Here is a 57,671-nt window from a genome sequence, read left to right as displayed (position 1 = left end):
GTGCCTGATCACTACCAGTTTGTGGGCACAAGCTACCAAAAATGCCGCAGCGATGGCCGACGTTCGCAAGCGGCTGACGCAGATTTACGAAAAAGACCAGAAAGAGCGCGCGGCCTATGACGCCATTGAACGGCAATACGGCTGGGGCGCGAAAGAATCGCAGGATGCCCGGCAGAAAATCAAGGACATGGACAAAGAACACCTGACCGAAGTGGAAAAAATCATCGCGCAGGTGGGCGGCTATCCCGGCAAGAGCGTGGTGGGCCAACCGCTGGATCAGGTCGCGTTTCTAATCATCCAGCACAGCGTTGACCGGGCGGTTCACGAAAAATATTTGCCGATGGTTACGGAGGCTGCGCAGAAGAATGAACTGGACAAAGCCGGGGTGGCTTTTCTGACCGACCAGGTGAAGGTTCAAAAGAAAGAAAAACAAGTGTACGGCACCCAGATTCACATCAACAACCAGGGGCAGAAAGATGTCTATCCCATTGAAGATGAAGCCAATGTCGACCAGCGCCGGAAGCAGATGGAGCTGGAACCGATGGCGGCTTACCTGGCTCGGATGGGCGTAAAAAAGTAATCCTTCCGGGTGTGAAAGCCCGTTGAGAAAGTTCCCTGCGTGAAGGAATCACACTGCCCGAAACCGGGGCCGGTCAATCGGAAAAACCGGTTCTTTCCGGGCGGCTCCAATCTAAAGCGGAACCCCTCGCGTAGGTATCGACAACACCACAATGGTTGTGGAGTTGTCACATCTTATTTCTCAACGCCATGGAAAACGCCCCTTTGCAACGTAAAACGGGATTGACCGGACTGGTTTTCGAGCCGGTCAAGCGACGGTTTTTTCTACGAATGGCCGGTGTTTCGGTCATCACGTCAACAGTTCTGCTTTCTGCCTGTAATAAAGACGATGATATGGCCCCGGTGGCCGATGGTGCGGTTGATCTGGGCAAGGATGATACCGGCATTCTCAACTATGCCTACGCCCTTGAACAACTGGAAGCTGCTTTCTACACCCAGGTCGTCAAAACCCCGTATGCCAGCATTCCGGCGGCTGAACTTCAGTTGCTGACCGATATTCGCGACCACGAAATTGCGCACCGCGAATTTCTGAAAGCCGCTCTGGCGGGTGCCGCTATCCCGGCCCTGGAAGTCGACTTCTCGGCCATCAACTTCACCGACCGTGCCAGTGTGCTGGGGGCTGCCAAAACCTTCGAGGACCTGGGCGTGTCAGCTTACAACGGAGCTGGCAAGTTCATCGTGAACAAGGATTATTTGCTACTAGCCGGTAAAATCGTGTCGGTGGAAGCCCGTCATGCTGCGGCCATCCGCGATTTGCTGAGTCCTAAAACCGCCGATTTTGCACCTGATGCCCTGATCGACAGCAACGGATTGGAAAAAGTCAACGATTTCAACACAGTGTTGACGGCGGCTCAGCCCTACATCAAGACGGTTATTAGTGGAATGAATCTGCCAACCAAATAATCCCCGAGAACGTATGAACCTGTTTGATATTTTTGGAAAACTGGAAAAAGTGGACCCGGAACTGGGCGAACGCGTCAGTTTCAATCGCCGGAAAATGTTCGGCCAACTTACGTCACTGGCGGCTGCAGCCGTTCCGGTGGCTACGGCAACCTTGCTGAAAAAATCCTATGCCGGGCCGAAAGACGCCATCACGGACGTCCTGAACTACGCCCTGACGCTGGAATACCTGGAGAATAAGTTTTATGCAACTGCGTTGGCATCTACCGTCATTCCGGCGGCTGATAAGGCGGTTTTTACGCAAATTGGTAAACACGAGCAGCAGCATGTAGCCTTTTTGAAGGGTGCGCTGGCTGCCAATGCGGCTGCTGAACCGACATTTGATTTTACGGCCAAAGGTACGTTCAAGGACGTTTTCACGAACTACCAAACGTTTCTGGCGCTGTCGCAGGCTTTTGAAGATACCGGCGTGCGGGCCTACAAAGGGCAGGCCGGGGCTTTGATGGGCGACGATGCACTGTTGACGTATGCCTTACAGATCCATGCCGTGGAAGCCCGTCACGCATCGGTAGTGCGTCGGTTACGCGGACAGAAAGGCTGGATCACCAACAACGACGGGGGCGGAACACCGGCCGCTATTTATGCTGGTGAAGATAACGTCTCGCAGGGGGGTGTCGATATTACGACGCTGGAATTGATGGCCGGTACTAAAATCAGCAAAAACGCTGCGACGGAGGCTTTTGACGAACCTTTGTCGATGGAGCAGGTGCTGCCAGTGGCCAAATTGTTTATCGTCTAAGTAGAAAACGAGGTTGTTTTAAGAGGTTGTTTTTTAAAAAGAAGCTGAGCGCATCAGCTTCTTTTTTTTTGTTAGAACTTTCCGTGGTTTTTGGCCATTTCCAGCAGCTCGGTCAGGCCGGAGGTCGTAATTTCGTCGGGTGATTCAAATTTGATGTGCCGCAGCAGTTTCCCGGTTCCTTTCAGCAAACCGTTCGGATCGGGCAGTTGGGTGCCATAATTGAAACCCAGATTAACGCTCGAAGAGAGTGGCGCAATGTAGCAGATTTCGTCCGACATCCGGGGGCCGGTTCCGTAGGTAATCGTTTTGTAGCCGGTATGAACGGACTCGTGTGCTTCGGGCAGCACGCTCCGAACCAGCTCCCGAACTTTCAGCGCAAGGTCGCGAACTTCCGGTTTATAGTCAGCTAAAAAGTCTTCAACTGGTTTTTTCATGGGCGGGTTTAGTTGGCCAAAACTATAGTTTGTCCATGAAAAGTGCAAAAATCGCGCCGATTATAATTATATACTGCCAAAAAACCGCTCTGTTGTCGTTTTAAAGCCGTATTGGCCAGGCATGGATACGGTTAGCAATCTAAAAGTGATTTTGTGGTTTTGCCGAAAAAAACGAGGCAAAATCAATCGGCTGGCGTTAGGTTGAAGCAACGATTTTACAGCGAACCTCGCCGAAATCGACGCGTTTTTCGTCGGCCCAGCCGCGCAGAATAATCGTGTCGCCATCTTGCAGGAATGTCCGGGTGGAGCCATCGGGCAGGGTCAGTGGGCGGGTTCCGTTCCAGCTTAGTTCGAGCAATGAACCGTAACTGCCGGGCGTTGAGCCGGATATGGTTCCGGTCGCCAGCAGATCGCCGACATTCAGGTTACAACCGTTGACGGTGTGGTGGGCAATGAGTTGGGCCACATTCCAGTAAAGATGACGCGCGTTCGTTCGGCTAATGACGACCTCATTCAGGTTGCCGGGCGTTTGTAAAGCCACTTCCAGCGTCATATCGAAGTGCTTTCGTCCGCCCGATTGCAGGTAAGGGAGGGGCGTCGGCTCCTGCTTCGGGCCATCGATGCGAACGGAATCGAGTGCTTCCAGCGGCACAACCCAGGGAGACATCGACGAAGCAAAATTTTTCCCCAGAAACGGCCCCAGCGGCTGGTATTCCCAGCGTTGAATGTCGCGCGCCGACCAGTCGTTGAACAGCACCAAGCCAAACACATGGTCTTCGGCGTCGTTGACCGAAACCGGCTCGCCCAGAACCGACGGTTTTCCGATGACGATTCCCAGTTCCAGTTCAAAATCCAGCGCGTTGGAAGGACCGAAAACCGGCTGCTGATCCGGGCCTAGAAATGGGCCTTTGGGACGCTTGATGGGCGTTCCGGAAACTACAATGGACGATGCCCGCCCGTGATAGGCCACCGGCAAATGTTTCCAGTTCGGCAGCAGGGGCTCTGCCTGTGGCCGAAACATCCGGCCCACATTGCTGGCGTGTTCTTCGCTGGCGTAAAAATCCGTGTAATCACCAATGCGAATCGGCAGGTGGAGCGTTGCGGCTTCGGCATCGATCAGCACGAAGTCGGCAAAGGCTTCGAGCGGTTTTTCCGGATCGGTCAGCAAGTCGATCAGACGCTGGCGAATGGTCCGACAAACGGGTTTTCCCAACGCCATGAAATCATTCAGAACTGATTTTTTGAATACCGCCAGATCGAACGAAAGGTCATCGAAAAAACCGAGCCGACCGACCATTTCCAGATCAAGAATCTGGTTGTCAAGCCGGACGCCCAAGCGGGGGCTGGAACCGTCGGTGCTGAATAGGCCGTAAGGGAGGGTCATTCACTGATGTTGTTGTAAATCGAATCCATGATGCGGACGAAATGCTGGTAATCTTCTTCGCTCAGGTCGCCCCAGCCTTTCCGGCGAATATCGACCACCGTGGGCAACACTTCGTCGTATTTGGTCTGGCCTTCGGGGGTCAGAAAAATCAGAAATTTCCGGCGGTCTTCTTCGGCCATGCGTCGTTCGGTCAGTCCTTTTTTGCAGAGCAGATCAATCATCCGGGTCACGGTTGGCGCGTCCTTCGTTGTCAGGTCGGCCAGTACATTCTGGCTGATACCGGGGTTGCGGTAGAGGTGATCGATGAGCACCCATTGATCGACGGTCAAGTCAAAACCGGTTTCGTTGAACTGCTTCTGGAGCGCATTCCGAATTTTCTTGATGGTCGTGTCAATCTTAAAAAAATAAGCCCGGTGATCGGAGGGATGCGTCATTCGTCTGATAGCGGTTTTCACTGGTTCATTCGCCGGAGCGACAGGCTGTATCATGCCGCGAAAAAGCATGACAAAACCCAACCACAAAAGTAGTCCAAACTAAGTGACTAACAATTCTTCCAGTTTCTCTTCAATTTCCGGAATGGATTGATACAGTTGCTCGTACGATTCAATGACAAAATACCGGTCCTGAAACCGGTCGATGACGTAGGGCGTTTGCAGCAGTTTTCCGACCTGATACGGAATGCGGCTCGGTCGTGGATCGGATAAGCTGTAGGTGGTTTCGCCCGTCGAGGACAGAATGCCCCCGCCGTAGATACGCAATTCCGATTCCTGAATCAAGCCAAACTCAACCGTATACCAGTAGAGCCGCGAAATCATCTCAATGGCTTCGGGATGATCGACGTGGGCGAGTGCAATCCGGCTCAGAGCCGCCAGAAAATCGCAGAATGCCTGATTCGACAGCATCGGAACATGCCCGAACGTATCGTGAAACAGGTCCGGTTCCTGCAAATAATCCAGTTGTTCGCGCCGACGTAACCAGGTGGTGGCCGGGAAGTTGCGGGCCGCCATCAGTTCGAAAAACGCGCGGTTGGAAATCAAACCCGGCACCGCCGAAACCCGCCAGTTGGTGAGCTTTAGCAAGCGGGGATTCAGCTCGCGTTCAAAATCCGGAATGTGATCGGCCACAAAACCGACCTGATCGATGCCGTCCAGATAAGCCTGACTGGCCTTTCCCGGCAAAAGTGTCATCTGCCGTTCGAAGAGCAACCGCCAGACGACCTGGTCGTCAGCGGTGTAAGTGTCGTATGCCTGGTTCATGGTTTTGTAGTTTACGGTTTTCAGTTTACGGTTTTCGGTGGCTGACGCATTTGCATCGTGCGTCAGCCACCGAAAACCGTAAACTGAAAACCGATTCACAGGGTGCCCCGCAATTCCTGCTCGTGTTCGATGGCTTCGAAGAGGGCTTTGAAGTTGCCCTTTCCAAATGATTTGGCGCCTTTCCGCTGGATAATTTCGAAAAACAGGGTCGGGCGCGGACCCACCGGTTTGGTGAAAATCTGGAGTAGATAGCCTTCGTCGTCGCGGTCGACCAGGATGCCGAGCGACCGTAACGCGTTGATTTCTTCGTCAATATGGCCCACCCGGTCGAGCAGATCGTCGTAATAGGCATCCGGCACTTTCAGAAACGCCACGCTGCGATTCCGTAATTCCGTTACGGTTTTTACAATGTCGTCCGTGGCCACGGCAATGTGTTGAATACCGGGGCCGCCGTAGAAATCCAGGTATTCTTCCACCTGCGACTTTTTCTTGCCTTCGGCGGGTTCGTTGATCGGGAATTTGATGCGCCCGTTGCCATTGCTCATTACCTTGCTCATCAGGGCCGTGTAATCGGTCGAGATGTCCTTGTCGTCGAAGGATACCAACTGGTTGAATCCCATTACGTTGGCGTAGAAATTGACCCAGGTGTTCATCTCGTTCCAACCCACATTGCCGACCATGTGATCCACGTAGTTCAGACCCACGTCGTCGGGATGGTGTTCCGGCTCCCAGGTTTTGTAACCGGGCAGAAAAATACCGCCAAACTGACTCCGTTCGACAAAAACATGGACCGTGTCGCCGTAGGTGTGAATGCCCGACCGAACTACAAAACCGTCTGCATCGACTTCACGCGTGGGGGCCATGAATGGAATCGCGCCCCGCTGCGTGGTTTCTTCGTAGGCTTTTGTCGCGTCATCGACCCACAAGGCCACCACCCGAACGCCATCGCCGTGTTTATCAATGTGTTGACCGATGTCCGTACCGCCGTGCAGGGGCGAGGTCAGCACCAGCCGGATTTTACCCTGAACGACAACGTACGATTCACGGTCGCGCCAGCCGGTTTCCAGCCCGGCATGGGCCAGCGGCTGAAAGCCAAACGCCGTCTGGAAATAGTGCGCCGACTGGAGGGCGTTGGCGACGTATAATTCAATATAATCGGTACCATTGAGGGGCAGAAAATCTTTTGCCTCATCGGAGGCCGGTTTTGTTTGTGTCAATTCTGCGGTTTCCATTGGTTGTTGATGATTTAGTCAATCCAGGATTGGTAATACTTCCCATCGTCCAGTTGCAGGGCCGCGTCCGTCAGCATGAGCGGCCGGAACGTATCGACCATCACGGCGTATTCGTGCGTCTCTTTCTTGCCAATGCTCCGTTCCATTGCGCCGGGATGCGGGCCGTGCGGAATACCGCCCGGATGCAGCGTGATGTGGCCCGGTGCGATGTCGTTGCGACTCATGAAATCGCCGTCGACGTAATAAATCACCTCGTCGGAGTCGATGTTGGAGTGGTTATACGGGGCCGGAATTGCTTTCGGATGATAGTCGTAGAGCCTCGGGCAGAACGAGCAAACCACAAAGGCGTCGGTCTGAAACGTCTGGTGAACCGGCGGGGGCTGGTGAACGCGCCCGGTAATCGGTTCGAAATTGAAAATCGAAAAACCGTACGGATAATTGTAGCCATCCCACCCCACGACGTCGAACGGGTGCGAGCTATAGATGAGTGAGTGCAGCGCGCCTTGTTTCTTGATTTTGATCAGAAAGTCGCCGGTTTCGTCGTGGGTTTCGAGGTTTTGTGGGCGCTTGATGTCGCGTTCACAAAACGGCGAATGTTCGAGCAACTGACCGAACTGGTTGCGATACCGCTTGGGCGTGTAAATCGGTGAATGCGATTCCAGGTAAAGCAATCGCGGTTGCGTGTCCGGGTCGAACTCGATCTGGTAAATCATGCCGCGCGGAATGATCAGGTAATCCCCGTATTCGAACGGGATGGTGCCCAGCAAGGTGCGGAGCCGTCCGGAACCCCGGTGGACAAAGATCAACTCATCCGCATCGGCATTCTTATAAAAGGAATCCGTCATCGAACGGGTTGGAGCTGCCAGCCCCACGATCACCTCTTTATTGACCAACAAAGGAATACGGCTTTCCACCAAATCCGCGTTGGTGGGTTCCAGATTGAAACCGAGCAGCTTGCGCGAAAGAATGTTCTTCTCAACCGCCACCACCGGTGTTTTTTCCACACTTTCCAGCACCGCTTTAACCATCGTGGGCCGGTGTACATGATAAAGCAGCGACGACATGCCCTCGAAACCGATGGTGCCGAATAACTGCTCGTAATAAAGCCCGGCAACCCCGTCGCGGCCCGGCGGTTTTTCGAACTGGGTGTGCCGCTTGGGCGGAATCTGACCCAATGTGTGATAGAATGGCATGGGCGTTGATGAAATCTGCGAAGTAATACTTGTTTTACTAACTATTGTTTTGCTTACAATTATAACGTTATTCTTGAAATATATTGAACAATTTCAGGAAATAATTTTCTTATAAATTGATTTTATGGATTTGCAGGCCATAAAGTGCATTTAATACGAACCCGTGTAGGGAGCAATCAGCATTTCCTTATTTTTGCCCGCGATTACCCCCAACCCCCTGAAGGGGACTATTTAAATCCGGGTTATATAGCCCCCTTCAGGGGGTTGGGGGCTTAACTTTCAACTCCATAAACCTGATGCAACCCACGCTCCTGATTTTGGCCGCCGGTATTGGCAGCCGCTACGGTGGAATCAAACAACTGGATCAATTTGGTCCGAACGGTGAGACGATCATTGATTATTCCTTATATGATGCCATTCGGGCCGGTTTCGGCAAAGTCGTATTCATCATTCGCGAAGAATTGCGGAAAGATTTTGAAGAGATCTTTCTGCCGAAGCTCGCCGGTAAAATCGACGTGGATTTTGCGATCCAGGCCTTAGACTCCTACGTACCGGAAGAACTGGGCGCCATTCAGCGGACCAAACCCTGGGGGACGGGCCACGCCATGCTCTGTGCCTGGGAGCAAACCGACACGCCGTTTGCGGTCATCAACGCTGATGATTTCTATGGGCAGGAAGCGTTTCGGATTCTGGCCGACTTTCTGGTGAATAACACCGATGATGCGATGCACGCCCTGGTGGGCTACGAAGTTCAGAATACGCTGTCGGATTATGGATCGGTTTCGCGGGGTGTTTGCGACCTCAATGCCGATGAAACCCTGTCGTCGGTGATCGAACGGACCAAAATCTACCGCCAAAGTGCCGGCGACGACGTGGGTCAAATAGTGTTTGAAGAAGCGGACGGGCTAACGGTGCTGGCACCCGACACCCCGGTTTCGATGAATTTCTGGGGTTTCAAACCGGCGGTTTTTCCCCTCGTCGAGGAGCAGTTTGCCGATTATGCCCGTGCGAATTATAACGCACCCAAAGCCGAGTTTTACATCCCAACCATCATGACCAATCTCATCCAGCGGAACCAGGGTCAGTGCCAGGTATTTCGCAGCCAGTCGGAATGGTTTGGTGTTACGTACCCGGATGACAAACCGCTGGTACAGGCGTCGTTCAAACGGCTGCACGAAGAAGGAAAGTACCCTGAAAGATTATGGTAGTTTTTGAAGAAAAGGTACTTGGTGAATGTTTCTAACTTTATTTTACCACTGATATTGGGGAAATTGGCTTTGTTTATGATAAAATAAGACAATTTTCGGCCCAAATCTGAAAAAGTAAAAAAAGCTCCGGACACCGTGTTTGGGGCTTTTTTCATTACCGCAGGAATGAATTGTACTATTTTATAAAAGCTGGTATTAATCCTGGAAAATGGACATTTCACTATTTAAAGTATTAGTAGTAAACAACCGTAAAGTATTGAATTTTTCTAAGTTTAACCTTTAAATTATAAACAACTTTTCAATTATTAACAATTCGGTAATTGACTTGTATTCAATGTTGTATAAATTTGTATCAACAAAGGAGTTGACAAGGGTTCAGTAGGGTAAGCAATTAGTTTATTGTACTATATCAAGTCTGAATACAACCTAGTTCGAACACAACCTGTAGAAAATTATGAAAACGAATTTTGTTAATAATAATGTAGCGTTGGGCTTAGCGATGCTGGCCGCAACGACTCTGGTAGCCATTGCTCCTTCATCGGCTGTTGCCCGTGTATTAGATGGCCCGAAAGCAGAAACGAAAGCCGCTCCGGTTTCGATCCGGGAAGTTGGTAACCTGAAATTCAAAGTGTCGGTCAATCAGCCGGTTGATTCTAAAATTGTTGTTTCAATTGCTGACGATTCCAACAACAAGCTGTACAGCGGCACGCTGACCAAAAAAGAACAACTGGGCCGGGTATATGATTTCTCACAATTGGCGGACGGTAAATATGTGATCGAAGTAGCCTATGGCAAAGAGAAAGTTTCTCAGTCATTCGCCATTCAAACCCAAGTGAGCCGTGTGGTTCTGGCGCGGAACTAAGCCCTCGGGCCTTTCCGCTTCCACTCCCTAATTCTCGTCCACCTTTGTCAGTTCAAAAAAGGGACCCGTCAGGTTTTGAAAACCTGACGGGTCCCTTTTTTGACGATTGACCGCTGACATCGCGACAACTGGTCGATGGTCAATCGTCGATCGTCAGTGGTCAATCGTCAAAAGCCCCTTAACACTCCCAGATCACCGTTTCCTCCCGTTCAAACCAGGGTTGGAGGTGGGATTCGTACCGGGATTCGATCATTTTTCGCTTTATTTTCAGGGAGGGCGTCATCAGGTCGTTGTCGACCGTCCACGGCTCTTTCACGATCACGGCTTTTTTAACGCGCTGATACGTGTGCAGATTGGGATTCAAGGCGTTGAGCGTCTCCTCCAGACTTTGAGAAACCTGCGTCTTATCCGCCTTGAGTCCCGTTTCCGACAACACAATCAGCGCGATCGGTTGCGGCAATTGCTGAACGGCGACGCAGATTTGATCGACAAAATTGTTCTCAGCAAAACCGGTTTCAATCTGCGCCGGAGCCACGTATTCGCCCTTGGTGGTTTTGTAAATCTCCTTCACCCGGCCCGTAATGGCTAAAAAACCGTCGTCGTCCAGCACGCCAACGTCGCCGGTATGGAGCCAGCCGTCGGCATCCAGGGCCGCTGCGGTCATCTCCGGCTCCCGGAAATAGCCGCGCATCGTCCAGTCGGAGCGGGTCATGAGCTCGCCCGTGATCGGGTCGAACTTGACCTGAATACCGCTGTAGAGCATTCCAACGGTGCCGTCTTTGATCGTAGAAGGAGGCATCACCGACACCACGCCCAGGTTCTCCGTCATGCCGTAGGCTTCCTGGATGGTGATGCCCAATTCCCGAAACCACCGGATGATGGCAACGGGCGTGGGGGCCGCACCGGTCAGAATCAGCCGGACGTCGTTGAGGCCGAGGGCCACGCGGAGTTTTCGTTTGATCAACCCGGAAATCACCGGAATTTTGAGCAACCGATCGAGTTTTTGCTGCGATAGACTGGCAAGAATGTTCTGCTGAAATTTCAACCAGATGCGGGGAACACCCAGGAAATGCGTCGGACGCGCGGCCGCCAGATTGTTGGCAAACGTCGCCATCGATTCTACAAAATAAACCGTACCGCCCGTAATGAGGCTGAGGGCTTCGACGAGGTTCCGCTCGGCCACATGGCAAAGGGGCAAATACGAAAAAAAACGCGAATCCGGCACGTCGACGCACATCAGCGGTTTGGTCGCGTCGATGGCGCTGATCATCGCCTGGTAGGGCATCATAACGCCTTTGGGGCTGCCCGTTGTCCCGGACGTGTAAATGATCGTGAATAAATCCTCGGAATGTGGTTGCGGATTGTCCGTCATCGGCTCATAACGACTCAGAATCGTATCCCACTGCGCGTGATCCGGATCGGCCGTGTAGCCCGGGAAATCGATGCAGTGTAGGGTTTCGGGGACACCCGGTTTCATTTCAGGCCATTTATCCAGTTTTCCGACAAACAGTACCGGGCAGCCGCTGTGTTCCAGTACCTGATGTAACTGGCTGGCTGTCAGGGTTGGGTAGAAAGGAACGGACACGTGGCCACTGAGCAGAATCGCCAGATCGGCAATAATCCAATGCGCACAATTTTTAGATACGAGACCAATATTGCTCTTCGGGGGTAAGCCCAGCGAATTCAGGTACGTCGCCAGCGTCCGTGCCTGTTTCCCGACATCGCGCCAGGTATAGTCGCGGTATCGGTCGCCTTCGGGTTGCCGCAGGTAGACTTTTTTGGGTTGTTGTTTCTCCCAATAATAAAAATAGTCAAGCAGCGTCTGCCCTTTCTGAAAATCAGAGCGTAACGTGTTCATATCAGTAAAGATTGGCTGAATAGTAAAGGTGTAAAATAGTATTTGTTTTTGAAATAATTGTAGTTAATGTGGAAATTCTTAGCGAAAAAGAAGCAGAATTTCCCGGAATGGGTTTTGAACGATCAGAAAAGCGGGTTAAAGGCTCGAATGAAGACGCCAATGCAGAACAAGTAAAAATTCCCGGTGGAATTTGTTACTAAACTTCGTCCTAATCGTCTCAATAAAAGGCACATCCGGAGCCAGACATTTCTTCGGTGTTCGCCGAAATCCCGACTTTTATGACGACAATCTTACTGACCCTAAATCGCCTTTGTGTTATCCTCCTTTTTTCGCTCTCCTTCCTGAGCGGGAACGCCCAATCGCCGACGAACCTGACGACCAACATCGCATTAACCGCACCGACCGAAACGGATTTTGCCCCTTCTGCTTTTTTTTCGAGCACGGCCCAGCTTGTTGCGGCTTTCAATACGGCGCGACGCGCTGAAGAAACCCAGTTGGGATTGCCCGCCAATAGCTTGGGTACCTTAACCTTACCGGCTAATTATGCCACCTTTTCGCCCAATGACCGGGCGTTGTATCTCATTAATCAGGAACGGATCGCCCGGGCTGGCGTTACGTATCCCGGAACAACGGCCGTTCTGGGCTTGCCGATGGAAGCAACCGAAAGCGCGCTGATCAATACCGCTCAGACTCACGCTGCGTTTATGGTGGCTAACAACGTGTTCTCCCATACTGGCGCTGGCGGGTCAGATCCTTTCGATCGCGTGGAGGCCACGTATCCGGCAAGCTGCCTATCGGGAATGGGCTATTCCGAAAATATTTATGTCGCCTGTACCAGTAGTGCATCTACACCCACTTTTTTGGTAGAACAAGCCATTTTCAACTGGCTCTATCGCGACACGGCCGCCGGGTGGGGACACCGCAAAGCCGTTTTGATTCAAAACACGGATATGTACACCTCAGCACCCCTTCAGGGGTATGTCAACGACCACGGAAGTGCTTCCAGTGAAGGCTTTCTGGGTATTGGAATTGCCTCTACCGCCGTTGGAGCTTATTCGGCATCTTGCTCGGGTAGCTTCGCCGGGCACGTCGTGGTGATGAACATTGCCGACCCGACGGCCGATGCTAGCTGTCCATTCAATACGACGGATGCCCTTCCCGTCCATCTGCTGTATTTTTCAGGCGTTTCCCGCCAGGGGAAAGCCGTGCTGGGCTGGTCAACCGCCTGGGAGCAGGGCAGTCTGGGGTTCGATGTCCTGAAAAGCCGGGATGCCCAATCGTTTGAGAAAATTGGGTTTGTCCGTGGAAACGGAACGAGTTCGGAAACCAATACGTACGGTTGGACGGATGAGGAAGTGATACCGGGCCAGACGTATTATTACCGGTTGCGGCAAATCGACGCCAATGGCCGCACGGAACTCTCGAAACTAGTGGCCATCAACCTGGAATCGCTAGATCGGAATCATTACCTCTTTCCCAATCCCAGTGCCGACGGACGGTTTACGCTGGTACCTTCGGGGGCGGATGAATTCAGCCTGCAACTGATCAATACGGCAGGGATTGAACTACCGGTTCGAACGGTGGCTACATCCTCTTCCACAACCGTCATCCCGTGTCAGGTGCTGGCGCCCGGTCTGTATTGGGTGAAGGTACGGGATGCCAAGGGCCGGGTACAGAATGTATTGCGGCTGCTGGTGGGCCACTAAAAACCGGGTCTTCCGAAATCACAACGGTAAACGGTTGGGTTGTTTGCGTTCGTTCCGTATTTTTCGCAACGGTGCAGGTGACCCGGTTTGGCAACTAACGCCCTTTTGATGCGACAACTTACCAGTGCCCTTCTGTTGATTTCCGGTTTAGCGTTCGGTCAGGCACCAAAAAACCTGAAAGCGGATGTGAAATTACCGAAAGAGCCGACGTACACCAGTGCGCCCAACGGTTTCCCGGTTTTTGACACACCGGCTCAGGTTATGAATGCGTTCAATTACGCCCGTCGGCAGGAGGAAAAGCAGATGAGATTGCCTGCCAACAGCCTGGGAACCCTGTCTTTACCGGAAAATTACACCAAACTAGCCCCCGCAGAACGGGCGTTGCTGCTGACGAATTGGGAACGAAAAGCGCGGGCGGAGGTGAATTACGGGGACGAAAAAGCACTCGGTCTGCCGCTCGAAGCCCTGGAAACCCACCTGAACGCCGTTGCCCAGGCCCACGCTGCGGACATGACCACGCACAACTTTTTTGGACACACCAGCCGGGATGGCCGAACGGCCCTGCAACGCATCAATGCCCAGACGGTGTTTAGCGGAAAATGCTACGAGTTCATGTCACGAGCCGAAAATATCTACATGTTTTGCTACTATTCCAGTGACAAACCGGTTCTGGAGCTACCAGTTTTCATCGTGGAACAAGCCATTTTTTCCTGGCTCTACCAGGATGCCGCCGTGGCGTGGGGACATCGGGAAACGATGCTGATCCAGGACAAAGATGCGTCCGGTGGAAAAGGGTTTCAGAACAACCGGGGGGGCGTCGGCAGCGAAGGTTTTCTGGGCGTCGGGCTGTCGACGCGGGCCGACTATGGCCCTTGCTCCAAAATGCCGGGTTATCAGCGGGTTGGCCACGTTGTGGTCATGAATCTGGTTGACCCGGCCCCCGATTGCCCGTATTCTCTTCCGTAAATTTTCTTCCGGAACGGCCTGTTCACCGGTTTATTGATTTTACGTTTCCGGGAAATGTACTTAAGTATATTTTCCGGAAACCGCTTTGCCGTGCGGTTTTAAGCCACTAATCAGGCGGGGTACTCTAAAATCAGGGTTGTAAAAAAGTCTTGTCGTCAAATTTCAAAGTACGGCAAGTAGAACGTTTGGATGGGCTTCTTTTATGGCATAGTAAACTTTATCTACAAAAAATACTAAATGAAACACTTCTCCGCCTATACTGCCGAGGAGTTAGCCGCTGACGAATTATTCATTCGGTGGGTTCAACATCCTGATGACGCTGAGGTTTCGGCGTATTGGGAGGGTTGGCTGGCTCACCATCCTTACAAAACGGAAGTTGTCGATTTCGCCCGCGAACTGGTTCGCATGGCATCAAGCCCGGCGTCGCGGCCGATGGAAGGAGAGGAGGTGATGTCGTTGTGGGGGCGAATCCGGTCATCGATTCAGGAAATGCCGGAGTTGCAACCCCTGCAGCCCGAAATCCAAAGTTGGGTAACAAACTGGTATATTTTCCGCTGGATAAGTGCCGCGGCCGGTATCATTCTGTTTATCGGCTGGGTTCTGTGGACGCAGTGGTCACATGCGATGGAGACCGTCCGGACACCGGTTGGCGTGGCTAAAACGGTGAAGTTGCCCGATGGAACGCTGGTAAAACTGATTGGCAACAGCCAGATTCGCTATGCCCGCGTCTGGTCGGAAGAGGTGCCCCGGGCGGTTTGGCTCGAAGGTGAAGCATTTTTTACTGTTGCCCAACGCTACGGTTCCGGTGAAGACAGCAAGTTTAGGGTTCATACGACCACCCTGACCGTGGAAGCACAGGGAACCCGGTTCAATGTCTCTCAACGAAAGAAAGGAACCCGGGTTGAGCTTTCGGCCGGTAAAATAAAGCTGATGCGCAACGACGATCCGCAGATTATCGAAATGAAACCGGGTGAATCCGTCGAAATCCCGACGCCAACACCCGTTACGGTTCAGCATAAAACATCATTTATCCCGAACGATTCGGATCTGCAACCGTCGTCGGTCATCTATTTGATCTAATACATTCTCTATTGTTTCTATACGTTTAACCAACCAATCTCTATTATGAAATACATAATTACCTCATTTCTCTCTGCTAAAGCAGGGCGGTTTGCCGCTGCAACGCGCCTGGGAGCTTGCGGGCTGGCAGGTCTGCTGGCCGGTAGCCTGCCTGTCGAGGCCGCCTTCGGCCCACATCGGCACCCGGCAGATGTACACGCTGCGAACCTGAAGGGCCTGACGCTGGCCGGTCTGAAGCCTGGTGAAATCATCGATCCTGCTCTTCAGGAACGCACGGTTTCGGGCCGGATTCTGACGGCGGAAGACAACACTCCCCTGCCGGGCGTTAACGTGGCCGTGAAAGGATCGACGCGCGGAACCACCACGGACGCCGAAGGCAATTATAAGCTGGCTATTCCGGACAACAATGCCGTGCTGGTTTTTTCATCGGTTGGGTTTCTTTCACAGGAAGTTACGGTGGGTGCGCAATCGAGCATCAACGTCAAACTGGCCGTTGATCAGCGCACACTCAACGAAGTGGTGGTGGTGGGCTATGGTACGCAGAAAAAGAGCCAGTTAACCGGAGCGATCTCCTCGGTTGGCGCAAAAGAAATTGCTGAATTGCCCATCACTAACGCTCGTCAGGCACTCCAGGGCCGGGCTGCCGGGGTCGATGTGGTGCAAAATAGCAGCAAACCGGGCGCTGGCCCGGTCGTCCGGATTCGCGGTCGCCGGTCCATCAACGCGTCGAATGACCCGCTGTATGTCGTTGACGGAATTCCGTTGGCGGGCGGGATCGACGACATCAATCCATACGACATTGCTTCGATGGAAGTGTTGAAAGATGCCTCGGCAACGGCCATCTACGGATCGCGGGGTTCCAATGGGGTTGTGTTGATCACCACGAAGCGGGGTAAGCCGGGCAAAACCGTTGTCAGTTATGATGGGTATTACGGTTTTTCGGACCGCCTTGGCAACATTGACGTTTTCAACGGAGCCGAATTTGCCGAATACAAGCGGGAATCCCGTCGGGCGGTCAACGCCTACACAACCGATGATAAACTCTTTGAACCGATTGAACTGGACGGGATCAAAAACAACCGCAGCACGGATTACCAATCCTACCTGATGCAACAAGGCAACATTCAGAGCCATCAGGTTGGGGTGCAGGGTGGAAATGAGAAAACCCAGTTTTCGATTTCCGGTAACTACTTCAAGGACGTGGGTGTCGTGAAGAACCAGGATTTTGCCCGCTATACGTTCCGGATTAACCTGGATCACCAGATTAGTAAGAACGTTAAAGTGGGTATTTCGACCCTGGGCGTTTACAGCACCCGGAACGGTGAAAACTTCAATCCGCTGGGTGGAGCCTATGCCGAAAACCCCTTGGGAAAACCGTATGACGACAACGGCAACCTGATTTTCCTGCCCACCTCCGACGGTTTACGGACGAACCCCATCGCCGAGGTAATTCCGGGCGCGCAGATCGACCTCACCAAACGCATGCGGATTTTTAACAGCATCTACGGCGAATGGAACATCATCGACGGCTTGAAATACCGCGTCAATTTCGGCCCCGACCTCACCAACCGTCGCGTGGGCCGGTTTGTCGGTAGCCAGACGAATTCGCGTCGCGGTGCCGATCCGACCGCTTTCTCGTTCAATGAGTATCAGTTCAACTGGACGCTGGAGAACATCCTGACGTACAACAAGAAATTCAACGATATTCACAACCTGAATGTTACGGCGCTTCATTCGGTTCAGAAAGACGATTACGAAACCAATCAGATTTCGGTGACGGGCGTACCGGCTGAAACGCAGCAGTTCTACAACTTAGGGCAGGCTTCCCTGATCAATTCCGTGGGTTCCAACGTGCGTCGCTGGGTGCTGAACTCCTACATGGCCCGCGTGAATTATGACTACAAGGAAAAATACCTGCTGACGCTGACGGCCCGCTACGACGGTTCATCGCGGTTTGGTGAAAACACGAAATACGGTTTTTTCCCCTCAGCGGCAGTCGGCTGGAATTTGAGCAACGAAGGGTTTCTGAAGTCCGTTCGCTGGATCGATAACCTGAAACTTCGGGCCAGCTATGGTTCAATCGGTAGCACCGCCATCGACCCCTACCAAACCCAGGCTCAGTTAGCCCGTTCGTCGTATGCCTTCGGTTCAACGGGTGCATTTGGCTATTGGCCTTTCACCATTGGCAATCCGGATTTGAAGTGGGAATCGACCACCAACAGCAACGTCGGGCTGGATTTCAGTCTGTTCAGCGGACGGGTTTCCGGCTCGCTCGAATACTACCGGGCTGATACGCGCGACCTGCTGCTGTTCGACCAGTTGCCATTGACGAGCGGTTTCGACCGTGTGCTTCGCAACGTGGGAAAAACCCGGAACCAGGGGATTGAACTGACCCTGTCGACGGTCAACGTGGATGCGCCCGGCGGATTCCGGTGGACGACCGACTTCCAGTTTACCCGCAACCGGGAATCGATCCTGGAACTGTTCAATGGCAAAGTCGACGATGTGGGCAACTCCCGGTTCATCGGGCAGCCGCTGACCGCCTATTTTGACTACAAGAAAATTGGCATCTGGCAGACCAACGAAGCCGAAGAAGCGAAGAAATACCAGAGCGCGGTGGGTCAAATCAAGATTCAGGATTTGAATAACGACGGAAAAATCGATCCGGCCGACCGCACGATTCTCGGTTCGCAGGTACCTAAATTCAGCCTGGGTCTGACCAACCGCTTCGAATACAAAGGCTTTGACCTGTCGTTTTTCGTATTTGCCCGGGTGGGATACATGTTCCGCAGCATTTTCCACCAGGACTTCCTGACGCTGGCTGGCCGGTATAACAGCCTTGATGTTGATTATTGGACGCCCAACAATCCGACCAACGAATTTCCGCGCCCGAACCAGAACCAGGAATTTCCTCCCTACCGCTCAACCCTGTTGTATTTTGACGGTACGTTCGTAAAAATCCGGAACATCAACTTCGGGTACAACGTCCCGGCGAGTCTGACGGAAAAACTGGGCATCGGTTCCCTGCGGTTTTTTGCCAGTATTCAGCAACCCTTCATTTTCTCGGAATACCGGACCAAATACAAAGGGATCGACAGCGAAACCGATGGCGATGTCAACGCGGATCAATCACCCGCCGTACGGCAAACCACGTTTGGTTTAAACCTGAAATTTTAACCCGGATTAATCGGATCATAAACGATTTTCAAGATGAAAACCTATAAAATATTCATTCGCTCATTCACACATTCGGTATTGATCGTGAGTGCGCTATTGCTCAGTACAACGGGCTGTAAAGATTTGCTGCAAGAGGACCCGATTTCGCAGGTTGGCAGCCAGTATGCCACTACACCGAACGGTTTTGAAGCGGTGGTGAAAGCGGCCTATTCATCCCTGCGCGAATATTATGGGCGGGAAGATGCGATGACGCTGACGGTTTTTGGAACAGACACCTATACCATGGGATCGGATGGCAGCTTTAAATTCGTTAACCAGTATACGTCCCAGATCGACGGCCGGCTGGGCGTTACCAATAATATCTGGAACGCGTTTTACAAAGCCATCAATACCATCAATGTGGCGCTGGAAGCTGCTCCGACCATTACGGGACTGGACGAAACCATTAAGAAACGCCGGATTTCGGAACTGAAATTCCTGCGGGCGCATCATTATTTTATTCTGGTGCAGATGTTTGGCCCCGTCACGTTACTGACCAAAGGAAACCTGGTTCCGACCAAAGAGTTTACCCGCTCTCCAGTGAAAGAGGTATACGCGCAGATTGTGACGGATCTGGAAAGTTCGCTAACCGATCTCACTCCGCCGACTACGGATTATGGCCGGGTAACCAAGGGAGCCGCCGAACATTTGCTGGCAAAAGTGTACCTGACGAAAGCCACTGATAAAGATGCGATGGCGGCTGATGATTTTGCCAAAGCCGCTACCTACGCTCAGAATGTAATTAAAAATTACAGCTACAGCCTGCTGCCCGACTTTGCCAGTGTATTTGTGCAGGGTGGAGGTGAAGTGAATAACGAAGTGATTTTCGCTACGCAGTATACTTCCGAGCCCATCACGAACATCGGTTCGGGCTTCAACAGTACCACGACCAGCACCGTCACCATCAACGGGAATCAGACGCACCTGTACTTCGTGATGGAATACGATAATCAGGCGGGTATGCAGCGTGATATCGTGAACGGGCGTCCTTTCCGGCGGTTTATGCCTACCCCTTATTTGTTGAACGTAGTGTTTGCCGAAAAGGACCGGGTAATCGATTCGCGCTACAAGAAGACTTTCAAGGACACTTGGTACTCCAACAATCCGAGTAAGACGACGCCGATTTTTGATAATTCGAAAACTGCGCTGAAGTTTGTTGCTGGTGATACGGCCATCTTCATTCCGGGTTACGAAATGCCGTTGGCAGAACGGGCGAAACGACGGTATCAGGTGTTGGTGCCGAGTTTATACAAGCCCAATTTGTTCCCCAATTTGCAGAAATTCATGGATGCGCTGCGTCCTGACCGGACCTACGAAGCCGGAAGTCGCGATTTTATCATGTTCCGCCTGGCCGAGACCTACCTCATCGCGGCAGAAGCCCTGATCAAACAGGGAAAAGCGGCCGATGCGGTGCCCTTCATCAATGCTGTTCGTCGTCGGGCAGCCTGGGCGGGTAAAGAGAAAGACATGGAAATTACGGCGGCTCAGGCCACAATGGACTTTATCATGGAAGAACGGGAGCGTGAACTGGCCGGTGAAATGCACCGTTGGTTTGACCTGAAGCGTTGGGGGAACCTGGTTGAACGCGTGAAAGCGTACAATGCCGACGGAGCTCCGAACGTCAAGGATTTCCACGTACTTCGTCCAATTCCACAGGATCAGATTGACCGTACGGCGGGTGGAGCGGCCAAATACCCGCAAAATCCCGGCTATTAATCCGAATTGCTGAAGAAAGACCAACAGGCCCTGAACCGGAATTCCGGTTCAGGGCCTGTTGTTTGCGGCCGTGCTGAGTAGATTTCAGGGTGAAATTCCTTCCTTCCTTTAGAATTCTTTCAACAAAAAAGCAACCGAATTCGAGAGTTGCCGACTATACTACCCTACTATGCAGGCTATTGTAAACAGACGCCAGTTTCTTACCACCGCCGGTTTATCGGCTCTCGTTCTGGCAGCCAGAACCAATCTGCTGGCCGATACCGCTAAAAAATCGGGACTGAAGATCGGGTATTCCGGAATTACCTGGGGTGGCAAAGACGAACAGGCCATCAAAGACCTTTCTTCCCTGGGCTATAAGGGAATTCAACTCCGGGCCAACACCTTTGCACCCTACAAGACCAAACCGTCGGAACTGAAGGCCCTGCTTGACCAGCACCAGTTAAAGCTGGCGATGTTTTCGAGCGGCAATGTGGAGGTCGACCCGGCGAAATTTGACAGCACCGTGGATATGCACGTGGCCCACGCCAGCTTTGTGAAAGCCCTGGGTGGTTCGGCATTCCAGATGACCAACAGCCTTCGGAAAAACGGACAGGCTCCGACTACCGAAGAACTCAAGAAACTCGCCAGGGTGATGAACGAAATTGGCAAACAAACCGCCGACCTGGGCGTTCAGGCCACGTATCACAACCACATGAAACAGTGGGGCGAAACACCCGAAGAAGTGGATGTTCTGGTGCAGGAAATGAACCCGAAGTATGTCAGGCTGCTGCTCGATATTGCCCACTACAAGCAGGGCGGGGGCGACCCGGCCAAAGCCGTTGTGCAATACAAGGACGTTCTGCACACGCTGCACCTGAAAGATACCAAAAGCCCGCTGCCCGATAAACCGGATGATCCGAAAGCGTATAAATTTGTCGAGTTAGGACAGGGCAATGTCGACGTTCCGGCGGTTTTTGCGGCCCTGGAGAAAATCAAGTTCAAAGGCTGGGGCGTGGTCGAACTGGACGGCGTTCCAGACCCGAACAAAACCCCCTTGCAGTGCGCCCAAATCAACAAAGATTACATTACCAAAACGTTAAACTTCCCACTTTAACCCTCTGCGTAACTCTGTTTTTCTCTGCTTAACTCTGCGAAATAACTTTTAAACTGTTTCGCGGAGATAAGCAGAGAAAAACAGAGTTACGCGGAGAAGAAACTTATGAAAGCATTACTGATAACGGCGGTTTTATGGGTAGGACTAATAGCTGCTGAAAAACCGCAGGCCCCCAACACGCTGACGGCCAAAGAGAAAAAAGAAGGCTGGCAACTGCTTTTCGACGGCAAAACCACCAAAGGCTGGCGGGGTGCATACAAGGACCAATTTCCGGAAAAAGGCTGGCTCGTTCAGGACGGTTTGCTGACGATCTCGAAAACCGACGGATCGGAATCGACGCACTACGGGGACATTGTGACAGAGGGTGAATACGGCGACTTCGACCTGATGTTCGAGTTCAAACTGACGGAAGGAGCCAACAGCGGCCTGAAGTATTTTGTGGTGGAAGAATCCCCCAAGCCGAAAGGATCAGCCTACGGACTGGAATTTCAGGTGCTGGATGATGACAAACACCCGGATGCCAAAATGGGTCGCGACGGCAACCGAACTGTCGGCTCGCTCTACGACCTGATTCCGGCCAAAGGCAAGAAAGCCAATCCGATTGGCGAATGGAACCAGGGGCGGGTGGTGTCGAAAGGCAGTCACGTTGAACACTGGTTGAATGGCAAGAAAGTTGTCGAATACGAACGGGGGAGTGAGGAATTTCGGAAGCTGGTTGCGCAGAGCAAATACAAAGCCCCTTCTTATAACGCCCACGGACGGTTTGGCGAAGCCCCTAAAGGCCACCTTCTGCTCCAGGATCACGGCGACCGTGTTTCGTTCCGGAATATGAAGATTAAAGCGCTGTAAATGCCCTTTCTTTCGTCATTCATCCTTCGATTTTTAATCGAAGTCAAGAATGTAAAATCGAACACTGAATAGCGAACATCGAATAGCGAAGAGAATCAACCAAAATTAGTAGACTTTCGACAAATAAGTCTTTCACTAATAGTCTTTTGTCAGTAACCAGACGTATTCTATTTATCATTTAAACGACCAGCCGCATGGAAAATCGTCGCGACTTTATAAAGAAATCTGCACTGGCAGGGCTCGGAATGAGCTTCTCTGCCGCCAGCTATGCCCGAATCCTGGGTTCCGCCGACCGCGTTCGGGTTGGCATTGTCGGGTTCTCAGACCGGTTCCGGGGTGCTTTGGCCCCCAGTTTTGCCAGCCATGCCAAAGAACTCAACTTCGAGTTTGTGGCGGTTTCTGACCTCTGGAGCCGTCGGCGTGACGAAGCGGAGGCTTATCTGAAGGGAAAAGGATTCATTGGCAATGACAATTTTGCCAAATGCCGTAACAACGACGAACTCTACGATCGGAAAGATGTGGATGCGGTCATCATCAGTACCGCTGACTTTCAACACGCTCTGCACTGTGCGGAGGCCGTAGATGCCGGACGCGATGTGTACGTCGAAAAACCGTTTGCCGAATCGCTGGAAGATGCCCGCAAGGCATTGAAAGCGGTGGAAAGAAGCAAGAAAATTGTACAGGTAGGCTCGCAACGCCGGAGTACGCCAAACTACTGGGCGGCCAATGAGTACATTAAATCCGGCAAATTCGGGGACATCACGATGGTCGAAATGACCTGGAATGTCAACCAGCCGGGACGGTGGCGCCGGGCAAAACTCGTTTCCGAAATCAAGAAAGAAGAAACTGACTGGAAGCGGTTTTTGATGAACCGCCCGATGGTGGAATGGGATCCGCGCAAGTATCTGGAATTCCGACTGTTCTATCCGTATTCTTCGGGTATCCCGGGTCAGTGGATGTCGCACCAAATCGATACCGTTCACTGGTTCAGTGGCTATGATCACCCGCGCAGCGTGGTTGCCAACGGGGGAATTTATGTCTGGAAAGACGGGCGTGTGAACCCCGATACATTCACGGCGGTTTTCGATTACGGCCCGGATAACGACAAAAGCAAAGGTTTTCAGGTGCTGTATAGCTCACGAATGAACAACGAAGCGGGCGGAACGAAAGAATTATACTACTCGAACGGCGGTATGATCAACCTGGACACGAACAAAATTAGCTCAGAAGGTGGTCTGGAAGCCAAGGCTGCGGCTGAAATGGGCATGAAACCCAATTTGCTGGCTGCACAGTCACTGGCCACAACCGGTGAAAAACAGGTGACTTCGGCCAACACCGGCGCTGACCCGATGACTTCGGCGCACATGCGGAACTGGATGGAGTGCGTTCGCAGCCGGAAAGAACCGAATGCACCGGCCAAAGTCGGCTATAATCACTCCGTGGCCAGCATCATGTCGACCATCGCCTACCAAACCGGCGAGCGGGTTACTTTCGATAACGCCAAGCAGGAAATCATGGCAAGTGGGAAAACCGTAAAAGTTTAATTGACTAGACCGGAATGCGGCCGGGTCGCCGATGTGATTAGACGGATTGAACAGATTAAAACTGTTCAATCCGTCTAATCACATCGACGACCCGGCCACGTTCCTATAAATAGCCACCTGAAAATGAAAAAACTAACCTTTGCTTTCTGCTTGTTGGCGCTCGGCGCAATGGCCCAGAAGCAAGCCGTTCAACTGACGAACAACGAAGCGCAGAAACGCGTGGATGTTACTATTGATGGTAAACCGTTTACCTCTTACATTTACCCGGGTCCGGACGTCTTGAAAAAACCGGTGTTGTATCCGATCCGGACGGCAGGCGGCAATTTCATCACGCGCGGCTGGCCGATGGATCCCCGGCCAGGTGAGCGCGTTGACCACCCGCACCACGTGGGCATGTGGCTCAATTACGGCGATGTAAATGGTCACGATTTCTGGAACAATTCCAACGATGTCAAAGGGCATGGTGGCCCGTTTGGTACCATTGTTCACACCGGTATTAAATCGCTGAAGAGTGGAAAAGACGTGGGCGAATTGGTCGTAACCGCCGACTGGCTCGATAAAGATGGTAAACCGATGTTGCAGGAAACGACAACGTTTGTTTTTCGCGGTACGCCAAAAGAACGCATCATCGACCGGACAACGACGCTGAAAGCCCTGGGCAAGGACGTGACGTTTAAAGACAACAAAGAAGGCATGGTGGCGATTCGGCTGGCCCGGCAACTGGAACACCCGTCGAACAAGCCGGAAGTGTTCACGGATGCGAGTGGTGTGGCGACGAAAGTATCGCAGATGGACAACACGGGGGTCACCGGAAAATACAAAAGCAGCGAAGGAGTAGAAGGCGAAAAAGTCTGGGGAACGCGCGCCAAGTGGATGAATCTGACGGGTGTGATCAACGGTGAAAACGTTTCTGTCGCCTTGCTGGATAACCCGAAAAACATCGGCTATCCGACCTACTGGCACTCCCGTGGGTACGGTTTATATGCGGCTAATCCATTGGCTCCCAGTGTGATGAGTGAAGGCAAAGACAAGCCGATGAACTATGTACTACCTGCGGGCAAGTCGGTAACCTTCCGGTATCAGGTATTAATCACAAGCGGCTCGGTTTCCGACGATGCACTGAGTCAGAAAGTAAATCAATTTGCGAATTAGTTAAATTTTTTAGTAATAAGGCATAGTAATTGCCAGCAGACTTTTGTTGTCACCAATGCGGGGTTTGTGCGATACTGCAAATCTGTCTATTTCGATGATCGGTTACTTTTAACCATCAAGTAAGTGCTAAAAGTCAATTCATGCCATCTGATCATTCAGATGGCTTTTTTTTTGATTCAGTGTCTGGTATTAACCCAAATCACATTAAAGACACTGATCATGGAACCATTGCAACAGCTCATTGACTCTTACATGAATACGTACCGGGCCATTATGTGGCGGATGAAAGACCGGTCTGTCGACAGCCGGGGACTGAGCGAAACCGTTCGGCTGACTGAAAATACCATCCGCTTACGGCGTCAAAAACCGGGTCTCTGGCGGGTCAGCGAAGTTCGGTTGCTGGCTGAGTACTTTGGTTTGCCCGATAACGCTTGTGTGCGCCTGGAGCAGGAATTAGCGCCCTTCATGAATCAGGCATTGCAGATGCCGCCCTCCAAACGCCGGCTTCTGGAGCAGGCTACGCAGTTGCATCTCCGGCGGATGTCGGCCAATAAACGGCTGGACTGGCCCGTCGAAGACATCGAAAAGCTGCGGAAAGGTCTGCAGCAGTTTGATGCCAACGGATGTGTTGGCTGGAAGGTGATAAGCTGAAATGGGCGACCGGTGTCTAATTCAGATAAACACCGGTCGGTGCCTTGTACGAAAACCGGTTTAATTTTGCCCCCATCCACGACCGAAAAACCGGGCTGTTGAAGCCCATTTTGCTCAGTTCATCGTCAATCTGCCGCAACAAAAAATTCAGTTGATGAACCATCAGCCACTGTCGTTTGATTTGCTGTTTGAGAGAAGCAGGAGAGCGGGTGGCTGATGTCTCCTCCATTAACCGCCGGACCGTGGCGCGTAAATGGTATTGAATGACGACTAACCGGCCTGCCAGAACGTGGTCGGCGGGGTGTTTTTCCAGAAAGGTAATACCGTCGGAGATGAGCTGGTTTCGGCGTTGAAGGTGTTGCGTTACAGTGATCCAGGCCTGATCTGCTTTGATCGACTCGTAGGATGCGGTTTTCATGATAATAGGTTTTTTACAAGTTTTCAGTACGGTTAGGTCAAAAATAGCAAAATAATCCAAATAATATAGTGGTCATGGAGAAGAAGTAAAGAATTTTAGTTGGCGGTAGTTTTGTGAAATACCGGGTCTTTCTTTTCGGCGATTTTGCGGATATTTGTGACCCAATCTACTTTCCGAAACCTTCTATGAATCCTTCCATCCGGGCACTCATCGTTTGCACTAACCACACGGATTACAAAACCAAGCCGGAGAAAACGGGCCTTTGGTTGAGTGAACTGACCCACTTTTATGATGAATTATCAGACAAAGAGATTCCATACGATATCGTGAGTCCGAAGGGGGGAAGAGTGCCAATTGATGCGCGGAGTTTGAAGCGGAAAGACAACACGAACGACAAATGGTATCCCAATCCGGTACTGAAAGCGAAGCTGGAGAATTCACTGAAACCGGAAGAAGTGAATGCCGGTCATTACCAGCTGATTTACTTTACCGGGGGGCACGGAACGCTCTGGGACTTTCCGGAGAACGAACCCCTTCAGCAGATCACCCGGCAGATCTACGAAGGTGGTGGAATGGTCGCGGCTGTGTGCCACGGTGTGAGCGGGCTGTTGAATGTGCGCCTGTCGGATGGTAGCCTGTTGATTCAGGGCCGGCAGATCACGGGTTTTGCCAACGTGGAAGAGCGGCTTCTGGGACTGACCCAGGAAGTACCCTTTTTGCTGGAAGACGAACTTCGGAAACGGAATGCGCTTTACCGGAAAAGTTTAATTCCCTTCTTGCCCTACATTGAAGTAGACGACCGGTTGGTAACGGGTCAAAATCCGATCTCGGCCCGAAAAGTCGGCAAGAAAGTGATGGAAGAAATGGTCGAAAAATAAGAAACCCGGCAGGAATGGTTCGATTTCTTTCCCGTTAAATCAGGGTGTTGTTCAACAAACCGCTCTCCAAAACCTTCTGGTAGTAAGGAAGTTTGCGGGCCTGTTTGATGGCGGGTAGCTGGGTTTCGTGGTAAATATCCGTTCCGACGAAGGACACGAGCCGTTGGTCAATCATCCATTCTGCCAGATTTCGGGCTTCCCGCGAGGGCTGACCCGAGAGGGAAAGCAGGTTCAATTGGAACTTAACGCCTTGATAATGAAGGTCCCGCATCGTTTCGGGATTTTTTTGCAGGTAAATGTATTGTTCTGGATGAGCCATAACCGGCACCAGGTTCCGGTGTTGAAGAGCCGTAATGACCTTGTCCAGTTCGTAGGGCCGTTTAACCAGGCTGGTATCGAAAAGCAGGTAGCGCTCGGTTGTGCTCTGGCCAAAGGTCAACAGCTCGGCTTTGGAATACAGAACGCGTAGCAGATTGATGTCGACAAAATACTCGGCAGCTACCTCCACCTCAATGTTAATCTTTAATTTTTGCAATTCGTACTTCAGAATCGACGCAGCCGCAAAAATGCTGTCGGTGGTATTTTGGTAGAAACCATCCATGATGTGGAGGGTTGCAACGACCTTCCGAAATCCCAGAGCGGAGAGTTCACGAAGCAGACTGATGCTGTGTTCGACCGAATCGGTTCCGTCCTGACTGCCCGGCAGCAGTTGGGCGTGGACATCGACACGAAGCTCGGAAGCCGAAGCCGACGCGTCGGGCTTAGCGGTTTTTGTACGGGCACGAGTCAGAAAACCGAATGGCATTGGGGTATGTAACTAGAAAGTTAGGAGATTCGGGTGTCGAATAAAAGTTTGGCACGGCATCCTTAATCTGCTTCATTAATGGACATGAATCGTGCCAAAACTAACAATATGGGTAGTGCTCGTTTATTAAACGGATACAAAAAAACCGCTCACCTGAGCGGTTTGGTTCGGATCGGTATGCGTCGGAAAATTAAGACACCGTTTGCGGAAATAATTCACGGAAACGCGCTAATTGCTGGTCTTTATCAGACACGTTCGGGTTTTCGATGCCCCAGTCGATGTTCAGATCAGGATCGTTCCAGATGATTCCCGACTCGCAGGATTTGTTATAGACGTTGGTGCATTTGTAACTAAAAATGCTGTCTTCCAGGGCTACAAAACCGTGGGCAAACCCCTCCGGAATGTAGGCCATATTGCTGGTTTCCGAATCCAGGATAAACGCTTCGTATTTTCCGAAGGTTGGCGAGCCTTCGCGCAGGTCTACGGCAATGTCCATTACTTTGCCGGTAATGACCCGGACCAGTTTGCCCTGCGCAAACGGGGCGTTCTGAAAATGCAACCCCCGCAAGACCCCTTTGGTTGAAAAGGATTGATTGTCCTGCACAAAATGAGCAGTAATCCCTAATTCGTGGAAAACCGGTTGGTTGTATGTCTCCAGAAAACTGCCACGGGAGTCTTTAAATGTCTTCGGGCGTAATTCGACCAACCCTTCAATCGACGTTTTGATGACCTGCATGAAATACTAATTGAGCATAAAGAACCGGTTTGTCCGGCATCAGCGGACAAATTTAGGAAACTCTATCTACTTCCAGTAATTTTGAGCCTCACCTTTTTTGCGAGTGCCCAACTAATTTAACTTTAGCAGACGATCAACCTATGACGGCTAATGAGTTGTATACGACTATTTTAACTAAAAAATCCTATTTGTGCGTGGGTTTGGACACCGACATTCGCCGGATACCGACGCATCTTCAACGCGAACCGGATCCGGTAGCAGCCTTTAACCGACAAATCATTGAAGCCACGGCGGAGTATGCCGTTGCCTACAAACCCAATATTGCTTTTTACGAAGCCCAGGGACCCCGCGGCTGGGAAAGCCTCCAGCGAACCCTCGAATACATTCCCAAAGACTGTTTTACCATTGCCGATGCCAAACGCGGGGACATTGGCAACACCTCCGGTTTATACGCCCGTACGTTTTTCGACCCGGCTTCGTCGGGGCTGGATTTTGATGCCGTTACGGTGGCCCCTTACATGGGCCGGGATTCCGTCGAACCGTTCCTTGAATTTGAAAATAAATGGGTAATTCTGCTGGCCCTGACGTCCAATGCCGGGAGTTCGGATTTCCAGCAATGGCCCGTTGGGGGCGAAAAGCTCTACGAAAACGTGATCCGGACGTCGCAAACCTGGGCCGGAGCCGACCGGATGATGTACGTGGTTGGGGCCACCCGTGCCGACGAACTGGCGCACATCCGGACGCTCATCCCCGATCATTTCCTGCTCGTTCCGGGCGTAGGTGCGCAGGGCGGTAGCCTGGCTGAGGTGTCGCGCTATGGCATGAACCAGCAGTGCGGTCTGTTGGTCAATGCCTCCCGCAGCATTCTGTACGCGTCCGGCGGCACCGATTTCGCGCAAAAAGCAGCTGATGAAGCCCGGGCGTTGCAGCAGGAAATGGCGGGGTACCTTTGAGTTAAGAGTGATGAGTTAAGAGTTAAGAGTGATGAGTTAAGAGTGAGGAATCAAGAGTGCTAAGTGGGTAATTCGGAAAGAATGTTGGTGATAAGTGTGACTTTTTGCCCTTTTCGACTTCCAATGCTAAACAGTCTTGCAATCCTGTACCTGTTTTTAACCGCTCGGGCGACCCCGTCTTAACTCTTAACTCATAATTCTTAACTCTTTATGTCCGAAGAGTTTATTTATTTTCTCTGGCAATTTCACTATTTCCGCACTACCGATCTGCGAACGGAGGAAGGGGAGAGCCTGCGGGTGATTCATCCGGGATACCGCAATCCGGATGCCGGGCCGGATTTTACGCACGCCCGCCTTTTTGTGGGGGAGGTCGAGTGGGTTGGAACGGTGGAAGCGCACGTTCGGGCCGCCGACTGGCTGCTCCATCGCCACCAGCACGACCGGGCCTACGACAACGTAATTCTGCACATCGTCTGGGAAAAAGAGTCTCTTGAATTGAAACGATCGGACGGTTCGGTTATTCCGACCTTGTGCCTGAGCGACTGGGCGGATCTGGCTTTGCTGCAACGGTATCAGACCCTGCTGGCTGAATCGGGACCCATACCGTGTGCTGCTCAGATAGCCCGCGTAGAACCTCTGCGCCGGACGGCCATGCTGGATAAAGCCTTGCTGCAACGTCTGGAACGAAAAGCCGCCGGGGTGATGGCCCTCTTTCAAAGCACCGATCTGGATTGGGAGGAGACGACGTACCAGCTCCTGGCCACAGCCTTTGGTTTTCAGGTAAATACCGTGCCCTTTGGGCAGTTGAGCCGTCAGGTGCCGCTGAAGACCTTGCAAAAACACCGCAATACACTTCTGCAACTGGAAGCGATGTTGTTTGGAACGGCCGGTTTGCTGAACAGCGAAAAACCGGATGCCTATGAAGCGGAATTGCAGAGGGAATACCGTTTTCTGGCAGCCAAATACCAGCTTACCGCCAAAAAACTACCGGCCTATGCCTGGAAATGGGCTAAACTTCGTCCGGCCAACTTTCCGACGCTCCGGCTGGCCCAGTTTGCCCAACTTCTGACCTTCCGGAATAGCCTGTTTTCAGTCTTTATCGAAACGGACGACAGCCGGATTTTGCTGCGGCATTTGCAGGTTACGCCATCCACGTATTGGCAGACTCATTACCGGTTTGGAAAAACATCTGATCTTGTACTGGCTGCAATGGGACAAAAAGCGGCTGAAAATCTGATCATTAATGCCATTGTTCCGTTGCTGATTGCCTATTCCCATCACAAGGATCAGCCGGAATACCGGGAGCGGGCCATCCGCTTGCTGGAACAACTCCCGGCGGAAGACAACCGCGTGACCCGGGTTTGGCAGGATTTAAACCTTACGGTTCGCACCGCATTCGATTCACAGGCCTCCATTGAGCTATACAAGAATTTTTGTCAGCTTAAAAAGTGCCTGTCGTGCCAGATTGGGGTGAGTTTGTTGCGGGGAAAGTAAGACCTGAAAAATTAACCGCAAACTGTAAAAGATTGAACGCCCACTGTAAAAGTGGTTTAAGAGCGCTTAGCCTCTTCACTTTTACAGTGGGCGTTCAATCTTTTACAGTTTGCGGTTACAAAACCTTAAAAACCGCTCGGGCCGCCGGTCAACGGATCGGTATCGCGCCGGTAGTTCGTGTTGCCTGAATTGGATCGGGTGTCATCATCTGATTTCCAGGTGCGGTTTTCCTGATCCCGCTGCCAGGTTGCCGCATCCGCATTCTCTTCGGTGCCGCTGCCGGTCACGCCGGAATAGCTGCTGCCACCTGCATACGTGCCGGTAGTCTGGCCGTAGTCGCCATCGCGAACCGTGTCCCGCATCCGGTCGCGAATGCCATCCCGGTCGGTGTCGTCGTCGTTGTCGGACTCCATTTTGGCGCGTTCATTGATGAACGATTCCGCAATTTCAGTCAGTTTCCGGTCTGTATTTTTTTCCTCCTCCAGACTTTCACCCAGGAGTTGAGCGGCATCGTGATACCCCAGCAACCGGGCCAGCGAATGAAGTGAGCCGTAAGCGGCAATTTCGTGGTGTTCAACTTTTTGACCGGCAATGATCAAACCGGCATCGCGGGTCAATGAACCGGAATCCGTGTCGGAAATAACCACGTCGCCGTCGTCGATCAGGCCGTCGATGGCATTGCAACTTTTCTCGTCGGCATCAACCCCCAGTTGCTGGAAGATTTGCTCGATCCGGCGGATTTGATTCTCTGTTTCAGCCAGGTGCTGGTGAAAACCGTCGCGTACTACATCGGTGGTAGCCGCTTCGGCCATGTTTGGCAGCGCATCAGCAATTTGTTTTTCGGCATAATAGATGCCTTTCAACTCGCTGATGAATAATTCACGCAGTGATGTGTCCGTGTCCCTCGTGCCAAAAAAATTCGCTAACTGTTCCGTGAAAGAAGCCATACAGGTAATTGATTAACAGGTTTAACATTGAGTTTCCATCCTATGCTCAAATGCTATACCAGTAATTAATCGCCTGAAAAATAGAAAGTTAATAGGTGAGTGCTGTGGATGAATTACCCCGTTTCGCGGATGGGGTTCCTCGTAGAACCGGAACAGCGGATCAATCAACTGCTACGAATTATTGATGAGACTAACGCCCGAACCCAAGAACACCAGACCGACAATGAAAGGCGCCAGGGATTCCCATTTCGTGATGCTCATGCCCAACACCGGTTTGGCATCCGACAGGAAAGCTACACAGGCAAACAAGACGACGATGATGCCCAGAATGGTCAGTGTGGCGCCGAAAAAGCGCCGGAAGTTGTTCTTATCCATAGTAGTTTGTGTGTTTGTGGTGGTTTCGTGTCGAATCTATTGCGGGCTTTCTGGTGAAGTGGAATCAGCGGTTGTGGAATGGTCTGCCCGCATTGATAACTCTTTGACGGGTTCCAGACCCATTTTCCGGCCCTCTTCGATCATAAAAGGAATCGCGGCTTCCAGCGTGTTGACGACGGTTCCCTCCAGAATAGCTTCCCGAATGGCCACTTTGATCAGTCCGACTTCTTTCGACGGTTTCAGACCAAAGGCTTCCATGATGAGTTCTCCCGTAATAACCGGCTGAAAATTACGCAGTTTATCCCGTTCGTCCAGCTCGCGGAGTTTGCGCTCCACCTTATCGAAATTAGCAAGGTGTTTCTTGACGCGGTCGTAGTTTTTCGACGTAATATCGGCCCGGCAGAGGTTCATCAGCGCTTCCAGGTCGTCGCCCGCTTCGATCAGCAGCCGCCGGAGTGCCGAGTCGGTAATCTGTTCTTTCACCAGGGCAATGGGCCGCAGGTGCAACCGAACGAGTTTTTTAACAAACCGCATTTTTTCGTTCAGCGGCAATTTCATCTGGCGAAAAATGCCCGGAACCTGTTTGGCTCCCAGATCCTCGTGGCCGTGGAACGTCCAGCCCACTTTCGGATCGAAGCGTTTGGTAGCCGGTTTGGCAATGTCGTGGAGCAAAGCCGCCCACCGCAGCCAGAGGTCGTCGGAGCGTTCGGCTACGTTGTCCAGCACTTGCAGCGTGTGGTAAAAATTGTCCTTGTGGCCCTTTCCTTCAATGGTTTCAACGCCTTTCAACGCCAGTAGTTCCGGAAAAATAAGATCCAGCAAACCGGCGTGATACAGCAGTTTAAAACCGTATGACGGCTTGGACGACAGAATAATCTTGTTCAGTTCGTCCGTAATCCGTTCCCGCGAAACAATCGCCAGCCGGTCTTTCATTTCAATAATCGCATCGAACGTGTCCGGCTCGATGTCGAAACCCAGTTGCGACGCAAACCGGATGGCCCGCATCATGCGCAGCGGGTCGTCGGAAAACGTAATTTTTGGTTCGAGCGGGGTGCGAATGGTTTTCCGGCGCAAATCGTCCAGACCGCCAAACGGGTCGAGCAACTGGCCGAAATCGCTCCCGTTCAGGCTAATGCCCATCGCGTTGATGGTAAAATCCCGGCGGTTCTGGTCGTCTTCGAGGGTGCCGTTTTCAACCAGCGGTTTTCGCGAATCGGAGCGGTAGGATTCTTTGCGGGCGCCCACAAACTCCACTTCCCAGCCCAGCGAACGACTGCCTGGAACGGTTTCGGTTGCCTCGGTATACGTAGTTTGATCGGGATGAGCCGGTAACATGGCCGTTCCGAAATTCTTAAACACAATCACGGGCACTTTCAACTCCCGGCCCACGGCTTCGGCCAGGTCGATGCCACTGCCAATGCACACAATGTCGATGTCTTTCGACGGACGTTTCAGAATCAGATCCCGTACAAAACCGCCGATGACATACGCACGAACGTCCAGCGCAGCCGCCTGACGGGCGATGACTTCAAAAATGGGATTGCTATGTAGGGTCTCCGTAAAGTTCATAGAACACAGGAATAACGAATCGTTCCGATCCTGGTCGGCAGTGGCGGTACGGCTCATTATTTTCGTAAAAAGGCTACTTCCCCTTTTGGACCTAACTCCATAATACGCGGCAATTGAATTTTGGCGGGCAGTTCGCCCCAGGAAACGGGCGGTTTTGCCAGACCGACCGGCCATTCGGCGTCTTCAAACGGCAGGGTCAACAGCCCCCGGCCAAACGCGCCGATGAGTTGTCGCACCGATTCGCTAAGGGTTTTCCGCAGCGGCACCTGCAACCGGAAGGCGTCGGGCAGGTTGATGCCGTTGTACATTAAAACCGTCAGGGGCATTTCGGCGAACTCGATCAGATCCCAGGCCACATCCGGCACAGGCCGGACATAGAGGTTGAGCTGACCACTGTCGGAAATGAGAATGGTGGGGAGGGGGGCCGGAACCAGGTCTTTCCGGACATCCAGCAGATGTTCGACGGCTTCCGCATGGCCGGGATCGCAGGCCAGTGAAACGCCGGTTTCGTCGGCCAGCCGGATGAGTCGTCCCTGCCGGAGTTCGGCAACAATATCGCGTGGCGTTGGTGTCATAGTTGTAACAAGCCGCAAAAGTACGGCAAGTTTTTGGAAAGGTGTTTGAATTATAAGCAAACCGTCTTAGATTTCATTCAAATGTCGGTTTTTACAGCCCCTTATTCCTGACCCATGAATTTAGCAGTCGTTTCGCTTACTGCCCCTAAATCCCCTGAAGGGGACTTTGACGCGAATTCCTTCGGATGCAAAAAGTCCCCTTCAGGGGGTTCAGGGGTTATCATACAAAGAATGAATCGTTCAAACTTTTCCGGTATCTGGACAAAACGAGCGATCGTTTTGGGGATAGTCTATTTGTTCCTGTCCGCTCTGGGCTACGCTCAGAAACCCGCTGCGGCCTCAAAGGAAACCGTTGCCTTGTCCAAACTCTACATCATTCCCGACAAACGGTACATCATGCGGGGGGATGGGAAACCGTTTTTCTGGCTGGGTGACACGGCCTGGGAATTGTTCCACCGGCTGACGAAGGAAGAAGCCGATCTGTATTTGAAAAACCGGGCGGCCAAAGGGTTTACCGTGATTCAGGCGGTGGTGCTGGCCGAACTCGACGGGCTGACGCAACCCAATCAGTACGGTCAATTGCCACTGGTGGGCAACGACCCCACCAAACCGAATGAAGCGTATTTCCAGCATGTCGACTGGGTGGTCAACCGGGCCACGGAGCTGGGGCTGGTCGTTGGGCTGCTGCCGACCTGGGGAGATAAATTCAATAAGAAGTGGGGAAAAGGCCCCGAAATTTTCAATACTGCCAATGCCCGGACGTATGGTGAGTTTATTGGCAAACGCTACCGGGGCAAACCGGTTATCTGGATTTTGGGCGGTGACCGCAATCCGGAGGGCGAGCAACGGCTGGCCATTGTCCGGGCGATGGCGGAAGGCATCAAGAAAGGCGACGGCGGCACCAAGCTCATGACCTATCACCCGCAGGGCGACAGCAACTCGTCAGGATTTTTTCATAGCGATAAATGGCTGAACATTAATCTGTTTCAGTCGGGACACAGTGCCAGGAACAAGAAGAATTACGTGATGCAACGGCAGAACTACGCGATGTTTCCACCCAAGCCGACGCTCGATGGTGAACCACGTTACGAAGACCATCCAATTGCGCACAAACCGGAGCAGGGCTATTTTGACGATTTCGACGTGCGGCAGGCGGCCTGGTGGGCGGTTTTGTCGGGCGGTTGCGGACATACCTACGGCAACCACAACATCTGGCAGTTTTTCGACAACGATCGAAATCCGCCGGTTTCGGCCGCCCGTACGCACTGGAAACGGGCGCTCGACCATGCCGGGGCGTTTCAGATGGGAATTTTACGCCGGTTGTACGAGTCGCATCCGTGGACGCGGCTGATGCCCGACGAGCGGCTGATTCAGAACACCAATCCCGACGATGGCAATCACCAGGTGGCGGCCATTTCGGAAGACGACAATTTCTTGTTTGCCTACACGCCCAACGGCAGTCCGCTGAAAATTGACCTCGCCCGGCTGACCGCTTCGCCGAATGTGCTGGCCTACTGGTATAATCCCCGCGATGGAAAGAGCCAGAAAATCGGGGTGTTTCCGAATACCGGCCCGCAGGAGTTCAAGGCCCCGATTGTCGGCCCAACCACGGACTGGGTGCTTGTGCTGGACGATGCGAAAGCGCCGTTTGCGGGTTTTGGCCTGAAGAAATAGCTAAACCGTATGGCCAAAAACCGCCATTTTTTCTGCGCCGATGTCCTGTCCCAACGCCCGGATGATGTGGGAGATCAGCCGGTTTTGACCGCAACACTCGCCGGTAAAATCCGTACGGTATTTTTTAGCGATGTAGCGGTCGTGCGGGCAGCCGCCGTTGCAGATTCCGTAGTGTTGACAGGCCGATAGTCGCTGGAGGTTGTCCCGTTCCTGTCGGCGCAACGCCCGCATTTGGGGCGATTTAAACAGCGAATCGAAATCCGATTCCAGAATGTTGCCGAGGTTATACATCGGATCACCGACGTATTTGTCGCAGTGGTAAACGTCGCCTTCGGGCTCGATGTGGTAATAACCGCCGAGGCAATTCCCGGCCAGCGTGCAGACCTGTGGATTGCCCCGCATCACCGAACGCACAATGCCGTCGATCTCGCGCACCCGAATGTCGGGGTTGTCGAGGGCATACCAATGGTCGAAAATCCGGATCATAAACTCTTCGTAGTCTTCGAGCGACAGGTAATCAGTCGTCGCGCGTTCGCCGGAGTTCTGGCCGATGAGGTTGTCGGGAACGGCGGGCAGGAACGAGAAGTTGTCGACTTTCAGATCCCGGGTGATGAAATCAAAAATTTCGGGAGCCGGTAAACGCTTGGTGTTTTCGTTCAAAACCAGCAGAACGCCGTGGCCGATCCCGTATTCTTTGAGCAGGTCGATGCTTTTGATCACCTGCTGAAAACTCCCTTTTCCCGATGCAAAAGACCGGTTTCGGTTGTGGATTTCTTCGGGGCCATCCACGCTGACGCCCACCTGAAAGTGGTTTTTCCTGAAAAAGTCACACCATTCCTCCGTGAGCAGCGTACCGTTGATCTGGACGCTGTTGAGGACGTATTGCCCTTCCTGAATAAAAGCCTGCTGCAGGCTGAGCGCCCGGCGAAAGAAATCGATCCCCAGCAGGAGCGGTTCGCCCCCGTGCCAGATAAAATTAATGACCTTGTAGCGTTGGGCACGAAACGCTTTCGCGACGATGTTGGCCAGAATTTCGAAGGAAATAACCGTTCCGCGCGACCGCCAGTCGTGGCAGTAAGAGCAGCGCAGGTTGCACTTCCGGGTCGATTTGATGATCAGGCTGAGGGAATTGTCCATGATAGAGGTTGTTGTAGGACGGTTCGGAAAGGGAGTGAAAAACCGAAGAACCCCTTTTGGTCGGGATTCTTCGGCGGGGGATGGCAAGCGGTTTCAGGACATGCCTTTGAGCCGGTCTACGAGTTTGATCTCTTCGTCCGAAAAGCCGATGGAATCAGCAAAATCCTTGAACGAATTCAGCGGACTGGTTTCAAACCGGGGAATGTCGACGATGATCCGGAACCAGAAACGAACCCAGATCCGGAACCAGATGCGGAGGTTGAGGTTCTGCACCAGCGCATCCTGGAGGGCCAAACCGGTTTCATCGGTTTTGATCTGGTTCCGTAATTCGAGGGGAACCATCTCGCCTTTCCGAATCGGAATCTCGGCGTCGGGGGTCGATATTTCGAGCCCTTTCCGTTCTTCATACATCGCCTTCGCTACTTCCTGAATCAGCCTTTTCCCGATTTCCTGCTGACTTTTCGGGTCTTTGGCCAGTTTTTCCAACGCGTCGATCTGTTCTTTCAGCGGTCTCTTTTCCATGGTGTTTAGCTTTAGTTTTACATCGATATAAATACCTGACCAATAGTGTTTTATTGGCCGATGTAAAGTTTGTTAATCCCGAAGAATTTCGCTTTTACGGATGTTCCTAACCTTTCAACGCATGTTCCAAAAACTTGAACGGATGTTCCGAAAGCGGTTTGAGTTCATGGGTCTCCTGGTACCGCCGGGGGCAAACGCCGAATACCTCCGTAAACCGTTTGGTGAAGTAGCTCAGGCTGTTGAAGCCAACCGAGAAGGCAATCTCGGAAATGGTCAGATCCGTTTGATCGAGGAGCAGATCGCGCGCTTTCGTCAGCCGGACGTACCGGATAAAGGCCGTGGCCGACATCCCGGTTTTGGCAGTGAGCCGACGGTAGAGGTTGGTGCGGCTCATCGCAGCCGATTCAAGGAGGTCCGTCACGCTTAAATCGGGATTGTCGATGTTTTGCTCGATCTGACCCCACAACTTCAACACGGTATGGTCTCGGACAGCAACGGATTGAAACGGATTCATGGCTTTCTGGATGAACGGTGTGAATGTAGATACATCGGGCGATGGCCAACCCGGTCTATCCTTGATGTTCTAGCCAGTCTACTTTGGGAAGTGCAATTGTTGGAGCAAATAAATACAATAATTTCCTGGAAAGAGATCGGGTTTTAGTATCCGGTTTGGCGAAAACCGCTAAACTTGCCGGTTTTCGAAACCATTGGCATTCCTTATTTTGAGTTACCGGTAATCTATTCCAAAGTCTGGTAATTGAGCGTCCAGAGTATGCCGGACGAGTGAAAAAAAGTTTAGCGAGGGAGGAAATTGTCTTTCTGAGGAACGTAGTCTATACTTGCAGGAAACGATTCATTCACGGGTTAGCGACCGTATGTACTGGTATGAACGCAGGAATTGGCAAGTATCTGATCGGAATTGGGGTTGTGGTGGTCCTGATCGGGCTGATCGTTTATTTTTTTGGCGATAAACTGGGCTGGCTCGGTCGGTTGCCGGGCGACATTCGCATCGAAGGTAAAAACGGCGGTTTTTATTTCCCGATTGTCACCTGCATCGTCGTCAGCGTTCTGCTGAACCTCATTTTTGTTTTGATCCGGAAGTTTTTCGGGTAGCGTTGGTATCGTCCGGGCTGGCCGAGCGGCTCGACGGGCGGGTGTCCGGATCGTCGGGAATGCGGGTTACTTTATTGATATAGAACACTTCACGCGGAGGAGCCAGGGAGCGTTCAGTCGAAATTTTCTGAAATCCACAGGCCAGAAAATGGCCGTCATACCAGGCTTCCAGTTGTTCGTTTTCGGAATAGACCACTTTCTCGTTTTCCCGTAATTTTTTCAGCGAATACTTCTCCTGCTCCCGCACCACCTTGCCGCCCTGAATCACCTCGGCGTGGATTTCGCCGTCGTGTGGATAGGCCAGAATGGTCGTGTTGCCCTGTCGGGAAACCTGCACCATCTGATTCAAATCATAGCTGCTCAGATCGGGAATGGGCAGGGAGTTGTCCCACAGCAGCTTGCCTTTTTTGTCGAAACCGCACAGAAACGCGTGTGTATACCGATAGCCCTCCTGGTAGCGATCAAAGGAACGCCCGGCGCCCAGATACGGATAGGAACTGCCCCGGTATTGGGGGTAATACACTTCCGCAATCAGCATCAGACCTTCGTCGGTCGGCACCAGATCGTGGACCAGCAGCCGATACCGGAACTTGGTGTCTTTGCCTTGGTCTTTCCGACGCGCCAGCCGCTCGATCATCTTCTGCTGGCGTTTGGGTTTCATGTAGTTGAAGAAATTCTGAAGCTCCGAAAAGTCGATATACCGCGTGTCTTCGGTCGGGGTAATCACCGTGCTTTCACCCAAAGGCGACGCGGCATTGCGGATTCGGGTGATGTAAACCCCCTGCGAATAGGGCGTGCAGTCGTTGGAATAGTTGCCGACGAGCAGCGATTCCTCGTCGTTGAGGGGAAGCAGTTTGCCCGAAATCAGACTGTGTTTGTTGCCGTCCAGGTTCACCGTCCGGATCAGTTTGCCTTCATACGAATACGTCCGAACCGTAAACTCGCAGTTCCGCTGGTGCGTGGCATCGGTCATGACGTGCACCAGCCGCCGTTGCTCATCGACTTCGATGTTGTTGAGCTGAATGTGGTTGGAATACAAACCGGGTAACACTTTGGAAGTCAGATCGAAAAACGAGAACGACACCACCACCGGCCGGGAGCGGTAATAGCCGCCGAGGTAGGCGATGTTGTCCAGGACCTTGAAATGAAAAATATCCATGGGTGTCACCAGATCACCCCGGTAGGTTTCCATCGCTCCGTCGGTGAGGTTGATCCGCAGGATGGCAATTTTCTCGTTGGCGGTTTCTTTCAGCAGCCAGTAGAGGTAATGTTCCGTGCGGGCCGACCGAACCGGTTCGTAGAACGCATCAATTTTATACTCCGTTGACCAGAGCAGTTTGAGGTCGGTATCGTAGCGTTTGAAGGAAAACTTGGTGGGGGCCGATGAATAGTAATCGCCATGCCGGACGTTCACCAGAACGCCCTGATCCCCGAGCGTCGTCACGTCGAAAAACTCTTCCGAATTCTGACTAACGGGCAATTCCAGGCGGATGGAAGGCTCAAATTGGGCCATCGCGGGAATACATGCCACCAGCATCCAGCACCAAAGCCCTCTCGTGAGACGATTGATCATCAGCATTTTGATTAAGTACTGATTAAAGGTACGTATTCCGCCCCTTTTGTCAAATCAAACAGCGGGTTTTTGCGTGAATGGAAATTCTCAATTCTGTACTATTAAATAGGCAGAAAGTGACTTACGGCACACCCGTCCGTCAAATCTGGGACACTTCTCTTCAACTCCTCAGTTATGGTTTCGGCGAAAAAAAAGCTGTTCGATCAACTCCTGGCCATCCGGCGGTTGTTTCCGGAAGCCTTGCATGAATTGGAAGTACGGCTTGTTTTCCAGCGCTTGCCGGAAGGTACGAATGGAATGGTTTTAAGACTAACACCTATGAAATTAGTAGCGTATTTAGGTTTTAGCCTCTTTATGGTCGCTGGAGCTACAGCGCAAACCAACGTTTATCTGAAGCCAACTGTTGGTTTGCAAACGCTATTTTCAGATTTCACTCAACGTCCAAGTTATGGGCACCTTCGGAAATCTTTTGGGAATTACGATTTTTGGAGTTTGTTAGTCCAATGTGATATTAACTCTAAGTTGAGAATTTCAACCGGAGTTAGTGAGAGTGATATTGGTTGGGGGTATAAAGTTAAAGCCCCCACAACACGAGCAGCACAGAGAACAGCAGCTCCAATCATTCAATTTCCACTAAAAGCCGATTTTTTGTTAAAAGAAAATGTCAGATTAGGACGACTTGATAAGGCTAATTATCGGTATGCCATGATTTTCGATTTGTATGCGACCACTAGTTTAACCTATGACTGGTTTCGTTTTAATAATTATGGGGCGGGTATTCTTTCAATAAAAGTTTTAGACCCCAAATTAGATCCAATCGAAATCGACGAAAAACTCCCCAACGTCCTCCACCGGCACGGGGCATCGATTCAGGCCGGGATCGGTTTTCAGTTCAAAAGCCACGACAAAGACCGGCTCGATATTCAGTTCGTTTATTCGCAGGGCCTGAGAAAATTGGTAACCGCCGACGTGGATTATACCATCAACCAAACCGCGTATTTCCTGCGAATGGCAGCTAGAGGCTCCGCGTTTCGGATCACGGCTTCCTATCCAATCCGGCTCAGCAAACGGAAGAACCGGGACGTATGAGCGGTTTTTAATGCAGTTCCTTTCCCTCAACACGGATGGAAACTAATTTTTGGCGTAGTTTTGTGCTTTGAATCTTACCTGGTCGAATGGACATTCAAGCACAACTCAAACTAGCCATTGCCGAAGCGATCAATTCGCTGTTCAATGTGCCCGTTGAAACCGTTATTCTGCAACCTACCAAAAAAGAATTTGAAGGGCTCTATACCTTCGTGACCTTCCCGTTGACCAAAACAACCCGAAAACCGCCGGTGGAAATCGGGCAGGCCATCGGAACGTACCTGAAAGAAAACACGACGATCATCAGCCAATTCAATGTTGTTCAGGGCTTTCTGAACCTCACCATTGCCGATTCGGTCTGGGTCGAAGAGTTGAGCGCGATGCTGGCGAATCCGACTTGGGGGCAGTTGCCGTCGCGAAACGAGTCGGTGATGGTGGAGTTTTCGTCGCCCAACACCAACAAACCGCTGCACCTCGGCCACCTGCGCAACAACTTTCTGGGCGATTCGGTCAGCCGGATTCTGAAAGCCAACGGCTACGAAGTCGTGAAAGCCTGTCTGGTCAACGACCGGGGCATTCACATCTGCAAGTCGATGCTGGCCTATCAGGAGTTTGGCAATGGCGAGACACCCGAATCGACAGGCATGAAGGGCGATCACCTGATCGGGAAATACTACGTCTGGTTCGACAAAGCCCACAAACAGCAAATCGAAGAGCTGATTGAGGAGGGAATGCCGCGGGAAGAAGCCGAGAAAAAGACGCCCCTGCTGCTGAAAGTGCAGGAAATGCTGCGGAAGTGGGAGCAGGGTGACCCCGAAACCGTCGCGCTCTGGAAGCAGATGAATGCCTGGGTCTACGCCGGTTTTGCCGAAACTTACCACGAAATTGGCGTCAGTTTCGATAAAACCTACTACGAATCGGAGACCTATCTGCTGGGTAAAGACGTCATCGAAGACGGTTTGCGCCAACATGTTTTCTACCGTAAACCGGATGGCTCGGTCTGGATCGACCTCGCCGACGAAGGGCTCGACCAGAAGCTGGTGCTGCGGTCGGATGGCACCTCGGTCTACATCACGCAGGATTTAGGAACCACCGATCTGAAATTTCAGGATTATCCGGTTCAGCGCGGCATCTGGGTAGTGGGTAATGAGCAGGACTACCACTTTGCGGTATTATTTGCGATTCTGCGCCGGCTGGGCCGCCCGTATGCCGACGGCCTGTTCCACCTTTCCTACGGCATGGTCGACTTGCCGAGTGGCAAGATGAAATCGCGGGAAGGCACCGTGGTCGATGCCGATGACCTGATCGAAGAGATGGTCGAAACCGCCAGGAACCGCACCCGGGAATTGGGTAAAATTGACGATTTTGAAAGCGAGGAAGCTACGAACCTCTATCACATGCTGGCGATGGGGGCGTTGAAATATTATTTATTGAAGGTGGATCCGAAAAAAAGGATGACGTTTAACCCGGAAGAGTCGATTGATTTCCAGGGACATACCGGACCTTTTATTCAATATACCCACGCCCGGATTTGCTCGGTTTTACGGAAAGCGGCCCAGTTGGGAATCGACCCTGCGGGTTCCTTGAAAACAGTAGAACTGGCTGATAGTGAGCAACAACTGGTTTATTTGTTGACGCAGTTTTACCAGCGGATTACCGAAGCCGGAACCGACTACGCTCCCTCGTACCTGGGGCAGTATGCCTTCGAGTTAGCCAAGGCCTACAACCAGTTTTACGGGGAGTTATCGATCCTGTCGGAACCGGATGCCGACAAACTCAAATTTCGGGTGGCCTTATCGAAAGCCGTTGTCGAAACTATCTGTAAAACAATGGAGTTATTAGGAATTGAAGTGCCTACAAAAATGTAAACCTTTCCCAACTCAAATGAAAAAGCTACTTCTTCTTGTATCTGTTGGTGTCCTGGCTGTAACCTTATCCAGCTTTATGTCTGTAAAAACTGTTTTAAATTTCCTGCTGAGCGACAAGAGTGAAGTCGCTGTTCGTCCGGCCAACGCGGTTGCTCCAACCAAATCATTGTACGATTTTACCGTCAATTCCATCGAAGGCAAAACCGTCCCCCTGAAACAATACCGGGGCAAAAAGGTGGTGATCCTGAACACGGCTTCCAAGTGCGGTTTTACGCCACAGTTTGAAAAATGGGAAGCGTTCTACAAAGAACACGGCGACAAAGTGGTCGTTTTAGGGTTCCCATCCAACAACTTCAAGAGCCAGGATCCCGGTACCAACTCCGAAATTGCCGAATTCTGCAAAAAGAACTATGGTGTATCGTTCCCCATGTTCGAGAAAACTGAAGTGCTGGGCGAAAACCAGGCTCCGCTCTACAAGTGGCTGTCGGACAAGTCGTTGAATGGCTGGAATGACAAGGTGCCAACCTGGAACTTCTGCAAATACGTCATCAACGAAAAAGGCGAACTGACGCACTTCTTCGCATCCAAAGTATTACCAACCGATCCGGAATTCAAGTCGGCTGTTGGTATTTGAGTTAAAAATTAAGAGTGATGAGTTAAGAGTTAAGAGTTTGTATGCGTCAGCCAACTCTTCATTCTTAACTCTTAACTCTTAACTTATCACTATGAAAAGTTGGCTTGCGGCTGCCCGGCCGCGTACATTACCGCTGGCACTAGCCAGCATCATTCTGGGAAGTTTTCTGGCGGCCTCGGCTGGCCGGTTTAGCTGGACCATCTGCGTTCTGGCGTCGCTCACCACGATTTTCCTGCAAATCCTCTCCAATTTTGCCAACGATTACGGCGATGCGGTTTCGGGCAAGGATACCGCCGAGCGCGTAGGACCCCGCCGGGCGGTGGCAACCGGCCTGATTACCAAAGAATCCATGCTGCGCGCGATGATCGTCACGTCCATCCTGGCACTGGTTTCTGGTATCTGGCTGCTGGTCGAGTCGCTGAAGAACGCGCCGACGGAAGTTTTCTGGATTTTCGTGGGATTGGGTTTGCTCTGCATCGGAGCCGCCATTGCCTACACCAACGGCAAACGTCCTTACGGCTACAGCGGTTTTGGCGACATTGCTGTCCTGCTTTTCTTCGGCTGGGTAGGCGTTCTGGGAACCTACTTTCTGCACACCTTGTCCTTCGAACCCATTCTGCTGTTACCCGCCACCAGTGTTGGTTTACTGGCCACCGGCGTTCTGAATATCAACAACATCCGCGATATTGAAACCGACGCCAAAACCGGCAAATACTCCATTCCGGTGCGGCTGGGGCGGCAACGGGCCGTTCGCTACCATTGGCTGCTGCTGCTGGGTGGTATGCTTTGTGCCGTAATCTACACGTTGCTCATTGGCCACAATGTATTTAGCTGGCTGTATTTGCTGGCCTTTCCGCTGTTTGTGCTGAATGGTCGGGCGGTTGCTAATCACCAGAAACCGGGCGAGTTGAACCCGCGTCTGGGGCAACTGGCCTTGTCGACCTTGCTGTTTGTCGTGTTGTGGGGCGTAGCGTTGGTAGGGTAATCACCGTAACCGATTTTGAAAAATGAAAACCATCGGAATCATCGGCGGCATGTCGTGGGAAAGCTCGGCGGTTTACTATCGCCTGATCAATCAGGAGATTGGGAAACGATTGGGCGGTCATTATTCGGCGAAACTCGTGCTGTCGAGTGCCAATTTTGAAGAATTCAGCCAGTGGCAAAAAGCCGACGACTGGAAGGCGATTGAAACCGCTGTTGACGACATGGCGCAGGGACTGGTTCGGGCCGGAGCCGACTTTGTGGTCATTGCCTGCAACACCCAGCACGAAGTAGCTGACGGCGTAACCGAACGCTTGCTGGTTCCGCTGTTGCACATTACCGATGTGACCGCCGAAGCCATTCAGAAAGCCGGTTTTCGGACAGTCGGGTTGTTGGGAACCCGGTTTACGATGGAACGTCCGTTTTTTCGCGGGCGATTGAAAGAGCGTTTTGGCATCGACGTCATTTTGCCCGACGAAGAGGATCAGAAATACGTTCACGACAAGATTTACCACGAATTCAGCAAAGGCATCTTCAGCGACAGTACCCGCATCCGCTTTGTAGAGATCATCGAAAAACTCGCCGGGCAGGGTGCGGAAGGGGTGATTTTAGGCTGTACTGAAATTCCCATCCTGGTTCAGGCGGAGCATACAGACGTGCCGCTGTTCGATACCACGACGCTTCACGCGATGGCAGCAGTCGAATTTAGTCTTATTTAAAACAATACGATTTCTTTGATGTTTCTACACATAGATGGTGGATCATGTGTAGAGAGGAATGTGCCGGAGGATTCACCATCTTTTTTATAAAAAATACCCACGAACCTGAATCCGTGGATATCCTACGTTACGCAACGGCCACTTTAACGCGCAGCAGAAACTCATCCATTTCAATCTCCGTCGCATTGCCGTTCAGGTCGTTGACTAACTTCAGCGACAGCGCCTGTACTTCCTGACAGATGTAGTCTTTGTGGGTTTCGATGGCACTGGTCAGTCCCTCGGTCGGGCTGTTCTCCAGTTCGATCCGAATTTTATCCGTCACATCAAAATTCTGGTCTTTCCGCAGGTTCTGGATGCGGTTGATAAAGTCGCGGGCGATGCCTTCCTGACGCAATTCGGGCGTAACCGTAACGTCCAGCGCAACTGTCAAACCGCTTTGTGTCGCCACGATCCAGCCCGGAACATCCTCCGTCCGGATTTCAACATCCGCCATCGTAATCTCGCCAATGGCCAGTTGCATGCTTCCGGCGGCTTCCAGTTTGCGGATGTCGTCTTCGGTCATGCTATTGATCGTCGTCGCCACATCCTTCATCATCGGACCGAATTTCGGCCCCAGTGTTTTGAAGTTGGGCTTGATTTTTTTCTTCAGAATACCGGAGGCATCATCGATGAATTCGACAGCTTTCACGTTCACTTCCGACTGAATGATCGGCGAAACGTGCTCGATCTGCCGCCGGGTCGTTTCGTTCAAAACCGGAATCAGCACCTTCGTCAGCGGCTGGCGCACCTTGATCTTATGCCCTTTCCGCAGGGAGTGAACCAGCGAGCAGATATCCTGCCCGAGTTGCATGGACGTTTCCAGGTCGCCGTCGATCAACGCCTGTTCCGCTTTCGGGAAATTGGTCAGGTGAACCGACAAATCCGTTTCTTTGGTCAGGTTGCGGTAGAGCCAGTCGGCGAAGAACGGCGCAATCGGCGACATCAGTTTGGAAACCGTTGTCAGACATTCGTGCAGCGTTTCGTAAGCCGCGCGGGTATCCAGGCTCAGTTCCCCATTCGATGTCTTGGGCGCATTCCAGAAACGCCGACGCGAAAGCCGCACGTACCAATTGGAAAGCTGGTCGTTGACAAAGTCCTGTACCGCCCGACCCGCTTTGGTCGGGTTGTAATTCTCGAATTGCTGCTCTACTTCCAGCACCAGCGATTGCAGTTTCGACAAGATCCAGCGGTCCAGTTCCGGGCGTTGGTCAACGGGAATCGTCCGCGTGCCATCGAAATCAAACTGGTCGAGGTTGGCGTATAGCGCGAAGAACGAATACGTATTATAGAGTGTCCCGAAAAACCGGCGCTGCACTTCGGCAATGCCGTCGATGTTGAATTTCAGGTTATCCCAGGGTTCGGCGTTGGTGATCATGTACCAGCGGGTGGCATCGGCCCCGTAGGTCGCCAGCGTCGTGAACGGATCGACGGCGTTGCCCAGCCGCTTCGACATTTTGTTGCCGTTTTTGTCCAGCACCAAACCGGTCGACACCACGTTTTTAAACGCTACCGACGAATCAGCTTTTTCATCCAGCGTGCCAAGCATGCCGGAAATAGCGTGGAGCGTGAAGAACCAGCCGCGCGTTTGATCGACCCCCTCGGAGATGAAGTCGGCGGGATACGCCTTATCGAAAATATCTTTGTTCTCGAACGGATAATGCCACTGGGCGTAGGGCATCGCGCCCGAATCGAACCAGACGTCGATCAGATCCGACTCGCGTTGCAGTACTTTACCGGACTCGGAAACCAGGTACAATTCATCGACAAAAGGCCGGTGAAGGTCGTAATCGCCGGATTCGATTTTTTGCAAATAGGCTTCGTTTTTGCTCTTTTGATCGTCCGACAACAGGCCCGACGCAACGGCTTTTTCCACCCCGGTTTTCAGTTCAGCGACCGAACCGATGCAGATTTCGTCGCCGGTTTCATTGCGCCAGATCGGCAGCGGTGTCCCCCAAAACCGGCTGCGGCTGAGGTTCCAGTCCACCAGGTTTTCGAGCCAGTTGCCAAACCGCCCGGTTCCCGTGCTTTCGGGATTCCAGTTGATGGTTTTGTTCAGCGCCACCAGCTTGTCTTTTACCGCCGTCGTTTTGATAAACCAGCTATCGAGCGGGTAATACAGAATGGGTTTGTCGGTCCGCCAGCAGTGCGGGTACGGGTGTTCGTATTTTTCGACGTGAAATGCCTTTCCTTCGGTCTTTAACTTGATGGCAATCAGCACGTCCGTCGGTTTGAATTCCGGGGCTTCCTGCTCTTCGTCGGAGTAATATTGCTCCTTCACATACCGCCCGGCAAACTCCCCAATTTCCTGCACAAACTGCCCGTGCTTATCAACAATCGGTACTTCCTTGCCGTTTTCATCCTTCACCATGATGGACGGAATGCCGTTTTGCTGGGCAACCCGAAAGTCATCGGCCCCAAACGTCGGTGAGGTATGAACCACGCCCGTACCATCTTCGGTCGTCACAAAATCACCCAGGATGACGCGGAATGCGGGCTTCTCGGGCTGAACATAAGGCATGAGTTGTTCGTATTCGATCCCGGCCAGTTCCGAGCCTTTGAATTCGGTCACAATGGTCCACGGAACCAGTTTTTTGTCCGAAACCGCAAAGCCGTCGAAATCGCCGTCGTGTCCTTTCTCGTTGAACCAGCGACCAACCAGCGCTTTGGCCAGCACCACGTTGACCGGTTCGTAGGTGTATGGGTTGAACGTTTTGATCAAAACGTAATCGATGTCTTTTCCGACGGTCAGCGCGGAGTTGCCCGGCAGCGTCCAGGGCGTGGTCGTCCAGGCCAGGATGTAAGGTTGCGAACCTTGCAGGTCTCCAAAGACCCGTACGGTTTGATCCGACGGTTTGGTCTTGAACATCGCCACAATCGTCGTGTCTTTCACGTCTTTGTACGTACCCGGCATGTTTAGTTCGTGCGACGACAGACCCGTTCCAGCCTTCGGCGAATACGGCTGAATGGTATAGCCTTTATACAGTAATCCTTTGTCGTACAGTCGCTTCAGTAACTGCCAGACGGATTCAATGTATTCACTTTGGTAGGTAACATAGGGATTTTCGAGATCGACCCAGTAGCCCATTTTTTCGGTCAGGTCGTTCCACAAGTCCGTGAATTTCATCACGGCTTCCCGGCATTTCTGGTTGTAGTCCTCGATGCTGATACCGCCTTCGGATTCGGGCTTGCCGATGTGGTCTTTCGTAATGCCCAGCTCTTTTTCGACCTGCAGTTCAATGGGTAACCCGTGGGTATCCCAACCCCCTTTGCGTTTGACCTGAAAGCCCTGCAAGGTTTTATACCGGCAAAAAATATCTTTAATCGCCCGGGCCATCACGTGGTGAATCCCCGGTTTTCCGTTCGCCGAGGGCGGCCCTTCGTAAAACGTGAACGTAGGCTGGCCTTCGCGTGTGTCGACGGATTGTTCAAAGACGCGATTGGCTTTCCAGAATGCTAATATGTCATCGCCAACCTGCGCATAATTCAGGTTCTTATATTCTTTGTAACTCACGATCGTACTGGGATTTGGAATTGACCGCAAAGATACGGAAAATTGGGCGGAACGCATGGCCGTGCGGGGAAGAGGAACGGGGCCAAACGGTTTTTCGGTTGCAGAGAAAGAAAATGATTCCTTTATTTTTGAAAGAAGGGTATGTATTACCTATGTCTGATCATTCTTTTACACTTATAAATCGCCCCTAAATCTCCTAAAGGGGACTTGGACACAGCATAATCCGGATGCTAAAAGTCCCCTTTAGGGGAACGGGGCAAAAAGCGAAGGTTTCAGTATAAATAGGTATGTATTTTTCTACATTTTCACCTTAAATTTGGCATTAACTTTGTGCGAATTGGGCTGGAAACGAGATACAAAGACTACATTGCATCAGAAGCTGGTTAACGACAACCGTGTCTAACCCGATCTGGAGATCATTCGAATTTGTTTCACTAATGGGGTATGGCATGAATGAACTGGAACGATCAGCAGAAAATGGTGCCTTTCGGCATCGTCGCCGGCCGGTTGATCAACGAGCGCTCTACGATCGGTTTGGCGCACTGGCCTATGGGATTATCTTGCAGATTCTTCCGCAATCGGCCTTAGCCCAGAAGGCGCTGATGGAGGTTTTTTCCGCCGAACACTTACCCGCTTTCGCCAATTCACCGGTTAATCCGGCGATTGCGGTCATCCGAATCGCACGCGCCAAAGCGCTTGAGTTGAAGGATAAGGCGAAAGAACGGGAGACTGACCGCACGGAACCATTTTCGGTAAACAACAGTTATTCACCGGAGTATATTTTTGACCTATCCTTTCGTCAGGGCTACTCCTTTGAAACGATTTCCGAGCAGTCTGGCCTTTCCAGACCGGAATTAGTAAAAGCCATTCGGGATTTTATTCACGTGTTTCGTCGATCGTAATTACGCAGGAAATTGGAAATTCGTCAATACATAGATAGTGGAGTTTTAGAGGCCTATCTGTTGGGATTAGCGTCCGAAGAGGAGCAACACGAAGTCCAGCAGATGAAGGTTCTTTATCCGGAAGTGTCTTCGGCTTTGAACGAGCTTGAGGTGGTGATTGAAACGTATTGTGTCGAAAATTCGGTTCCCCCGCCCCCCGGCACCTGGGAACTCATCCAGGCGCGCATTCCCGGTCAGGAAATCAAAAAACGGGAGCCCGAAACGGACAATAAAAAAGACGCGGAACCCCGGACCGCTAAATCCGATTACGTGGAAGTGGAGGTAAGCGACTCGTTTATCCGCGTCCACAAATACTGGCGACTGGCTTTCGTGATTGTTTTTGTGTTATCCAAGATCTTTCTGATCGCCGGGCTGTATTATTACTTCAAAGCCGACAGCCAGCAACAGGAAATCGAGCGCCTTAAAAGCACCATTCAGCAACAACAGGTCACGCGCTGATCCTGGTTTATAACAACCTTTCGGAGCCAATCCCTACGGTTTTGGCCATTGCCCTTCTTTGATATCGGTCAGCGTCAGTTTGGCCGGGTCCAGCACCACGTAGCGTATCTTCTTGCGATGGTGCGTGTAGGTGATGTGAACAAGACCATCGCGGGATTGAATCACGGCTGGATAGGAGAACTCGCCACCGGGCTCGTTTTCGAGCACGGCCGCAGCCTGCCAGCGTTTGCCATCGGGCGACAAGGCCACATTGAGCGGTGAGCGGCCTTTGGGCGTGTGGTTATACACCAGCAGTTGGCGGCCGTCCTGGAGCGTTACCGCATCCGTCCCGGAATTCGGGTTGGGCAATTCGGTGGTTTTCAACTCCGTCCATTTCGTACCGCCATCTTCCGACCAGGCTTCCAGCACCCGGCCGTTTTTACTGCGGCACAGCAACTGCAATTTTCCGTTGGGGTGGAACAGAATGCTGGGCTGAATGGCACTGAATTGCTTGCCATCGTTGAGCGCCGGGGTTTTCTGCCAGGTTTTTCCGCCATCGGTGCTGCTTTCCATGTGCAGTCGCCAGCCGTTGTCTTCGCTGCTCGACGGACTCAGCAATTTGCCGGAGGCCAGCAAAACCGGTTTGTTCTTGATCGGTCCAACGATTCCGTCGGGGAGCCGTGTGGGTTTCGACCAGGTTTTGCCACCGTCGGCCGAACTCATCTGCATGCCCCACCAGGTCGACGGGCTGGGGCCGACTTTGTAAAACAGCAGCAACGGTCCATTCGGCATTTGGAACAGAACGGGATTCCAGGTGGGTTGCCGTTTCCCCTGAGCCTGAATACCATTCGCCAGTTCGACGGGGGCCGTCCAGCCCGCACCGGTTTTCCGGCTGAACCAGATGCCGACGTCCGGGTCCCGTTCATCGGTTCCACCAAACCAGGCGGCTACGATGCCATCCGGGGTTTCGGCCAGCGTGGACGCGTGGCAGGAGGGGAAAGGGGCGGTTTCGTAAATGAACTCGGATTTGACGATGCCGGTGGTTTGGGCCGCTAAAAAACCGGGTAGAAGACTGAGGAAAAGAAGGGTCAATCGGGTTTTCATGAAAGAATACAACTAAATTTTAAGGATAGGAATTTCATCCAAAGGTATTGGTTTCGATTGGAAATTAATTGCAAATTTTAGCGGGATTTGGACCAGCCCACGGTTTCAACCGTGGGGTAACAGCGATTCAATTCCGGCTGGAAAACCGTTTTAACGGTTTAGAATCTACCACAACCGTTAAAACGGTTGCAATGAATTTGATCGGTTTTTTGAAATCCCACAGTTAAAACCGGGGGCTGGTATTTTTTGCCGCAGACAGCCTATTTTACGACTTATTGTACCATAAACAAACCGCCGGGCCGTAAAGGAATCTCTCCCTTACAGCCCGGCGGTTTTTAATCAGCAACTCTCAAATACCCTTGTTCAGCAACCGCACTTTGACGTGCGACGGATTCTTGTTCGAGAAGTAAACCCGTTGGGTGGTTTTTTGGAAATCCGCTTCCGTGGCGTCGTAGATGTTCATGAATTTGCCCGGATTGCGGTCCACCAGTGGAAACCAGGAGCTTTGCACCTGCACCATCATTTTGTGGCCTTTCTTGAAGGTGTGAGCCGCATCCTGCATGTCAAACTTCACTTCAGCCACTTCGCCCGGTTTCAGCGGTTCCGGTTTGGAGAAGCTGTTGCGGAATTTGGCCCGCATCACTTCGCCCCGAACCATCAATTGAAAACCCGCCATTTTGGTCGTTGGAATCGGGCTGGTGGCCGTCGTCGTGTCGGGATAGACATCGATCAGTTTCACCACAAAATCCGCATCCGTTCCCGTTGAAGTCACGAACAGATTCGCCATCACATTCCCGGTAATCGTCAGGTCTTCCGTCAGCGGTTCGGATTCATACACCATCACGTCGGGGCGGGCAGCCGCAAACCGCTGGTCTTCGTACATGAAATCGGCCCCCCGGATAATCTGGATGTTGTTCGTATACGGAACCGGCTTCTTGGGATCGTTTACGTATTCGTCAAAAACCGCTTCGGTTTCCTTCGGTGGTTCGAACGACAGTTTGCCACCGGTGTGCAGGTAAATATTGCGTTCCTGCGACTCTTTGGGGGGCCACTGGCTGTACTGTTTCCACTCATTGGAACCCGTCAGGAAGATGGACGCGTCCGGCAGTTGCGGGTCAGGGCCATCTTTCAGGTAATGATTGAAAAACGGCAGCTCAATTTTTTCCCGGTAATACAGCGATGTTTTGGCCCCAAAACGAATATTTCCCAGCGATTCGCCGGTGCTGCGCGCCCAGCCGCCGTGAATCCACGGCCCCATCACCAACTTGTTAGTCGTCTTCGGATTCTTGCTTTCGATGCCCGCGTAGGTCTTGAGCGGCCCATACAAATCTTCCTGGTCGAACCACCCGCCCACGGTCATGATGGCCGGTTTGATGTTTTTCAGGTGCGGAACCACCGCCCGGCTTTGCCAGTATTCGTCATAGGCATCGTGTACCATCATCTCCTGCCAGAGCGCATTTTCGCCTTTGAAATACTTCTCGTTGACCTTCGACAGCGGCCCGACGTTCATGTAAAATTTATACGAATCCGGGGTGTAATACCCGTTGAAACGCGGCCCCCCTTTCGTGGTCGGAACCGGGCGGGGCTGGCCATAGGACGACAAAAAGGCGAAGGTACCCATCAGAAAAAACGCGCCGTTGTGGTGCCGGTCGTCGCCCATGTACCAGTCCGTTACCGGAGCCTGGGGCGAAACCGCTTTCAGCGCCGGGTGGGCGTCGATGGCGGTCATGGTGGTGTAAAAACCGGGTGCCGAAATGCCCCAGGTGCCCACCTTCCCGTTGTTGTTCGGAATGTTTTTGATCAGCCAGTCGATGGCATCGTAGGTGTCCGAGCTTTCGTCCACATCGGTTTTCTTCTTTTTGTCGGGAATGTGCGGCCGAACCGCTACAAAGTTGCCTTCCGACATCCAGCGACCTCGAACGTCCTGATAAACAAAGATATAACCGTCTTTGGCGAACGCCATCGAAGGCCCCAGCGACGTTTTATACGCGTCTGCTCCGTAGGGCGCCACGCTGTAGGGCGTGCGATCGAACATGATCGGGTATTTCTGCGAGGTGTTTTTCGGCGTATAAATCGATGTGAACAGTTTCACCCCGTCGCGCATCGGCACCATCACTTCCGTCTTGACGTAGTTTTCCCGGATGTACAACGAATCCGCCTTGTTGACCCCCGGCACTTGCGCCAGCAGTGGATTACTCAGAGCAACGACCACCACCAGTAGCAGAAGCTGGTAAATCGACGGTATTTTCAGACTGATTTTCATGCGATTGCGTTGGTTAGACTAATTGGCTTTCGTCGTTGCACCCTTGGCCGGAGCCATCTTTTTGATGTGCGCATCCATGATTTTGAGCAATTCGCCGTTGGAGTAGGGCCGCCAGCTATGACCACCGCGATCGCCGTAGGTCACCGAACCGCCGTAAGCCGGATTGGTGGTTTTGCTCAAAAACTCGTCGACTTTATACACCCCAAAGTTAAGGAAGAAATCGTCCATCCGCCCAACGATGATGTTCAGCTTGCCCACCAGCTTCGGCCCGACGGTTGCCCAGTTTTTCTCCAGATACTGCCGCAAATCGTAATGTTCTTTCCAGTAAGCGGCCACGCTGGGATCGATCACCCCGGTTTTTTTGTCGAACAGCGGTTTGAAATACCCGTCGGCACCGACCGGCCCGAACACCGAACTCCAGACGTCGAGCTGACCGCCCGACCGGCCTTTGGTGCCGTTGACCAGTTCCATCATGTTGCGCTGTTCGGAGGTCAGGCGGGGTTCGCCCGTGGCCGGAATGCGTGTGTTGGTTGTTGGAACCTTGTACCATTCGTATTCTTTGTAAAACGCATTTTTATCCTTGTAAATATCGATGCCTTCGACGTTCCAGAAATCGAGCGGATCGGGGGCAAACGACCAGGTGCCGCCGTAAAATTCCGGATACCAGACCTGGAGTGCGAATGATTCCCAACCGCCGGTCGAACCACCCGTGAGTAAACGGGCGTAGCCTTCGCGGATGCAACGAAATTTCGTTTCAATTTCCGGGATCAATTCTTCATGAATGGCGTCGCCAAACGGGCCATTGTTGGCCGAATTGACGGCGTACGAATCATCAAAATACGGCGACGGATGTTGCAGCGTGATGGCGATAAACCGGGGGGCACTGTCCGCTGTCCAGTCTTTGTAAAACTCGTTGTTCGGGTTTTCGGCAAACCGGAACGGGGGCGCGGTCGAAAAGTGACCTTGCTGATACACCGTCGGATAGAGCCGGGTGGGTTCCTCTTCGTAGCCTTTCGGCAGCAGAATGGTCGCGCCGATAAAAATCGGATGGCCCCAGAATTTCGTCAGTTTCGCGCTCTGGATTTTGATGTGCTTCACCCATTTGGTATCCGCAGGCACCGAAATGGGCGGAATCACCTTCGTCACCTCTAGCTTGACGGTCTCACTTTTGGCCGGGTCGATCGTGATTTTCTGAACGGCACTGTACACGTTGCCCGGTGATCGGGTCCATTGCTGGCCTTCCCACTGGTCCATGTGCATCCAGACCGTGTGGCCGTCCGATCGCTTGAATTCAGTATATTTGTTCAAAACCGCCTGCACAAAATACTCGCCTTTCGGAACATCGTTCAGCGCGTTGATAGGATAGCCCAGCGTAGAACCGTCGATGGTAACGGCTTTGCCCGCGGCCAGTTTTTCGAAATCGGCTCCCCAGAACTGCGTACCATAGCGGCCCACCTGCTGGCGGGGTTCGGTGCTGTCCTTGCGCGTGATGATCAGAAACATCCGGCCCGTCAGGGGCGTTGCACTGATGGCGGCCGGAAACGAAAGTTCAAACTTGAGCTTCGTCTGGGAAAAACCGGTAAACGAGGTCAGAAGGGCCAGCACGATCAGAAATCGCCGGGCTATCCGGTTACTGTGGAAATGATTCATAAAATGGGGGTTAGGGGTTAGGTTACTGCGGATTTTTAGCATCCCACTGAATTTCGGCAAACGGACGGATCAGTTGATCATATACTTTATGATTCGGCTGATCGTTCGGAAGCTGGGCCAGACGGCCGTAGCGTCGCATGTCGAACCAGCGGTGGCCTTCGAAAAACAACGAATACCGGCGTTGATTCAGCAACTCGTCGATCAGGGCATTTTTGTCGTTCAGAATCGCCGGTTTGGCGGTCGCCAGTTCCTTTAATCCGGCACCAACCCGAACCTTGTTCAGGGCCGTCACGGCATCCGTCAGTTTGCCGGTTTGAATCATCGCTTCGGCATACATCAGAATCAGTTCTTCGTTCCGGATGATCGAGATCGGATTGGTACTGAGCGGATACATCGACACGTCGTACTCACCAATAATCCCGTTCAGGGCGCGGGCGGAGGTGCGTTTCGTCACTTTTTTCGTTACCCGCATATCTCCGGCTTCGGCCTGAGTGATAAACAACGCCTGGGCGACCACGGGCGAAGCCGTGGTGTTCAGTTGCTGAAATTGCGGATTCGTAATATCCCCCGAGGTGGTTGAATACGTGAAGTTGGGGCCGGTCGTCAGCGCACCGTTCAGATCGAAAAACGACTCGTTCAGGGTGGTCAACAAACCCGTCCAGTCCTGCTGGTACATCGCCGTCCGCGCGGCCAGTGCCCGGTTGAATTTCCGGAAATTGGCGGGCGTATTGAACCCGGCATAGCCACTCGTCATCGTAAATCCGAAAGCCGTTCCACCGGCAGCCAGTTGCGTCGCCCCTTCGTCCAGCAAGCGACGGATTTCCTTCAGCGCTTCTTCGTACGAAACAAATGGTCCCGGTTTCAGCATGTCGCCCGGACTGTACAAGTCCGTGTACTTGATGCGGATGCCGTTTTTATACTGCATGTTCAGCATATACAGCATCGTGTAAGCCGATACGGTATTGGCAAAACCCCGAATGCCTTGCTTTTCAGCATCAGTTAGCGCACTGGGAGCAGAGTTTTCGGCAGCCAGTTTAAAGTATTCGGCCCGGCGACGGGTCTGGGCGTAATCGCTGTAATAGCCGTTGAATAAGGTGGTAGCACTAAAACCGCCGTTGGTCGTTCCCAGCAATTCGGTGGTCCAGGTCAGCTCCGTAGAAGCCAGATTGTAGATTTCCCGGCCAATGGAGCCAGCAACCCGAACCAGATTGGACTGGCCGTTGCGGAAGGATGACTGAATGCCGATGCCCATCTGGTTGATCTGAATCCGTGACGCGTTGGTCAGGACAGACTCCAGGGCAGGGTTGTTGGGGTCGATGGTGTCTTCGACCTCGAAAAAGCTACAGGACGGCATCGCAAAAGAAAGTCCGGCCAGGAGAATGGTATGTTTTAGAGAAAATTTCATAGAAGAATCATTTGAGTGTTTTGCCCCCCACCCCCTGAAGGGGGCTTTTGCACTCGGTTTGTTTAAGCCCCCTTCAGGGGGTGGGGGGCAATTCTTAAAAATCAACCGCAATGTGGAAGAAGATCCGTTTGCTGTTCGGGAAAGCGGCATTGTCGACGCTGGCGCCCACCGACTGGTTCCCAAAGTTCGAAACCTCGGGGTCGTAGCCTTCGTAGTTGGTGAAGGTCAGCAGGTTTTGGGCCGACGTGCCGATCCGGATGTTGGACACTACATTGGCGAACGCTTTGCCCAGAATGGCCCTGGGAACCGTGTAGTAGAGTGAAACCTCGCGCAACCGCACATAACTCGCATCCTGGATGAATTCGCGGGCCGTTACGTTGGGGTTGGCCGGTAGCCGGGCGCGTCCGTTGGGCAGGCCCACGTTGCCATACAAATTGTCGACCTGGCTCCAGTCTTTCGTCGTACCGCCCGTATCTTTCTGTTTGGTCGTCAGGTTGGAGTTGAAGTTTCCCTGGCTGGTGTGCAGCAGAAATCCGAAGTCGAAGCTTTGGAAAAGCTTGAACTGGTTGGAAAACGAAACCTGGT

At 52.2% G+C, this 57,671-nt stretch carries 51 protein-coding genes (2 of these 51 running past the window's edge); 27 read left to right on the top strand and 24 right to left on the bottom strand.

The genetic code is table 11. The annotated features are described in order from the left end of the window. The 3 genes from F0P93_RS11000 to F0P93_RS10990 form a co-directional block, all read left to right on the top strand. A protein-coding gene (locus F0P93_RS11000) for a DUF6624 domain-containing protein (RefSeq protein WP_150876383.1) crosses the window boundary here: on the top strand, positions 1-580 show its 3' portion. It extends 32 nt beyond the left edge of the window; only the last 580 of its 612 coding nucleotides appear in the window; its start codon lies off the left edge, out of view; the stop codon is at positions 578-580. A 188-nt stretch (positions 581-768) separates the two neighbouring features. Next, positions 769-1,482, top strand: a complete 714-nt coding sequence (locus tag F0P93_RS10995; RefSeq protein ID WP_150876382.1) for a ferritin-like domain-containing protein — start codon at positions 769-771, stop codon at positions 1,480-1,482. A 13-nt stretch (positions 1,483-1,495) separates the two neighbouring features. Further along, positions 1,496-2,278, top strand: coding sequence for a ferritin-like domain-containing protein (locus tag F0P93_RS10990; protein ID WP_150876381.1), 783 nt, complete (start codon positions 1,496-1,498; stop codon positions 2,276-2,278). A 71-nt stretch (positions 2,279-2,349) separates the two neighbouring features. Here F0P93_RS10990 and F0P93_RS10985 read toward each other — a convergent pair whose 3' ends face one another. The 6 genes from F0P93_RS10985 to F0P93_RS10960 all read right to left on the bottom strand — a co-directional run bounded on the left by F0P93_RS10985 (position 2,350) and on the right by F0P93_RS10960 (position 7,777). Next, positions 2,350-2,712, bottom strand: coding sequence for a DUF1801 domain-containing protein (locus F0P93_RS10985; protein WP_138989948.1), 363 nt, complete (start codon positions 2,710-2,712; stop codon positions 2,350-2,352). Between the two features lie 196 nt (positions 2,713-2,908). Then, positions 2,909-4,096 (bottom strand): fumarylacetoacetase, encoded by a 1,188-nt coding sequence (fahA, locus tag F0P93_RS10980; RefSeq protein ID WP_150876380.1) that lies wholly within the window; start codon positions 4,094-4,096, stop codon positions 2,909-2,911. Next, positions 4,093-4,530 carry a MarR family winged helix-turn-helix transcriptional regulator gene (locus F0P93_RS10975; RefSeq protein WP_138989946.1) on the bottom strand — a complete coding sequence of 146 codons (438 nt, stop codon included), beginning with the start codon at positions 4,528-4,530 and terminating at the stop codon, positions 4,093-4,095. Before F0P93_RS10975 ends, fahA begins: the two co-directional genes overlap by 4 nt. Positions 4,531-4,629: 99 nt before the next feature. Continuing rightward, positions 4,630-5,451 (bottom strand): phenylalanine 4-monooxygenase, encoded by an 822-nt coding sequence (gene phhA, locus F0P93_RS10970; protein ID WP_225309450.1) that lies wholly within the window; start codon positions 5,449-5,451, stop codon positions 4,630-4,632. Next, positions 5,448-6,584 (bottom strand): 4-hydroxyphenylpyruvate dioxygenase, encoded by a 1,137-nt coding sequence (gene hppD / locus F0P93_RS10965; RefSeq protein ID WP_150876379.1) that lies wholly within the window; start codon positions 6,582-6,584, stop codon positions 5,448-5,450. The genes phhA and hppD overlap by 4 nt, the downstream gene beginning before the upstream one ends. Positions 6,585-6,598: 14 nt before the next feature. Further along, on the bottom strand, positions 6,599-7,777 hold the full coding sequence (locus tag F0P93_RS10960) for a homogentisate 1,2-dioxygenase (protein WP_150876378.1): 1,179 nt from the start codon (positions 7,775-7,777) through the stop codon (positions 6,599-6,601). A gap of 296 nt (positions 7,778-8,073) precedes the next feature. On the opposite strand from F0P93_RS10960, the gene F0P93_RS10955 reads away from it, so the two are divergent. Both F0P93_RS10955 and F0P93_RS10950 read left to right on the top strand, forming a co-directional pair. Continuing rightward, positions 8,074-8,985 carry a nucleotidyltransferase family protein gene (locus tag F0P93_RS10955; protein WP_150876377.1) on the top strand — a complete coding sequence of 304 codons (912 nt, stop codon included), beginning with the start codon at positions 8,074-8,076 and terminating at the stop codon, positions 8,983-8,985. A gap of 454 nt (positions 8,986-9,439) precedes the next feature. Further along, entirely contained in the window at positions 9,440-9,847 is a 408-nt protein-coding gene (locus F0P93_RS10950) for a hypothetical protein (protein WP_150876376.1), read from the top strand. 178 nt (positions 9,848-10,025) lie between these two features. Here the strand turns inward: F0P93_RS10950 and F0P93_RS10945 are convergent, their stop codons facing one another. Then, positions 10,026-11,705 (bottom strand): AMP-binding protein, encoded by a 1,680-nt coding sequence (locus F0P93_RS10945; RefSeq protein WP_150876375.1) that lies wholly within the window; start codon positions 11,703-11,705, stop codon positions 10,026-10,028. Positions 11,706-11,983: 278 nt separating this feature from the next. Here F0P93_RS10945 and F0P93_RS10940 point away from each other — a divergent pair, with 278 nt between their 5' ends. The 10 genes from F0P93_RS10940 (at position 11,984) to F0P93_RS10895 (ending at position 25,678) form a co-directional block, all read left to right on the top strand. Continuing rightward, complete coding sequence (locus F0P93_RS10940) at positions 11,984-13,411, top strand: T9SS type A sorting domain-containing protein (protein ID WP_150876374.1); 1,428 nt, start codon at positions 11,984-11,986, stop codon at positions 13,409-13,411. A 108-nt stretch (positions 13,412-13,519) separates the two neighbouring features. Beyond that, positions 13,520-14,377, top strand: a complete 858-nt coding sequence (locus tag F0P93_RS10935) for a CAP domain-containing protein (RefSeq protein WP_150876373.1) — start codon at positions 13,520-13,522, stop codon at positions 14,375-14,377. A 237-nt stretch (positions 14,378-14,614) separates the two neighbouring features. After that, positions 14,615-15,457 carry a FecR family protein gene (locus F0P93_RS10930; protein WP_150876372.1) on the top strand — a complete coding sequence of 281 codons (843 nt, stop codon included), beginning with the start codon at positions 14,615-14,617 and terminating at the stop codon, positions 15,455-15,457. 45 nt (positions 15,458-15,502) lie between these two features. Further along, the gene (locus F0P93_RS10925) at positions 15,503-18,634 is read left to right on the top strand and encodes a SusC/RagA family TonB-linked outer membrane protein (protein ID WP_225309449.1); all 3,132 of its coding nucleotides are present in this window, start codon (positions 15,503-15,505) and stop codon (positions 18,632-18,634) included. 33 nt (positions 18,635-18,667) lie between these two features. Continuing rightward, complete coding sequence (locus F0P93_RS10920; RefSeq protein WP_150876371.1) at positions 18,668-20,389, top strand: RagB/SusD family nutrient uptake outer membrane protein; 1,722 nt, start codon at positions 18,668-18,670, stop codon at positions 20,387-20,389. Between the two features lie 169 nt (positions 20,390-20,558). Continuing rightward, complete coding sequence (locus tag F0P93_RS10915) at positions 20,559-21,482, top strand: sugar phosphate isomerase/epimerase family protein (protein ID WP_150876370.1); 924 nt, start codon at positions 20,559-20,561, stop codon at positions 21,480-21,482. A gap of 105 nt (positions 21,483-21,587) precedes the next feature. Continuing rightward, the gene (locus F0P93_RS10910) at positions 21,588-22,331 is read left to right on the top strand and encodes a 3-keto-disaccharide hydrolase (RefSeq protein WP_150876369.1); all 744 of its coding nucleotides are present in this window, start codon (positions 21,588-21,590) and stop codon (positions 22,329-22,331) included. 194 nt (positions 22,332-22,525) lie between these two features. Next, entirely contained in the window at positions 22,526-23,875 is a 1,350-nt protein-coding gene (locus tag F0P93_RS10905) for a Gfo/Idh/MocA family protein (RefSeq protein WP_150876368.1), read from the top strand. A 123-nt stretch (positions 23,876-23,998) separates the two neighbouring features. Further along, positions 23,999-25,027, top strand: a complete 1,029-nt coding sequence (locus F0P93_RS10900; RefSeq protein WP_150876367.1) for a DUF6807 domain-containing protein — start codon at positions 23,999-24,001, stop codon at positions 25,025-25,027. A 219-nt stretch (positions 25,028-25,246) separates the two neighbouring features. Beyond that, positions 25,247-25,678 carry a hypothetical protein gene (locus tag F0P93_RS10895; protein ID WP_150876366.1) on the top strand — a complete coding sequence of 144 codons (432 nt, stop codon included), beginning with the start codon at positions 25,247-25,249 and terminating at the stop codon, positions 25,676-25,678. A gap of 16 nt (positions 25,679-25,694) precedes the next feature. Here F0P93_RS10895 and F0P93_RS10890 read toward each other — a convergent pair whose 3' ends face one another. Further along, complete coding sequence (locus F0P93_RS10890) at positions 25,695-26,096, bottom strand: hypothetical protein (RefSeq protein WP_150876365.1); 402 nt, start codon at positions 26,094-26,096, stop codon at positions 25,695-25,697. Positions 26,097-26,281: 185 nt separating this feature from the next. Here F0P93_RS10890 and F0P93_RS10885 point away from each other — a divergent pair, with 185 nt between their 5' ends. After that, positions 26,282-26,974, top strand: a complete 693-nt coding sequence (locus F0P93_RS10885; protein ID WP_191908780.1) for a type 1 glutamine amidotransferase domain-containing protein — start codon at positions 26,282-26,284, stop codon at positions 26,972-26,974. A gap of 34 nt (positions 26,975-27,008) precedes the next feature. On the opposite strand, the gene F0P93_RS10880 is transcribed toward F0P93_RS10885, so the two are convergent. Together F0P93_RS10880 and rfbC are read right to left on the bottom strand one after the other, a co-directional pair. Continuing rightward, positions 27,009-27,779, bottom strand: a complete 771-nt coding sequence (locus tag F0P93_RS10880; RefSeq protein WP_150876364.1) for a tyrosine-protein phosphatase — start codon at positions 27,777-27,779, stop codon at positions 27,009-27,011. 190 nt (positions 27,780-27,969) lie between these two features. Next, the gene (rfbC, locus tag F0P93_RS10875) at positions 27,970-28,515 is read right to left on the bottom strand and encodes a dTDP-4-dehydrorhamnose 3,5-epimerase (protein ID WP_150876363.1); all 546 of its coding nucleotides are present in this window, start codon (positions 28,513-28,515) and stop codon (positions 27,970-27,972) included. Between the two features lie 140 nt (positions 28,516-28,655). Between rfbC and pyrF the strand changes: the two genes are divergently transcribed. Both pyrF and F0P93_RS10865 read left to right on the top strand, forming a co-directional pair. After that, the gene (gene pyrF / locus F0P93_RS10870; protein WP_150876362.1) at positions 28,656-29,468 is read left to right on the top strand and encodes an orotidine-5'-phosphate decarboxylase; all 813 of its coding nucleotides are present in this window, start codon (positions 28,656-28,658) and stop codon (positions 29,466-29,468) included. A 210-nt stretch (positions 29,469-29,678) separates the two neighbouring features. After that, positions 29,679-30,962, top strand: coding sequence for a DUF2851 family protein (locus tag F0P93_RS10865; RefSeq protein WP_150876361.1), 1,284 nt, complete (start codon positions 29,679-29,681; stop codon positions 30,960-30,962). Positions 30,963-31,087: 125 nt separating this feature from the next. Here F0P93_RS10865 and F0P93_RS10860 read toward each other — a convergent pair whose 3' ends face one another. From F0P93_RS10860 to F0P93_RS10845, 4 genes are all read right to left on the bottom strand, one after another. Further along, a complete protein-coding gene (locus tag F0P93_RS10860) occupies positions 31,088-31,909 on the bottom strand; it encodes a YciE/YciF ferroxidase family protein (RefSeq protein ID WP_150876360.1) in 822 nt (273 codons plus the stop codon). Positions 31,910-32,080: 171 nt separating this feature from the next. After that, the gene (locus tag F0P93_RS10855) at positions 32,081-32,284 is read right to left on the bottom strand and encodes a hypothetical protein (protein WP_114405262.1); all 204 of its coding nucleotides are present in this window, start codon (positions 32,282-32,284) and stop codon (positions 32,081-32,083) included. A gap of 36 nt (positions 32,285-32,320) precedes the next feature. Continuing rightward, positions 32,321-33,853, bottom strand: coding sequence for a CCA tRNA nucleotidyltransferase (locus F0P93_RS10850; protein ID WP_150876359.1), 1,533 nt, complete (start codon positions 33,851-33,853; stop codon positions 32,321-32,323). 56 nt (positions 33,854-33,909) lie between these two features. Then, positions 33,910-34,428, bottom strand: a complete 519-nt coding sequence (locus tag F0P93_RS10845; protein ID WP_150876358.1) for a Sua5/YciO/YrdC/YwlC family protein — start codon at positions 34,426-34,428, stop codon at positions 33,910-33,912. A gap of 231 nt (positions 34,429-34,659) precedes the next feature. Between F0P93_RS10845 and F0P93_RS10840 the strand changes: the two genes are divergently transcribed. After that, entirely contained in the window at positions 34,660-36,102 is a 1,443-nt protein-coding gene (locus F0P93_RS10840; RefSeq protein WP_191908779.1) for a glycoside hydrolase family 140 protein, read from the top strand. Here the strand turns inward: F0P93_RS10840 and F0P93_RS10835 are convergent, their stop codons facing one another. From F0P93_RS10835 to F0P93_RS10825, 3 genes are all read right to left on the bottom strand, one after another. Then, positions 36,103-37,239 carry a radical SAM/SPASM domain-containing protein gene (locus tag F0P93_RS10835; RefSeq protein ID WP_150876357.1) on the bottom strand — a complete coding sequence of 379 codons (1,137 nt, stop codon included), beginning with the start codon at positions 37,237-37,239 and terminating at the stop codon, positions 36,103-36,105. Between the two features lie 93 nt (positions 37,240-37,332). After that, positions 37,333-37,761, bottom strand: coding sequence for a hypothetical protein (locus tag F0P93_RS10830; RefSeq protein WP_150876356.1), 429 nt, complete (start codon positions 37,759-37,761; stop codon positions 37,333-37,335). 106 nt (positions 37,762-37,867) lie between these two features. Then, positions 37,868-38,275, bottom strand: a complete 408-nt coding sequence (locus F0P93_RS10825; protein ID WP_150876355.1) for a helix-turn-helix transcriptional regulator — start codon at positions 38,273-38,275, stop codon at positions 37,868-37,870. A gap of 371 nt (positions 38,276-38,646) precedes the next feature. Here F0P93_RS10825 and F0P93_RS10820 point away from each other — a divergent pair, with 371 nt between their 5' ends. Further along, positions 38,647-38,874: a DUF2905 domain-containing protein gene (locus F0P93_RS10820; protein WP_150876354.1), complete on the top strand. Its 228-nt coding sequence runs from the start codon at positions 38,647-38,649 to the stop codon at positions 38,872-38,874. Here the strand turns inward: F0P93_RS10820 and F0P93_RS10815 are convergent. After that, positions 38,840-40,447 carry a hypothetical protein gene (locus F0P93_RS10815; protein WP_225309448.1) on the bottom strand — a complete coding sequence of 536 codons (1,608 nt, stop codon included), beginning with the start codon at positions 40,445-40,447 and terminating at the stop codon, positions 38,840-38,842. The genes F0P93_RS10820 and F0P93_RS10815 overlap by 35 nt on opposite strands. Positions 40,448-40,621: 174 nt before the next feature. Here F0P93_RS10815 and F0P93_RS10810 point away from each other — a divergent pair, with 174 nt between their 5' ends. The 5 genes from F0P93_RS10810 to F0P93_RS10790 all read left to right on the top strand — a co-directional run bounded on the left by F0P93_RS10810 (position 40,622) and on the right by F0P93_RS10790 (position 45,735). Next, positions 40,622-41,536 carry a hypothetical protein gene (locus F0P93_RS10810; RefSeq protein ID WP_150876353.1) on the top strand — a complete coding sequence of 305 codons (915 nt, stop codon included), beginning with the start codon at positions 40,622-40,624 and terminating at the stop codon, positions 41,534-41,536. Positions 41,537-41,622: 86 nt separating this feature from the next. After that, positions 41,623-43,401 (top strand): arginine--tRNA ligase, encoded by a 1,779-nt coding sequence (gene argS, locus F0P93_RS10805; protein WP_150876352.1) that lies wholly within the window; start codon positions 41,623-41,625, stop codon positions 43,399-43,401. A gap of 16 nt (positions 43,402-43,417) precedes the next feature. After that, entirely contained in the window at positions 43,418-44,035 is a 618-nt protein-coding gene (locus tag F0P93_RS10800; RefSeq protein WP_138989916.1) for a glutathione peroxidase, read from the top strand. Positions 44,036-44,126: 91 nt separating this feature from the next. Then, a complete protein-coding gene (locus F0P93_RS10795; RefSeq protein WP_150876351.1) occupies positions 44,127-45,020 on the top strand; it encodes a 1,4-dihydroxy-2-naphthoate polyprenyltransferase in 894 nt (297 codons plus the stop codon). 22 nt (positions 45,021-45,042) lie between these two features. Further along, positions 45,043-45,735 carry an aspartate/glutamate racemase family protein gene (locus F0P93_RS10790; RefSeq protein WP_150876350.1) on the top strand — a complete coding sequence of 231 codons (693 nt, stop codon included), beginning with the start codon at positions 45,043-45,045 and terminating at the stop codon, positions 45,733-45,735. A gap of 127 nt (positions 45,736-45,862) precedes the next feature. Here F0P93_RS10790 and ileS read toward each other — a convergent pair whose 3' ends face one another. Then, positions 45,863-49,285: an isoleucine--tRNA ligase gene (gene ileS, locus F0P93_RS10785; RefSeq protein ID WP_225309447.1), complete on the bottom strand. Its 3,423-nt coding sequence runs from the start codon at positions 49,283-49,285 to the stop codon at positions 45,863-45,865. Between the two features lie 449 nt (positions 49,286-49,734). On the opposite strand from ileS, the gene F0P93_RS10780 reads away from it, so the two are divergent. Further along, positions 49,735-50,187 carry a hypothetical protein gene (locus F0P93_RS10780; RefSeq protein ID WP_150876348.1) on the top strand — a complete coding sequence of 151 codons (453 nt, stop codon included), beginning with the start codon at positions 49,735-49,737 and terminating at the stop codon, positions 50,185-50,187. A 102-nt stretch (positions 50,188-50,289) separates the two neighbouring features. Then, a complete protein-coding gene (locus tag F0P93_RS10775; RefSeq protein WP_225309446.1) occupies positions 50,290-50,685 on the top strand; it encodes a hypothetical protein in 396 nt (131 codons plus the stop codon). 33 nt (positions 50,686-50,718) lie between these two features. On the opposite strand, the gene F0P93_RS10770 is transcribed toward F0P93_RS10775, so the two are convergent. The 5 genes from F0P93_RS10770 to F0P93_RS10750 all read right to left on the bottom strand — a co-directional run. Next, positions 50,719-51,768, bottom strand: a complete 1,050-nt coding sequence (locus F0P93_RS10770; RefSeq protein ID WP_150876346.1) for a sialidase family protein — start codon at positions 51,766-51,768, stop codon at positions 50,719-50,721. Between the two features lie 349 nt (positions 51,769-52,117). Then, entirely contained in the window at positions 52,118-54,031 is a 1,914-nt protein-coding gene (locus F0P93_RS10765; protein WP_150876345.1) for a CocE/NonD family hydrolase, read from the bottom strand. Positions 54,032-54,049: 18 nt separating this feature from the next. After that, complete coding sequence (locus F0P93_RS10760) at positions 54,050-55,681, bottom strand: alpha/beta hydrolase-fold protein (RefSeq protein WP_191908778.1); 1,632 nt, start codon at positions 55,679-55,681, stop codon at positions 54,050-54,052. Between the two features lie 22 nt (positions 55,682-55,703). After that, positions 55,704-57,086 (bottom strand): RagB/SusD family nutrient uptake outer membrane protein, encoded by a 1,383-nt coding sequence (locus F0P93_RS10755; RefSeq protein WP_191908777.1) that lies wholly within the window; start codon positions 57,084-57,086, stop codon positions 55,704-55,706. A gap of 94 nt (positions 57,087-57,180) precedes the next feature. After that, a protein-coding gene (locus tag F0P93_RS10750; protein WP_191908776.1) for a SusC/RagA family TonB-linked outer membrane protein crosses the window boundary here: on the bottom strand, positions 57,181-57,671 show its end. 2,542 nt of this gene lie beyond the right edge of the window; only the last 491 of its 3,033 coding nucleotides appear in the window; its start codon lies beyond the right edge, outside the window; it ends in the stop codon at positions 57,181-57,183.

It is taken from the genome of Larkinella humicola, from assembly GCF_008727875.1.
Taxonomy (GTDB): Bacteria; Bacteroidota; Bacteroidia; order Cytophagales; family Spirosomataceae; genus Larkinella; species Larkinella humicola.
This window is presented reverse-complemented; position numbering and strand designations above follow the sequence as displayed.

Bases quoted from the DNA above. Each gene is read 5' to 3' on its own strand.
- pyrF (WP_150876362.1), top strand. From the start codon at position 28,656: ATGACGGCTAATGAGTTGTATACGACTATTTTAACTAAAAAATCCTAT.
- F0P93_RS10945 (WP_150876375.1), bottom strand. From the start codon at position 11,705: ATGAACACGTTACGCTCTGATTTTCAGAAAGGGCAGACGCTGCTTGAC.
- F0P93_RS10850 (WP_150876359.1), bottom strand. From the start codon at position 33,853: ATGAACTTTACGGAGACCCTACATAGCAATCCCATTTTTGAAGTCATC.
- F0P93_RS10840 (WP_191908779.1), top strand. From the start codon at position 34,660: ATGAATCGTTCAAACTTTTCCGGTATCTGGACAAAACGAGCGATCGTT.
- F0P93_RS10820 (WP_150876354.1), top strand. From the start codon at position 38,647: ATGAACGCAGGAATTGGCAAGTATCTGATCGGAATTGGGGTTGTGGTG.
- F0P93_RS10880 (WP_150876364.1), bottom strand. From the start codon at position 27,779: ATGCCATTCGGTTTTCTGACTCGTGCCCGTACAAAAACCGCTAAGCCC.
- F0P93_RS10985 (WP_138989948.1), bottom strand. From the start codon at position 2,712: ATGAAAAAACCAGTTGAAGACTTTTTAGCTGACTATAAACCGGAAGTT.
- argS (WP_150876352.1), top strand. From the start codon at position 41,623: ATGGACATTCAAGCACAACTCAAACTAGCCATTGCCGAAGCGATCAAT.
- F0P93_RS10845 (WP_150876358.1), bottom strand. From the start codon at position 34,428: ATGACACCAACGCCACGCGATATTGTTGCCGAACTCCGGCAGGGACGA.
- F0P93_RS10860 (WP_150876360.1), bottom strand. From the start codon at position 31,909: ATGGCTTCTTTCACGGAACAGTTAGCGAATTTTTTTGGCACGAGGGAC.
- F0P93_RS10885 (WP_191908780.1), top strand. From the start codon at position 26,282: ATGAATCCTTCCATCCGGGCACTCATCGTTTGCACTAACCACACGGAT.
- F0P93_RS10960 (WP_150876378.1), bottom strand. From the start codon at position 7,777: ATGCCATTCTATCACACATTGGGTCAGATTCCGCCCAAGCGGCACACC.
- F0P93_RS10900 (WP_150876367.1), top strand. From the start codon at position 23,999: ATGAAAAAACTAACCTTTGCTTTCTGCTTGTTGGCGCTCGGCGCAATG.
- F0P93_RS10800 (WP_138989916.1), top strand. From the start codon at position 43,418: ATGAAAAAGCTACTTCTTCTTGTATCTGTTGGTGTCCTGGCTGTAACC.
- F0P93_RS10835 (WP_150876357.1), bottom strand. From the start codon at position 37,239: ATGGACAATTCCCTCAGCCTGATCATCAAATCGACCCGGAAGTGCAAC.
- F0P93_RS10865 (WP_150876361.1), top strand. From the start codon at position 29,679: ATGTCCGAAGAGTTTATTTATTTTCTCTGGCAATTTCACTATTTCCGC.
- F0P93_RS10920 (WP_150876371.1), top strand. From the start codon at position 18,668: ATGAAAACCTATAAAATATTCATTCGCTCATTCACACATTCGGTATTG.
- F0P93_RS10855 (WP_114405262.1), bottom strand. From the start codon at position 32,284: ATGGATAAGAACAACTTCCGGCGCTTTTTCGGCGCCACACTGACCATT.
- F0P93_RS10895 (WP_150876366.1), top strand. From the start codon at position 25,247: ATGGAACCATTGCAACAGCTCATTGACTCTTACATGAATACGTACCGG.
- F0P93_RS10775 (WP_225309446.1), top strand. From the start codon at position 50,290: ATGAAGGTTCTTTATCCGGAAGTGTCTTCGGCTTTGAACGAGCTTGAG.
- F0P93_RS10890 (WP_150876365.1), bottom strand. From the start codon at position 26,096: ATGAAAACCGCATCCTACGAGTCGATCAAAGCAGATCAGGCCTGGATC.
- F0P93_RS10770 (WP_150876346.1), bottom strand. From the start codon at position 51,768: ATGAAAACCCGATTGACCCTTCTTTTCCTCAGTCTTCTACCCGGTTTT.
- F0P93_RS10795 (WP_150876351.1), top strand. From the start codon at position 44,127: ATGAAAAGTTGGCTTGCGGCTGCCCGGCCGCGTACATTACCGCTGGCA.
- F0P93_RS10905 (WP_150876368.1), top strand. From the start codon at position 22,526: ATGGAAAATCGTCGCGACTTTATAAAGAAATCTGCACTGGCAGGGCTC.
- F0P93_RS10765 (WP_150876345.1), bottom strand. From the start codon at position 54,031: ATGAAAATCAGTCTGAAAATACCGTCGATTTACCAGCTTCTGCTACTG.
- F0P93_RS10935 (WP_150876373.1), top strand. From the start codon at position 13,520: ATGCGACAACTTACCAGTGCCCTTCTGTTGATTTCCGGTTTAGCGTTC.
- F0P93_RS10825 (WP_150876355.1), bottom strand. From the start codon at position 38,275: ATGAATCCGTTTCAATCCGTTGCTGTCCGAGACCATACCGTGTTGAAG.
- hppD (WP_150876379.1), bottom strand. From the start codon at position 6,584: ATGGAAACCGCAGAATTGACACAAACAAAACCGGCCTCCGATGAGGCA.
- F0P93_RS10815 (WP_225309448.1), bottom strand. From the start codon at position 40,447: ATGATCAATCGTCTCACGAGAGGGCTTTGGTGCTGGATGCTGGTGGCA.
- F0P93_RS10930 (WP_150876372.1), top strand. From the start codon at position 14,615: ATGAAACACTTCTCCGCCTATACTGCCGAGGAGTTAGCCGCTGACGAA.
- F0P93_RS10955 (WP_150876377.1), top strand. From the start codon at position 8,074: ATGCAACCCACGCTCCTGATTTTGGCCGCCGGTATTGGCAGCCGCTAC.
- F0P93_RS10950 (WP_150876376.1), top strand. From the start codon at position 9,440: ATGAAAACGAATTTTGTTAATAATAATGTAGCGTTGGGCTTAGCGATG.
- F0P93_RS10910 (WP_150876369.1), top strand. From the start codon at position 21,588: ATGAAAGCATTACTGATAACGGCGGTTTTATGGGTAGGACTAATAGCT.
- F0P93_RS10995 (WP_150876382.1), top strand. From the start codon at position 769: ATGGAAAACGCCCCTTTGCAACGTAAAACGGGATTGACCGGACTGGTT.
- F0P93_RS10790 (WP_150876350.1), top strand. From the start codon at position 45,043: ATGAAAACCATCGGAATCATCGGCGGCATGTCGTGGGAAAGCTCGGCG.
- F0P93_RS10780 (WP_150876348.1), top strand. From the start codon at position 49,735: ATGAATGAACTGGAACGATCAGCAGAAAATGGTGCCTTTCGGCATCGT.
- F0P93_RS10755 (WP_191908777.1), bottom strand. From the start codon at position 57,086: ATGAAATTTTCTCTAAAACATACCATTCTCCTGGCCGGACTTTCTTTT.
- F0P93_RS10915 (WP_150876370.1), top strand. From the start codon at position 20,559: ATGCAGGCTATTGTAAACAGACGCCAGTTTCTTACCACCGCCGGTTTA.
- F0P93_RS10810 (WP_150876353.1), top strand. From the start codon at position 40,622: ATGGTTTCGGCGAAAAAAAAGCTGTTCGATCAACTCCTGGCCATCCGG.
- F0P93_RS10830 (WP_150876356.1), bottom strand. From the start codon at position 37,761: ATGGAAAAGAGACCGCTGAAAGAACAGATCGACGCGTTGGAAAAACTG.
- F0P93_RS10760 (WP_191908778.1), bottom strand. From the start codon at position 55,681: ATGAATCATTTCCACAGTAACCGGATAGCCCGGCGATTTCTGATCGTG.
- F0P93_RS10975 (WP_138989946.1), bottom strand. From the start codon at position 4,530: ATGACGCATCCCTCCGATCACCGGGCTTATTTTTTTAAGATTGACACG.
- rfbC (WP_150876363.1), bottom strand. From the start codon at position 28,515: ATGCAGGTCATCAAAACGTCGATTGAAGGGTTGGTCGAATTACGCCCG.
- F0P93_RS10925 (WP_225309449.1), top strand. From the start codon at position 15,503: ATGAAATACATAATTACCTCATTTCTCTCTGCTAAAGCAGGGCGGTTT.
- F0P93_RS10940 (WP_150876374.1), top strand. From the start codon at position 11,984: ATGACGACAATCTTACTGACCCTAAATCGCCTTTGTGTTATCCTCCTT.
- F0P93_RS10990 (WP_150876381.1), top strand. From the start codon at position 1,496: ATGAACCTGTTTGATATTTTTGGAAAACTGGAAAAAGTGGACCCGGAA.
- fahA (WP_150876380.1), bottom strand. From the start codon at position 4,096: ATGACCCTCCCTTACGGCCTATTCAGCACCGACGGTTCCAGCCCCCGC.